We start from the raw sequence: 57,128 nt of genomic DNA, 5'->3' as shown, positions 1-57,128 counted from the left end.
TCGAGAGGCAACCCTTGAACAGATACTGCAAATCAGTTGTCGATAAGGTTAACAAAAGCCAACGCGCGACGACAAGAGGTAAATGCCGTCGCGCTATCCTAGCGCAAGCTCCGATCAAGCTTTGAAGAGCGAAAGGACGCTCTGTGCGCTGGTATTGGCAATCTGCAATGACTGTATCGCCAGCTGCTGCTGCGTCTGCAGGGCAGACAGCTTGCTCGATTCCTGTTCCATATTGGCATCGACGAGCTTGCCGACGCCCGAATCAATGGTGTCGCGCAGCGTAGAGACAAAGCTTGTCTGCAGATCGATGCGGGTCGAGAGCGAGCCAAGCTGCGAAGACGTGCTGGTCATGGCATTGAGCGCGCCCTGCACGAGGTTCATCGCCTTGCCAATATCGCCACTGGTCATGCCGTTGATGTTGAGGCTGAAGACCGAATAGGACTTGCTGCCGATCGTCTGCTTGGTTCCAAGAATGCCTGAATTGGTATCGATCGTGCCGCCGGGCTTCGCGCCGAACATGACGTTGCCGTGAGAACCCGTATCGAAACTATAGCTGGTGCTATTGACCGCAACCGTGCCGTCATTGTTGCGCACGAACGAAGAAACGACCGATGCGGACGCGCCATTGGCCGCGAACATCCAGTTTTGACCCGAGAACGATGCCGACTGAGCAATGCTCTCCAACTGCTGTTGAAGCTGCGCGATTTCCTCCTGCACATCTCCCTTGGAGACACTGTTTTCCGTCGCAGCAACGAGCTTGTCCTTGATCTGCTGCACGACGTTTATCGCGTTATCCATCGCCGTATAGGCCGTATCGACTTTTGCGGCTCCCAGCCCCAGTGCGTCGGACACGGCGGAAAGCGCGCTGTTGTCGGAACGCATGGTGGTCGCGATCGACCAGTAGGCGGCATTGTCCGATGCCTTGGCGACGCGATAACCGGAGGAAACGCGGCTCTGCGTATTCTGCAGATTGCTGCTGATGCCGCGCAGAGTCTGGAGAGCGGACATCGCTGCGTCGTTGGTGAGAATGCTAGTCATTGAGGGTGCCCCTTGTGGCTGACATAGGAAGGGACATTCCGGTCTGCGGCCGGGAACGGCAATCAGCCTCATGCTTGTTAACCGACTCTTAGGAGAGGTTAACCAACCGTTGCGTTAGCTGCAACTGACAGGAATAGCGTTAATAAAAGGTTAACGTCATCCATAATAGTTAACAAAATCAGACTTCGTCGAGGCTGGACAAACTCGTGCAACGACGGCCGCATCTGTATTGTCACCGGATCCACCGGAGCGATTGCCGCTTCGGTTGCGAGAGAATGCCGATTTTTGCGTGGACCTTCGCCTGACACGGTCTTGCATGGCCAGGCGGGCCGGGCGCCATCTCCGGTCTGGAAGGTACTGCAGCAACGTAGCCTGCCCGCGGCTGCTGGCCGATAAACGAAAACCGCGCCCTGTGCAGGCGCGGTTGACGTATTTAAGATTTTCGGTCGGCGGTAGACGCCGGAACCTATTAGCCGCGGAACAGGGACAGGATCGACTGGCTCGAAGAGTTGGCGATCGAGAGAGACTGAACGGCGAGCTGCTGCTGCGTCTGCAGAGCGGACAGCTTGCTGGATTCCTGTTCCATGTTGGCATCGACCAGCTTGCCCACGCCCGACTGGATCGAGTCGGAGAGCGAATGAGCGAAGCTCGTCTGCAGGTCGATACGAGCCGAGATCGAGCCGAGGCGCGAGTTCATGCTGATCATGGAGTTCAGAGCGGTCTGAACCATGTTCAGGGCGCTGGAGATCTGGCCGGAGGTCATCTTGCTGATGTCAAGGCTGAAGACCGAAGCGTTGACGGTGGTGTTCTTGCTGCCCAGGATACCGGAAGCCGTGTCGAGAGCGCCGGCTGCATTCGTGCCGAACAGAACGTTACCAACCGAGCTGGTGTCGAACTTGTAGTTGGTCGAGCTGACCGAAACCGTGCCGTTGGTGCCGCGGATGAAGGAGGAAACGACCGAAGCCGAACCGCCGTTCTTAGCCATGACCCAGTTTTCGCCGTTGAACGAAGCCGACTGGGCAACGCTCTGCAGCTGCTGCTGCAGCTGRCCGATTTCTTCCTGAACYGACTTCTTGTCAACCGACGGTTCCATGGCGGTTGCAAGCTTGTTCTTGATCTGGCCGACGATGTCGAYCGCGCTGGTMGYGGCCGTGGTAGCCGTGTCGACCTTAGCGGCGCCGAGGCCGAGAGCGTCGGAAACRGCACCGATRGCGCCGTTGTCGGACTTCATGCTGGTGGCGATCGACCAGTAAGCRGCGTTGTCCGAAGCCTTGGCGATGCGCAGGCCGGACGAAACGTGGCTCTGCGTCTGCTGCAGGTTGCTGCTGATGCCGCGCAGCGTCTGGAGAGCTGCCATCGCGGAGTTGTTGGTAAGAATGCTCGTCATAATGTTTGCCCCTTTTGGCAGTGGTTAGAATAAGGGACATTCCGGACCTAAACCGGTAACGGCATTCAGCATCATGCCTGTTAACCCAATCTGTTAAGGTTAACTCGCCGCTTCGATGGTCCTAAGAAACAGCAATATAGTTAAAAAATCTTGAACCTCTAAAAACCCGAAAAAAATAAAAAAAACCGCGCCTTAGTAGGCGCGGTTAACGTCTTGTTTAAGATTATTGCTCGGCGATTAACGCCGAACCTATTAGCCGCGGAACAGCGACAGGATCGACTGGTTCGAAGAGTTGGCGATCGAGAGAGACTGAACGGCGAGCTGCTGCTGCGTCTGCAGAGCGGACAGCTTGCTGGATTCCTGTTCCATATTGGCATCGACCAGCTTGCCAACGCCCGACTGGATCGAGTCGGAGAGCGAGGAAGCGAAGCTCGTCTGCAGGCTGATGCGGCTGGAGATCGAGCCGAGCTTCGAACCCATGCTGGTCATGGAGTTCAGAGCAGACTGAACCATGTTCAGGGCGCTGGAGATCTGGCCGGAGGTCATCTTGCTGATGTCAAGGCTGAAGACCGAATACTGGGTGCCGCCGATGCTCGACTTGCTGCCGAGAATACCGGATGCCGTGTCGAGACCGCCGGCTGCAGTCGTGCCGAACAGAACGTTACCAACCGAGCTGGTGTCGAACTTGTAGGCAGTCGTGCTGACCGAAACCGTGCCGTTGGTGCCGCGGATGAAGGAGGAAACGACCGAAGCCGAACCGCCGTTCTTAGCCATGACCCAGTTTTCGCCGTTGAACGAAGCTGACTGAGCAACGCTCTGCAGCTGCTGCTGCAGCTGGCCGACTTCTTCCTGAACCGACTTCTTGTCAACCGAGCCTTCCATGGCGGTTGCAAGTTTGTTCTTGATCTGGCCGACGATGTCGATCGCGCTGGAAACAGCGGTCGAAGCGGTGTCGACCTTTGCGGCACCGAGGCCGAGAGCGTCGGAAACAGCACCGATAGCGCCGTTGTCGGACTTCATGCTGGTGGCGATCGACCAGTAAGCAGCGTTGTCCGAAGCCTTGGAGATGCGCAGGCCGGACGAAACGTGGCTCTGCGTCTGCTGCAGGTTGTTGCTGATGCCGCGCAGCGTCTGGAGGGCGGCCATTGCGGAGTTGTTGGTAAGAATGCTGGTCATTTGAGTGTGTCCCCTGGAAACTGGATACGAAAGGAGGACATACCGGACTGAGAATACCGGCGATGACGGAGCAGCTTCATGCCCCTCGATCCGTCTTCCTAGAGGACCAAACCCGTCATGTCGCGAGGAAAGTCGCATCCATTACTTGCCAATTTCTTAAATTCGGGCGCCTGGAAAATGGCTCTCAGGAACGTGGCTAAAATTCCGTAAAAGCATTTTCGACGGTTGCTTCGGTTTCAGGCAAGCTACGCAGGCGATGATCAAGCGAATCCATGATGCCGGCACTCGGCCGTTGACGAGAGCCGGTTCAACATTCCGCTTGGAGTTCTCGCTCGTGAATACGAAAAACGCCTTTTCAGCAGCGTCCAGTCTCTATCAGAAGGGGCAATATACGCGCGCGCTCGAAACGCTGAACGATCTGCTTAATGTCGACAGGTCCTCCAAGACCTATGCATTGCTGGCCAAGACGCTGCTCAAACTCGGCTTCAAGGCGGATGCTGCGAGCGCCTACGAACTGGCCGGCAGGCAACCGCCCCGCCGCGAAGACTATCTCCGCGAAGCGCTGCTGCTCCATAGCGAATGCGGTAACGACGATCAGGCGCTCGCTGTCGGTAGCCTCATCTTGCCGCTGGCATTCAAGGATCCAGACCTTGCTTTCGCTCTCAGCCGTATTCTCCTCGGCCGTCAACAGAAAGAGCTTCTGACCGGCTTCAAGAGCGTGCTCGTCGAAGGGCCGGAGATGAAGCATCGGTTTATGGCGGCAACGCTTCTTACCGACGATCTCTACGAAGAGGGCAACAAGCACATCGTCGCGACCCTATTCAAGACCTACCCGGACAACATCATCTTCCGGACGCTCTATCTGATCTTCGCACGCGAGGAGTCCGACCTCGCCGCCGTCGACAGGCACATGGCGCCAGTCCTGGCATCTCTGGCGCAGGGCAAGCTCGATCATGTGATCCCCGATAACCCGTTCTTCCATCTTCACTGGTGCGGTGACGAAGCCATCAACAAACTTGCCATCCACGATACCGTTCCGCTGCCCGCCGGCCACGCCGAGACCCGCCGGAAGCTTCCGCATGCGTGGAACCGGAAGATCCGCATCGGATACGTCTCCTCCGACTTCTGGCCGGGGCATGCAACGATGAAGCTCCTGCAGCACGTTCTCGAGCTGCACGACAAGGAGCGGTTCGAGATTACTCTGTTCGACCACTCCAATCCGCTTGCCCAGCAGGAAGAGGAATTCGATTACGCGAAGCTTGGGACTCTGGTCGATATCCGCGGCCACTCAGATCAGGCGGCGGCGGCTGAGATTCGCGCACGCGGCATCGATATACTCATCGACCTCAAGGGGCACACGAAGGCAAGCCGGGCGCATATTTTCAACTACATGCCCGCCCCGATCCAGGTTGCCTGGCTCGGCTTCCCCGGCACGACGGTCAATATCGATCTCGACTACATCATCGGCGACCAGTTCGTGCTACCGGAGCGTTCGAAGGAACATTTCCACGAGAAGTTCTGCCGCCTTCCCGATTGCTATCAGCCGAACGATCCGCTCAACCGGCCGAAGCCGCGGCCGACGACCCGGGCCCAGCATGGGTTGCCTGAGGACGCTTTCGTCTTTGCCTCCTTCAACGGCAACCGCAAGATCACCTCGCAGATGATCGACGTCTGGTGCAATATTCTGAAGCGCAGCAAGAACGGCGTGCTCTGGCTGCTATGCAACGGCCCGCACTCCGAGGCCAATCTCTGGGCGCGACTGGAAGCCCGCGGCATCAGCCGCAAGCGCGTCATCTTCACCTCGCGTATCGATTATCAGGAACATATCGATCGTCAGCAGCTCGCCGATCTCGGCCTCGACACCTTCCCGGTCAACGGCCATACCACGACCTCGGAGCAGCTCTGGGGCGGCCTGCCGGTTCTGACTGTCAAGGGCACCAACTTCGCCTCACGCGTCAGCGAAAGCCTGCTCAACGCAATCGGCGTGCCGGAGCTGGTCGCTAAAGACATGCAGGCCTATGAAGACATGGCGGTGGAGCTTGCCAGCCAGCCGGCGCGCATGGCGCAGTTCAAGCAGACGCTGGTTGCCAATCGCTACATCAAGCCGCTCTTCGACTCCGAACGTTTCACGCATCACCTTGAGACAGCCTTCGAGATGATGGTGGACCGCGCCAAGCAAGGGCTGGCACCGGACCATATGGATGTGCCAGCGCTGCCGATCCGCACCGAACCCTTTATGACGGCGGACGATCCGAGCACGGCGGCGATCGCCGCCGAATAAGACTGAAAAATCCAGCAGACAAGAAAATCGCCGAGAAGAGATTCCCGGCGATTTTCTTTGGATGATTTTTTCGTCGTTGTTACGTCAGTGGAAAGAGCGCACGAGACTGCCGACCAGCAAATTCCAACCGTCGATCAGCACGAAGAACAGAATCTTGAAGGGCAGCGAGATCGAGGTTGGCGGCAGCATCATCATGCCCATCGCCATAACGATAGTCGACACGATCAGGTCGATGACGAGAAACGGCAGGACAACCAGGAAGCCGATCTCGAAGCCGCGGCGAATTTCAGAAATCATGAAAGCCGGGATCAGCACCCGATAGTCGATCTTGTTATCGACCACGGTGGTCTGGCCCCGCTCCTTCGCCAGATCGACGAAGAGCTTCAGATCCTTGTCGCGCGTATTGTTCGACATGAACGTACGGAAGGGCTCGGCAATGCGCTGCACGGCGTCCGCTTCCGAAATCTGGTTGGCGAGCAGCGGCTGCACGCCCTCTTTCCAGGACTGATCGAAGGTCGGAGACATGACGTAGAAGGTCATGAAAAGGGCCAAGCTCAGCAGGATCATGTTCGACGGCGTCGTCGCAAGGCCCATGCCGGTCCGCAGGATCGAAAAAGCGATGATGAAGCGCGGAAAGCTTGTCACCATGATCAGGATGCCCGGTGCGATCGACAGGACCGTCAGGAGCCCGAAGGTGCGAATGATCCAAGCTGCAACGGAGCCGTTGACCGGAGCGTTCAGAAGATCTGTGGGGAGCTGCTGCGACAATTGCTGCGCCATCGCCAGCTCCGGCGAGAAAACAGCAAGGGCTAATGTAGCGAATACAAGTGCAAACCGACTCATTCGATCACGAAAGTTCTGAACATAACTTTCGATACTCGTCCTTCAGAGCGCAGGTCAACACGCTCTTGAATGTCATCCCGAAGATATTGCAAGCCCCGCGCACCTTCGATCTGCTGCAGGGAGACGGTGCGGATATAGGCAAGGATGTCCTGATGGATCGACTGGGCCAGCTGGGTGTCCGGCTGCCCCTTGAAGACCAGAGCCAGCTCCAGCCGTATCCAGCTTTGCGAAGGATAGGCGAGATTGGTGGTGATCGGGTCGAGCGCGACGATGCCGTTCGTCTGTCCTGCCGCCGCTGCCGCGGCCTGCTTGCCGCCGGCCGGCGCTGCTTTCGCCTGCACGGCCGCAGCTGCCGCCTTGATCCTCGGCGCAACCATGGTACCGACGACCCAGCCGCCGCCGCCGCCGAGCACGGTCAGCACCAACAGCCCGACGATCGTCATGATGAGCGGCGATCCCTTGCCCTTTGCTGATTCGTCTGCGGCTGCAGCCATGTTCCTGTCCGTCCGTTGTCTAGAGCGTTTCGGCTTTTCTCAGAATCGCGGAAGCGCTCTACTTTCTTGTTTTCTCTCGCATTCCGGCCGGAAAACCGCTGCGCACTTTTCCTGGAAATGCATCTAACTTATACGATGCCGTCAGCTGTCAGAGCGGCGACAGAAGATCGACCGCCTGCTGGCCTCTCGGCGGCTGCTGTACTTCCGTCAGGCGACCCCGACCGCCATAGGAGATGCGCGCTTCGGCGATCTTGTCGTAGGAGATGGTGTTATCCGAGGTGACATCCTGCGGGCGGACGATACCGGCAACGTTGAGAATACGGATTTCCTGGTTCATGCGTACTTCCTGCGAGCCGCTGATCATCAGGTTGCCGTTCTCGAGAATACCGGTGACGACAGCGGCCACGAGCAGGTTGATCTGCTCGGAACGCTGCATCTTGCCCTTGCTGTCGGTGCTGGTGTCGGAACCATATTTCGCGTCCGCGTTCGTGCTCGGCTGCCAGCCGAAGATCTTGGCGGTGACGTTCCAGCCCAAATCGCTCTTGTTCACGCGATTGCGATTGGTCTCGTTGTCCCAATTCGCCTTATCGTCGATCTTGATCGTGACCGTCAGGATGTCGCCGACATTGAGTGCGCGCGAATCCTTGAAGAGGGCGGCCTGTGAATCATTCCAAAGCGAATAGCCCTGCGCGACCTGGTGCGGCCTCTTCGGATACTGTGACATCTGCGGCGTCTGCGCATATTGCAGGCCGCTGCCGATCGGACTCATGGCAGGCGCTCTGCCGATTTCCTTCATGGCCTGCGACTGGCAACCGGCGAGAAAGACGACGATTGCACAGGCGGCCTTAACACGCGTGTTCATGAGGGGTCCTTCGACTTCGATGTGTTCGGGTTGGATGCGCTGGCGATGATGTTGGTGATCGTGGCCGCTTTTTTTGCATCCATCTCCGCAAGGATGAGGCTCGACTGACGCGCCGAAAGCTTCATGATGATCGCGGCCGCAGTCGTCGTCCTAACGTCATTAAGGCTGGCCGCGGCGGCATCCGGTTTCATGTTCTTGTAGATATCGACCAGCCCCACATCTGCCGCCTTCAGGAAGTCGTCGCGACGCTTCAGCCAGTCCTCGTATTCGGCCTTGCGCGTGTCCATGGTGGCAATGCGCTTGTCGACATCGGCCTGCAGCTTTTCCAGCTCCTGCTTCTGTAGCAGGTAGCGTTGATCGCGGGCCGGATCGGCGATGTTGGTGCAGAACTGCCGGATCTCATCCTGGCTCGAGGCCGGATCGACAACCGGCTTCGGTGCCTGTTGCGCCGCGCCCGCTCCGAGCGACAGCAGCAAGAGGGCCGCTGCAGAGACAGCCGACAGACCGCAGGAGATGAGCATCTTCTTGGAGCTTACGATCGATATCATTGCAGCACGAGCTCCGCTTGCAGGGCGCCGGCAGACTTGATGCCTTGCAGGATGGCGATGATGCCGTCCGGCTTGACGCCGATATTGTTGAGGCCGGAAACGAGCGTCTTCAGGTCAGGTCCTTCGAGCACTGCGACACGACCGCCGCTCTTCGTGGCTGTGATGTCGGTCTGGTCCTGGATGGCCGTCTGCCCGTTCGAGAAAGGCTCGGGCTGGATCACCTGCGGATTCTCGCTCACCTGTACGGTCAGCGTTCCGTAGCTCACCGCGACCGGGGAGACGCGAACGTCGGCACCGATGACGATGGTTCCGGTGCGCTCGTTGATGACGACCTTGGCCGGCGTATCCGTCTGGACATTGAGATTCTCGATGTCAGCCATCAGTCGCGTCAGATCAGACATCTTCGGCTTACTGATGGAGACTTCCTGCGAATCCTTCGCCTCGGCGATCGGCGAGCCGAAGCGCGACGTTGCCCATGCGTTGACGGTATCGGCAATACGGATGGATGTGGAGAAGTCCGGATTGCGCAGCTGCAGGACCAGATTGACCGAATCCTTGAAGCGGGACGGCAGTTCGCGCTCGATGATAGCACCGCCGGGGACGCGACCTGCCGTGGTGACGCCTTCGGTGACCGATGCAGCAGCGCCCTGTGCCTGGAAGCCGGAAACGATGACCGAACCCTGCGCGACCGCATAGATCTGGCCGTCAGCGCCACTCAGCGAAGTCATGATGAGCGTGCCGCCGCGCAGCGATGTCGCATCGCCGAGCGAGCTTACCGTCACGTCGAGACGGCTGCCGGGGCTTGCGAACGGCGGCAGGTTCGCCGTCACCATGACGGCTGCGGCATTTTTGGCTGCGGATTGACCGCCTTGCGTCGAAATGCCGAGGTTTTGCAGCATTGCGCGCATGGATTGCTCGGTGAAAGGCGACGCACGCAAGCTGTCGCCCGTTCCCTGGAGGCCGACGATCAAGCCATACCCGATAAGCTGATTGTCGCGGCCGGATTGCAGCGACGCTATGTCCTTGATGCGTGATTGCATCGCGGCGGCCGGATCGGCAATGATCAGGCTGGGCAATGCAAACAGGATCGCGAGAAATTGACGAAGCCGTTTCATTTTGCGACCACGCGGATCGTGCCGTTTTCGAGAACCGTGCCGTTGACGATGATGCCGGAATCCATGTTGCGGGCCCGGATGCTGTCGCCAACCGCGCCATCGTCCAACGGCGTGCCTGCCGCTGTGATCGTCATTGTGCCCATGCTCATGACCAGGCGGACATTGGAGCCGCGCGTTACCGCATAGGGCTGCCGTAACGAAGAGATCGAGATGGTGCGGCCGGGCAGAAGCGTCCGCTTCGATACCCTGCCGGTGACCTCCGGGATGCGCTTGGCATAGTCGCCCGTAAGATTGGGGTTGGTGACTTCGACCTCTTCCAGCTGACCTTTGTTGATGATGTCGCCGGGATAGATCGTCTCGGTCGGTACGACAGCGGTGCCCATGCCACCGGTATCGGCGCCTGCGGCGCCCCCCGGCGCAGCAGCTGCGAACATTACCGAAAGGCTCGCGGCGGCGAACCAGGCCATTGCTAAGCTTTTCATCCGGCGAAACCTCATGTTCAGCCCGTCCTTCCCGCTACTTCAGGTTCTTGCTGACGATCTGCGCCATGTCGTCGGCCGTCGTGATGACCTTGGAATTCATCTCGTAGGCGCGCTGCGCGGTGATCAGGTCGGTGATCTCCTTGACCGGATCGACATTCGACGATTCCAGATAATATTGCTTCATGTAGGCGAAGCCGTCCTGGTTCGGATCGGAGATGACCGGGCTGCCAGAGGCCGGTGTTTGCGTGAAAAGGTTGCTGCCCATGGGCTGCAGGCCGGCTTCGTTGACGAAGTTGGCGATCTGAAGCTGACCGAGGACGGTCGGCGTCGTCGCCGTGCCGATTTTGGCGGCGATCTGGCCGGACTGGTTGATGGTGATGCTGGTGGCGTTGCTCGGGATCGTAATCCCCGGCGCCAGCACGTTGCCATCTGGCGTGACAATCTGGCCCGTATCGCTCTTGTTGAACGATCCGGCGCGCGTGTAGGCCATCGTACCGTCAGGCATCTTGATCTGGAACCAGCCGCGACCGACGAGCGCGACGTCAAGGTCGTTCTGCGTCTGTGACAATTGCCCTTGGATCTGGATGTTGCGCACAGCTGTTGTCTGCACGCCGAGACCGATATTGGCGCCTTCCGGAACGACGGCCTGATTGGGTCGGTTGGAGATGCCCTTGGCGCGCTCGGTCTGATAGAGAAGGTCGGAGAACTCTGCGCGCGAACGCTTGTAACCGGTCGTGTTGATGTTCGCGATGTTGTTCGCGATGACTTCAAGATTGGTCTGCTGGGCGTCCATGCCCGTTGCGGCAATTGCGAGCGCTCTCATGCTTTCGTCCTTCGAGCTTGGGCGTGGTCGTCGAAGCCGGAGATAAGGCCAGCGAGCAACCTACGCGGAATCAGGTAGTTAGGGCGGGAGATCCCGCTCTAGATCTGCATTCTAGTGATATCGAGAAAGGCGGAAACGACCTTGTCGCGCAGCGCGATCGCGGTCTGCAAGGTCTGGTCGGCCTGCATGACCTTGTCGACGACTTCGCGCGTACTCATCGTGCCCTTCATGCCGGCGAAGGAGGCGTTTTCCGCTTCCTTCAGTGTGCTGATGGAGTCCTTCGCGACATTCGACATGACGGAGGCGAAGTTCATTCCGGCTTCCGCTCCCATGGCGACCGCCGGGGAGGCGTTCAGCGTGCTGGAAGCTGCAGACGTGAGATCGGTGGCGATGCTGCCGAGGCCGCGGGTTGCAGAGAGAGAGGCGACATTCTTGATGGAGTCGATCATTATGAGTTCTTCAGCAGGTCAATCGTGGAGGAGATGAGGTCGCGAGCCTGCCTGACAGTCTGCAGGTTGGCTTCGTAGGACCGGTTGGCTTCGCGCATGTCAGCCATTTCGACCAGGACGTTCACGTTGGGCATCTTGACGTAGCCCTTCTGATCCGCGGCCGGATTGCCCGGATCATATTCCTGGATGAACTTGCCCGTATCGTGGCCGAGTTTCTTGACGCCGACGGTGGTGAGACCGTTGGCACGATCCATTTCGGCACCGAAGGTCACGGTCTTGCGCCGATAGGGGTCGGCGCCCGGAGTGTCGCCCGTCGAACGGGCGTTGGCGATATTTTCGGAGACGACGCGCAGGCGGGTCGATTGAGCTTCCAGGCCGGAGCCTGCGATCTTCAATGCGGCGGATAACGGGTCCATGACATCTTCACTTCATCTATTGTTTTACGGCCATCAGCATCATGCGATGAAAGGAGCTTACGAGTGCGGTGTTCAAGCTGTACTGGCGCTTGATTTCACCGGATTTGGCGAGCTCGTCTTCCAGGCCGACGGTGTTACCCGACTCCTGGACACCAATTTCCTGATTGAGCGGCGCTTCCTCTACGTTGACGTTGCCGCTCGCGCTGAAATCATTGCCCGAAAGATGCGCCGGATTGGTTCTCGCCATGGTGACGTTCTGGTTTTCCAGAACGGCTTGGAACGGCGTGACGTCCTTGGCGCGATATTTCGGGGTATTGGCATTGGCGATGTTGCCGGCAACAACCTCTTGACGCGCCTGTAGCCACTCGGCTTGCCGCGAGGCCAGGTCAAAGAGCTGAATCGGTTGCATGGGCTTCTCTCCGTTCTTACACTCAGAATCTAGCGGGATAATCTTGCGTGGGACTTGCGGGAAATGCGTTCCTGTAAAGGTCTTGAAAGTGCCTGAAACACAGGCGCTTCCGGCTGTTTCAATTGTTGCCGTAAACATCGCCCGTGGAGGTGACGATGATCCACTTTCCGTTGCGTTGTTCGATTGACGCCAAACGGCTGTTGTCGGGCAGAACCGAGCCGACGCGCACGACATACATGCCCGTATCGTCCTCGATCAGGGCCCGGCCGTTGACGACGTGCAGCAGGTGAAATGGCACCTTGCCCGGGAACGGCTGCTGATCGGCCGCCGGCCCCTTGTCGTCCTCGCGGCCGGCATTGCTCACGGTCGCGGTGGTCAATGGATCCGGAATAAAATCCCGCGGTTCGGCAGGATTCTTGTTGACCATGGCGAGCGGCGATACGCTTACAACCTGGCGACCCGGCCAATTCGGCAGATCGCGGGTACGATCGCCTTCAGCCACCTGGATACCGAACTTGTCCGGGTTCAGGAAAACATACCACGGGAAGAAGGCCGATGCCCCGGCAAGCACCAGGCCGGTGCAGGCCAGCGCCTTGTCCGTGACGGTTCGCCTTCTCGCCGGCTTCGGCGGAGCGACCGGTTCGTCTGCGTCGGTTTCTCTCACGTCTGCCCCCTCTTACGGCACTGAATGCCGGGATGTCGGCCGGCTGCCGACACTAATTGATTGAAGCGATCCATCACGCGGCGTCACCTCCCTCGAACAGGCACCGCTGCCGCGGAGCCATTTTTCAGGGCGGTTGCAAGATCGGTGAACGAGTCGTCCGACGGTCCTTCTCCCGGCGTCTGCTTCAGGACGTCGTAGATGATCGGCACCTGGCGGACGGCGATATCGAGATCCGCGTCGCTGCCCTGGCGATAGCCGCCGATCAGGCGCAGATCGCGGGTTTCCTCATAACGATGCACGAGAGCTTTCAGCCGGGAGACTAGCTTTTCCTGATCCGGCGTCCAGGCCTTGCGCGCCAGGCGCGACACCGACGCCAGCGGATCGATCGGCGGATAGCGACCTTCCTCGGCAAGGCTGCGCTGCAGAACGATATGACCGTCGAGAATACCGCGGGTCGAGTCGGCGATTGGATCGTTGTGATTGTCGCCATCGACGAGGATGGAAATGATGGCGGTGATGGTGCCGGTGCCTTCGGGACCGGGGCCGGCCCGCTCGAGGAGGCGCGGCAACTCCGTGAAGACCGAGGCCGGGTAGCCGCGGGCGATCGGCGGCTCGCCGGATGCGGTCGCAACCTCGCGAATGGCATGAGCGAAACGGGTGACGCTATCGACGATCAACAGCACGTTGTCGCCCTGATCGCGGAAATGCTCGGCGATGGTGATCGCCGACAAAGGCGCCATCTTGCGCAGCATCGGGCTTTCGTCGCTGGTGGCGACGACGGCCACTGCCTTCTGCATATGGGGTCCGAGCGTATCCTCGATGAATTCGCGCACTTCGCGACCGCGTTCGCCAACAAGCGCGATGACCACCTTGTCGAAAGCTTCGGCCCTGGCCACCATCGACAGCAGCGTCGACTTGCCGACACCGGAACCGGCGAAGATGCCGAGACGCTGCCCGAGGCAGAGCGGCGAAAAGATATCGATGGCCCGCACGCCGGTCTTGAAACCGGTTTCGACGCGCTTGCGCGTCATCGAGGACGGCGCCGTATTGGAAATCGACCGCGCTTCAAGCCCGTGTGTCAGCGGTCCCAGCCCATCGATCGGCTCGCCGAGCGAGCTGATCGTGCGACCGCACCAGCTGTTGTCAGGGGAAATGCGGAAGGCACCCTTGCGAATGATCGTGTCCTGAATGCCGATCGGCTCGCCCGGCTCGATCGGACAGACATAGGTCAGCTCCGGCTCGACACGCACGACCTCGCCCAGATGGACACCCGTCTTGGAACGATGTGCAACGAAATCGCCAAGACGCACCTGCCTGGAAAGACCGGCAACCGTGTAGTGGCCGGCGGCGATAGTGCGCACGTGGCCACCATGGGCCACGGCATTTTCCGCCATCGCATACTGCCCCGCAAGGACAGCCATATGCGAGAGCTTCGGCGACATCACGCCCTCCGGCAACCGATCCTCGACCATGATCCGTCCCCGTTACTGGCTGCCGCCGAGGGTCTTGATCGCGTCGGTGAGCGTGCTTTCGCTGCTGCTGGTAAGTGTGCTGATATTGTCGAAAGCGCGGCTGACCTCGATCAGGTTGGTCATTTCCCGCATGCCGTTGACGTTGGAATTTTCGAGATATCCTTGCGCGATGCCGACACTCGAGCGGTCGATGACCGACTGTGGCGTATCGGTCGGCAGGATGCCGCTATTCTGGTAGCGCAGGAAACCTTTGGTGACATCGGCCGAGTAGAGGCCGATCTGACCCATGGTCTTGCCGTTCTGGCTAATCGTGCCGTTTGACGACACTGTCGGCGCCCCACCCGCCGGGTCGAGCTGGATCGGCGCACCGCCGGGATCCACCACCGGAAAGCCGCGCACGGAAACCAGTGCGCCGCTCTCTGACATGGTGAAGCGGCCGTCGCGCGACAGCACCATGCCGGCCGGCGTATTCAAGCCGAACCAGGCATCGCCCTTAACGGCAAAATCGAAGAAATTACCGGTATTCTGCAGTTCCCCATTTTCCACGGAGAGATAGTCGTTGCCTTGCGAAACGAAGGCGACCTTGGCGTTGAGCTTGTTTTCAGTGTTGCTGAGAACCTGATCGAACTTGACCTCGGTACCGCGGAAACCCGTCGTGTTCACATTGGCCAAGTTGTCGGCGATCGTCGTCAGACGCCGCTCGAGCGCCATCTGGGACGATAGCGCCACATAGATACCAGACTGCATTTTCAACGCCCTCCGGACATTGGAGAATAACGGGAAAGGAAACGCTAGGGCGCTCCTACATTTCGTTAGCGGGGCATCGATGCCCTTACCCGCCATCCTGCCGGCATTGGCTTGTGCGAAGCTGACACGGCAAAGGACGACCGAACGGCAGCATCGAACAGCCTCACGCAAGGCAGCTCCCCTAGTTCATTGTATGAAGCAACGTTCAGGTGTGGACCGACGATGAACATTATTATCGGATTTGTAGTGACCTGCGGCTGCATCATAGGCAGCTTCATGGCTATGGGCGGAGACGTAGGCGCGCTGTTCCAGCCCTTCGAATTTGTCATTATCGCAGGCGCCGGTCTCGGCGGCTTCATCATGGCCAATCCGATGAAGGTCGTGAAGGATTCGGGCAAGGCGCTCGGAGAAGCCTTCCGTCATGCGGTCCCGAAGGAGCGCAATTATCTCGATACGCTGGGCGTGCTCTACGCCCTGATGCGCGACCTGCGCACCAAGTCGCGCAACGAGATCGAAGCTCATATCGATAATCCGGATGAATCGGCGATCTTCCAGGCCGCCCCGACGGTCCTGAAAAACAAGGATCTGACGGCTTTCATCTGCGATTACGTCCGTCTCATCATCATTGGCAACGCCCGCTCTCACGAGATCGAGGCGCTGATGGATGAAGAACTCGACACCATGCAGCACGACAAGATGAAGCCCTACCACGCGATCACGATTATGGGCGATTCGTTCCCTGCCATCGGTATTGTCGCCGCCGTTCTCGGCGTCATCAAGGCCATGAGCCACATCAACGAATCACCCGAGGTCCTCGGCCACCTGATCGGATCGGCGCTGGTCGGCACCTTCCTCGGCATCATCCTGTCCTATTCCGTCTGCGCGCCGCTGGTTTCCCAGATCAAGGTCGTACGCAACAAGCAGCATCGTCTCTATGTCATCGTGAAGCAGACGCTGCTGGCTTACATGAACGGCTCCGTACCGCAGGTCGCGCTCGAATACGGCCGCAAGACCATCTCCTCGTACGAGCGTCCGTCCATCGACGCCGTCGAGCAGGAAATGATGAACCCCGGCGGCGAAAGCAAGGCAGCCTGACGATCATGAGCCAGCAATCCGCACAAAAGACGCCCGCGATGGATCGCACCCTCTTTGCCAAGCTCACCGGCAATCTCGGCGATCAGGCGAAGCTCGCCAAGCTCGGCACCGCCTTCGCCCAGGTCTACTCCGAATTTCTGCCCGATATCATCAAGAGCGAAACCGGACTCGAGATCAATATTGCCTATACCGGCTGTCAGTCCGGCCTCATGAACGAGCTGATCGCGAGACTTGGCGGCAATCATGCCCTGGTCAACGGATCGCTGCGCAACTGGGCACCCAAATTCGTTCTCGGCTGCGGCTCGGCTTTCATCATGACGTTGATGGAACACATGCTTGGCGCTCGGCCTGAGGACATGGAGGTGGCCATTGCCAGGCCACTTTCGGTGATGGAGCTCGATCTTTCCGTCATGGTGTTCGAGAAGATCGCCAATGTCCTTCGTTCCGCCGTCAATGCTCCCGGCGGCTTCGAGCCCTATCTGGATCCGCCGCGCAATATCGAAGATCATCCAGCGCCGCTCGCCGATAGCAACGATGATTTTGCGGCAGCGATCACGATGACGATTTCGCTCGGCAAATGCGTCTCCGAGATCATCATCATCGTGCCTCAGCGCGATCTGCTGCGGACCGTCATCAGCGCGCCGCGTGCGAAGAATCCGACAGCCGCCTCTCAGACGTGGTCGGAGCAGCTCAGCGAACAGGTGCGCCGCTCGCAGGTGACGCTTGACGCCCGTATCCGGCTGCAATCGCTGACGCTGGACACGATCTCGAAGCTCGCGGTCGGCGACGTCATTCCTTTCATGGATAATACCGGCGACGTCCGGGTCGAGGTCAGCGCCAACAGCAAGGACCTCTATATTTGCGAATTCGGCCGTTCCGGCGAAAATTATACGGTGCGCGTCAAGGACAACGTGAACTCCGACGACGAGCTTCTTCGACACCTAATGAATTGACCGGCTGGCGGATGGGCTCCCTCCCATCCACGGCAGCTTGAGGCAAGTTTCAACTGGAATAGTGATTTCATGGCTACGAAGACGATACAGCAAGACAGCGACGAATCGCTGGACATTTCAAACAGCGACGCCGCATTGGATGAGGCCATCGACGGCCTGCGCGGCGTCCTGAAGAAGGACAGCGATGGCAGCATGCCGGACCTCGATGCCGGCACTTTTGCCGCGGAGCCCAGCACGGATCTTTCCACCTTCGGCGATTTCGGCGACGACGCTTCCAGCCCAGCCTTCGATGACAGCGATTTCGGCAGCTCCTCGCCGGAGCTTGAGCCTGCTCCTCTCGGCAGCGCGCTTGCCGCCAATCTCGACATGATCATGGACATTCCGATCGACGTCCAGATCGTTCTCGGCAGCAGCCGCATGCAGGTTTCCGGCCTGATGAACCTGACCGAGGGCGCAATCATCGCGCTCGACAAGAAGATCGGCGAACCGGTCGAAATTACCGTAAACGGCCGCAAGATCGGCCGGGGCGAGATTACCGTTCTGGAACATGATGACACCAGATTCGGCATCAAGCTCACTGAAATCTACAACACGAAGAAAAGCTGAACCCGGCTCAGGATGAGCCCACTCCCTGTGCGGGATGGAGACGAAGACCATGATGGACTTTGACGATTTCAGCGGCACGCTTGCCGAGAAACCGTTATCTCAGACTGAAAAGGCGGCAGCCGTCCTTCTTGCTATGGGAAAGCAAGTGGCAGGACGGCTGCTCAAGTATTTTACTCAGAACGAATTGCAGATGATCATCGCCTCGGCGCAATCGCTGAGGCTCATCCCTCCGGACGAACTTGCCCAGCTCGTGGCCGAATTCGAAGACCTGTTCACCGAAGGCGCCGGCCTGATGGACAACGCCAAGGCGATCGAGAGCATTCTCGAGGAAGGCCTGACGCCGGACGAAGTGGATAGCCTGCTCGGCCGCCGCACCGCTTTCCAGGCCTATGAAACCTCGATCTGGGACCGCCTGGGCGAAGCAGACCCCGTCTTCGTCGCCAAGTTCCTGCTGCGCGAACATCCGCAGACCATCGCCTATGTCCTGTCGATGATGCCTTCCGCTTTCGGCGCAAAGGTACTGCTGCAGCTTCCCGAAGCCCAGCGCGCAGACATCATGAACCGCACCGTCAACCTGAAGGAAGTCAGCCCGAAGGCCGCACAGATCATCGAGAATCGCGTTCTCGGGCTGATGGCGGAGATCGATGCCGAGCGCAACGCTTCCGGCTCGACCAAGGTCGCGGACCTGATGAACGAACTCGACAAGCCGCAGGTGGATACGCTGCTCAGCTCGCTCGAATCGATCAACAAGGAATCGGTCGAAAAGGTTCGTCCGAAGATCTTCCTGTTCGACGATCTCACTCGCATGCCGCAGCCAAGCCGCGTGCTGCTGCTCAACGACATCGCTTCGGACATTCTGACGATGGCGCTGCGCGGTTCAAGTGCGGAGATCCGCGAGATTGTTCTGTCTTCGATCAGCCCGCGTCAGCGCCGCATGATCGAATCCGATCTGCAGACGGGCACGAACGGCATCAATCCGCGCGAAATCGCGATCGCACGTCGCGCCATCGCCCAGGAAGCCATCCGGCTTGCCAACTCCGGCCAGATCGAGCTCAAGCAGAAAGAAAATACGCCTGTGGAAGAAGCGGCGTAATCTCACCGCGACTCACTTGAATTGTCTTAAGGTGCTCAGCTCAGGCCGCGTTTGATGCGCGGCCTCTTTCCGTTGCGTAAAGGGCGGCTGCTTTGGCTGACGAAGACAAGGACAGTAAAACAGAAAACCCGACGGAGAAAAAACTCCGCGAGACCCAGGAGAAAGGCAATGTGCCGCACTCCAGGGAAGCGACCATCTTTGCCACCATGCTCGCGACGGTCATCTACGTCACCTTCTTTCTGCCGACACGCATGGGCCGCATGGGCGAGGTTCTTCGCGACCTCTTCGAAAAGCCGGATCAATGGAAGCTCGAAACCGGTCCAGACGCCATTTCGCTCTTCGTGCGCATAGGCTGGGAAGTCGCCAATATGGTGCTTCCCGCCGTGGTGCTTTTCATGACCTTCGGCGTCGGCGCTTCGATGTTCCAGAATCTGCCGACGCCTGTGCTCGAGCGAATCAGGCCGCAGTTTTCGCGGATATCGCCTGTTTCCGGCTGGAAGCGCCTGTTCAGCGTCAGCGGCCTGGTGGAATTCGGAAAGTCGCTCACGAAGATCCTGCTGGTCGGCGTCGTGATGTTTTTCGTGCTGCGCGGGCAGTTCTTCCATTCGATCGACGCGATGGCGTCGGATCCGCAGACGATCTTCATCCGTCTCTCGGCAATCGTGCAGCGTATCCTGATCATCGTGCTGATGGCGACCGTGGTCGTCGGCGTCGCCGACATTCTGTGGAGCCGACACCACTGGTTCGATCAGTTGAAGATGACCAAGCAAGAGGTCAAGGACGAGCACAAGCAATCGCAGGGCGACCCGATCGTCAAATCGCGCCAGCGTTCTATCGCGCGGGACCGCGCCCGCAGACGCATGATGAAGCAGGTACCCCGCGCCACCCTCGTCATCGCCAACCCGACGCACTTTGCCGTGGCGCTGCGGTATGTGCGCGAGGAAAACGACGCACCTGTTGTCGTTGCCAAGGGTCAGGATCTGATCGCCTTGAAAATCAGGGAGATAGCCGAGACCAACAATATTCCCGTTTTCGAGGACCCTCCCCTCGCCCGCTCCATGTTTGCGCAAGTCTCGGTTGATAGCGTCATACCGTCAGTATTTTACAAGGCTGTCGCCGAACTCATCCACCGAGTCTACGCCGTGCAGTCGAATGGAAAACGGGTACGATAAACCATATGAAAAAATGCCCCTACTCTGCCCAACGAGAACAAATACTTGCCGAAGCCATCAGCCCTGTCGCGAGCGAATTGCGTCTACTCGACGCCGCCGACCTGATCTCTCTCTTGCGCTTCGAACGATATGGTAATCTTGCCGATCTCGTGGCGTCGGCCGCAGAGCTGTATTTCTTGCCGGGCATAGTCAATTTCGGCCTTGGCGGCGACTACAAGCTCGATTGGGGCGGCCCCGCCGAGGTTACGCTCGATCTGGAAATCAAGCCACGCGGCGTGGTCATCTATGCCAAGCTTGCCCTGACCGAGCATTATGCCGGCATCGAGATCAACCACATCGCCTTCGACAAGGCATCCGCGGATCCGGACGAGAACACGGCGCTTCTTTCACGCAGCCTCAAGGATTCACGTTACGTCACCCGCGGCGAGCCCGTGCGAGTAATCTGATTTAGAGAATCAGGCTTTAAGGAATGACTTCTTGGAGCGGTGTGTATCGGCGGAAGCCGGACCGCCGCTCAATTTCTTTGCTCGACGATGCCGGCGAGCAGCTTCAGAGACAAAACCGCTGCGCAAGTGGGGCGATATGCTTCAGCTTATGTACCCGAAGCGAATCGCCTTCGCGATCGCCTGGATGCGGTTGACGCTGTCGAGCTTGATCGTCGCCGATCCGAGATAGGCGTTGACGGTGTGAACCGACAATCCCAGCTTCTCGGCGATTTCCTCACTGATGCGCCCATCGCCGGCAAGCTGCAGGCAGGCAATTTCGCGCTCGCTGAGCGCCTCGGCGGCCTGTGAACGGCGTTCGTCCAACGACAAGAGCTCCATCATGACCCGGCAGCTGCGGCCGTGCAGCTCGACGATCACATCGCTCGCCAGATCCATGAACTTCGCCGTGAAGACGACATAGCCGTTGCCCACGGCGCCCAGCCGCACGGGAAAGGCCACGCCGGCGAAGGGCAGAAGATGAGGTTTGAGGCGCTGGGTGAAGGCCGCGAAGTCCGGCGTCTCGGCCGTGCTGTCGCTATCGCGGCCGTTCCACATGAGCGGAAGCAGCGATTTGTCGATATGCTCGATCATCGCGTCGCCATAGGCTTCCAGGAAGGATTTGGCGATCACGGAATTGGCGGAGCCCCAATTGTCGAGCTCGCAAACCAAACGATGCTTGTGCGGCAAGCCGGAGCCATGCAGGCGGTAAACGGCGAAGTGCTGCGCATCGATCAGCTTCAGCATCGCAACGAGTTTTGGAAAGAGATCGGAGCGGCCAGAAATCCGGCTCGAACGGGTCTGCCGTGGTTCTGCCGGCATGTCCGTCGTCCTGTCTGGCTGATATCGCATTCAACGGGCCTTCAAACGAGGTTGTTTCGAACAGCGAAGGCGATCGCCTCCGACCGGGTCTTGGTAGCCGTCTTGCGCATGACGCTGGTGATATAGTTATTGATGGTATTGCGCGAGATACCCAGGATCATGGCGATCTCGTCGCTTGTCTTGCCCTCGGCAATCCAGAACAGACACTCGAGTTCGCGTTCCGTCAGGTCGAAATCGCGCTCCAGCTTATCCTCGAAACAACGGGTGCAGCTGGCAAGGTAGCCCGCCAGCAAACCCGCGTCGCGCAGCCGTTCCGACGAGAGCGATACGGATTCACGCGTCAGCAGCAATAGCGAGAAACGCGTACGGCCGACATTGAATGTCAGCGCGTAATATTGCCGACCGACGCCTTGCGGCAGTTCTAGATCGTCAGGAAGAGAAGCGAGGTTCGGCTGGAACAATGACATGCATTTTTCCAGCTCGCCGATGCGGCCGTAACCGCTTGTCAGCTCCGACGCCAGGCGCCTGACGAGATCGAAGGGCCAATCGGAGGAAACAACGAAATCCAGGCCGCTTTCCTGAATGAAGTCGCAGCGCACCAGAAGATAGTGAGTGGCGCCGGCATAGCTGGCCAGCGCCCGCAAGCCGGCCTGCAGATAGGTCGGGCCGGAGGTGGCACTCAGCTGCAGGATGAGCTGCTCGCGCGACATGACGGCGGCGGGCGCAACTGGCCGCACATCCCTATCGCCCTTGCTCATCTGCGATATCTGTATGTCCATTCCCGCATTTCCTGCCGCTGGTGGACGATCCGTCGTCAACGAGAGCATCATTCAGTCTAAGCCTAGGCGCCAGCCCGGAGAATCAATCATGACATCCACAGGGCTTCGGAGCCGAATCATTGTTTACCGCGACACAAACACATCCCGGTGAAGCAGGGCAAATCAACACACCCATTATCGATTTTTACTTTGACGATCATGCCGTAAGAATACCGGCAGACACGACCGACGAACCATGGACCGGTTTTCCCGCCCCGGAATCTGCGAGCGCACTGCGCTTGCGAAACACCGAGATCGGCAGACGATTCGCGCCAGTTAAACGGTTAACAAGTATAGTTCGCATATTAGTAAGTCGATTCTTTCTACCCAGCAACGGCTTTTACATCAAAATTCCATCTTACGAACACGTCAAATTACTTGGCTGAGTCGAGCCGGCAACAATGGCGCCCGCGAAAGAGACAGCGACATGCAGCTGTTCCGGAAATGCAAACGACCGGGATCTCTCCCGGTCGTTTCATCATGCGGCCTGATCGACGGCCCATTTCCTGAGGATTTTTGCGGCGCGTTCTTCGCTGATTTCCACCATGCGCGAAAGACGGCGCTCCGGTCCTTCCTTGACGCGGCGGTTGAAGGTACCGCTGTCGTCGCCCATCGTCAGCAGATCGTCGGTGCTGTCGAAGCCGAAATCCGAGCCGAAGCCGTCCATCAGCGCGGCGCCTGCGCCGCCCGCCGGAGGCGCGAAGTCCGGCAGTTCGAGGCCGGCTGCCTCGGGCAGTGCCGTGCCGCTGGCCGCACCGCCGCTCAGCGAGCGGATCAGCGGACGGAAGCCCACCCAGACGATCAGGAAGGCGACTGCGACGAAGGCCAGCGAGTTGATGATGCCAGCCAGGTTTCGGCTCAGCATTTCCGTGATGCTGAAGCCTGAAGCCGTGTCTTCCAGCAGCTGATTGTCGAGGAAGCTCATCGCATTGACGGTTACGACATCGCCGCGGGCCTGATCGGCTCCGGCAGCCGTCGCAACGATCTTCTGCATCTCGGCGATATAGGCATCGACTTTCGCCTGATCGGCACCGTCGCCAAGCATCTGTGCAATGCGGCCCCTGTTGACCACCACCGCGACCGAGAGCTTCTCGATCTTGTAGCTGTTGCGGGTCGTCGCCGTCGTCTTGCTGTTGATTTCGTAGTTGGTCTGCTCTTCGCGCTTGTCGGACTGATCGTTCGACGTCGGTGTGTTGCCGCCCGACTGCGGAGCCGCCTGCGGGATATTCTGCTCAACCGTCGCCGCCGTGTCGGGCTGGCTCTGCTGCGATTTCTGCGCTTCCTTGACCGTGCGGACGGAACGTTCGACCTTCGACTCCGGATCGAATGTGGTCTCATGCACCTGCTGGCTGTCGGTGTTCAGCTGTGCGGTTACGCTGGAGCGAAAGTTGTCCATGCCAAGGAACGGTGCGAGCGCCTTGTTGATATTGCCTTCGATCTCGCCCTGCACATTCTGCACGATGCCGAGATTGCGGCTGAGCGCGCCGTTGCTCTGATCGTCACCCGAAGCGAGCAGTTGGCCGGTCGAATCGAGGATCGTGACGTCATCGACTTCCAGACCGGGAACGGCCGAAGCGACCAGGTGGCGGATGGCGGGCGCCGACTTGCGCGCTGCCTCGGCGCTCGCCCGGATCATCACCGATGCCGTCGGCTTCTGATCGGCCTTACGGAAGTTGCCGACATCCTGCATGACGATGTGAACGCGCGCCGCGCTGATGCCGGCGATCGAGGTGATGGTACGGCTGATCTCGCCTTCGAGCGCACGCACGCGAGTGACTTCCTGCATGAAGGAGGTCAGGCCCAGCGAGCCGACATTGTCGAAGAGTTCATAGCCGGCCTTGCCGCTCGTGGGCAGACCGCGTTCGGCGAGCAGCGCACGGGCCTTGCCAGTCATCCCGGCCGGAACGGTCAGGCTGGTGCCGTCGGTGCCGACCTGAAAGCCGATCTTGGCTTCGGCGAGTGCGATGCTGATCTGATTGAGATCGGTGGCATCCAGGCCGACATAGAGCGTTTCCTGTGCTGGCTTGTTGACAAAGAGGGCCGCCAGAAGGACTAGCACAATGGAAGCTGCGCCGACGCCACCCATGATCATTAGGCGCGTTTTGCCCAGATTCTGGATGTTCCGGAATAAGGGAACTAATTGATTTAACAGATTCATTCTGTTCTCGCACGATTCGTCAAAGACCTGATGCCTTTGTGCTCCGTAGCGAAAATAGAAATCGAAACTTGTGCGAACGTTTCGTCCGGCCCGCCTGGAAGGAAAAAGCGGGGGAGAATCGGAGAAAATTACATAAGAAAAACAATATCCGTCGCGGATGCCCGATCAGAAGAAATCGAAATCGCCGGCCGCCTTTGCCATGGGCTGCTGATGGGCGTGGAAATTGCCGCCGCCGAGCGCCTTCTGCATCTCCGTCAGCTTGACCAGGCTCAGTGCGGCAGCAAGATCGACCGTCCATCCCTCCGGCATGCTGCCGGCAAGGGTATCGATGAATTCGGCGATGCCTCGCGTCTTCTGGACGGCAAGATCGATGCCTTGAAGAACCTTCATCGTGCCGGGCGATTCCAGTACCTTTGCGCCGCCGACATCCAGCAGCTGCGGCTCAATACGCTCGATCAGATAGGCGACATCGTGCAGTTCGGAGACGATGCGCAGGAGAATAGCCGGAAGCAGATCCTCGGTGTCGGTCATTTCGGCGCGCTGGAAGGGGGTCATGCGGTAGCCTCGCTGATCAGAAAAATTCGATCGTATTGTCGACCGGCTTTGGAGCCACGACGGGACGCTGTTCGAGCGCCACGGTCTTCTGCGTCTCCGCGCCGGTGAGCGGGTATTGCCTGGCTCTTCCGGAGATCGGCCAATATTCAATCTTGCGCCCATGTTCGCCGCCGGTGCTCGAGCCCACGACGGGTATGCCTTCGTCCTTCAGGAACTGCATGGCGAAGGCTGCATTCTGCTCGCCGACATTGGAAAAGGTCGCGATCGTCTTTGCGCCGCCGAAGACCTTGGCCTCCAGCCGATCGCGACGCGCACCCTTCTTCAAGAGGCCGTTGATCAGAAGCTCCATCAGGTGCACGCCGTAGCGCGTCGCATCACCACCGCTCGTCGGCGAACTTGCCATTCCCGGGAGGAGGAAATGGTTCATGCCGCCGACGCCGGCGATCGGGTCGCGCAGGCAGGCCGCGACGCAGGAGCCGAGAATGGTGGTCAGCACCACTTCCGGATCGTTCACGACCTTGTACTCGCCCTGTATGATGTGAACGCGGCGGGCAGCACCCTCGACGATCATTTCAATGCTCCGAACACGGCTTCGATAGCCGCTTTCATTTTTTCGATGGTGAAGGGCTTGGCCAGGACGTTGTTGGCGCCAAGCTGGGCCGCTTTCTGGACCAGTGCACGGTCACCCTGCGCCGTCAGGATAATGAAGGCCGCCTTCTTCGTCGTCGGATTGGTGCGGACGGCCTGGAGGAGACCAAGCCCATCCATCTTCGGCATGTTGAAGTCGGAGATGACCAGATGATGGGGCTGCTGCTCCATGATCTTCATCCCCTGCTCGCCGTCGCCGGCCGCCGTGATCTGCTTGAAGCCGAGCTGCGTCAGCGCATCGCTGAGCAGGAGGCGGCTGGTGACCTGATCGTCGACGATCAGAACTTTGATTTTCTCCGCTAGAGACATTATTCGCTCCCTTCCTTTCGGGCGGCTGTTATTTTCAAAATTTCCTCGCCAATGGCGTTCAGCGGAAACTGGTGTTCGACGGCGCCAAGCTCATGGGCGACCCTCGGCATGCCGTAGACCACGCAGGTCTTCTCATTCTGGCCGATGGTGCGCGCACCCGCGTGGCGCATTTTGAGGAGACCGGCAGCGCCATCGCGGCCCATACCGGTCAGGATCACGCCGACGGCATTGCGGCCTGCCAGTTCGGCAACCGAATCAAACAGCACGTCGACGGAAGGACGATGGCCGTTGACCGGCGCGCCTTCGACCAGGCGGCAATGGGGGGCGGAAGAATTGGCGATCCGCAGATGCCGTTCCCCACCTGGCGCCAGATAAATCTTGCCGATCGCCAGCCGTGCGCCGTCGGTCGCTTCCTCAACGACCGGCGCGCAAAGGCGGTTCAGCCGTTCAGCAAAGCTGCGTGTAAAGGTCGGCGGCATATGCTGGGTGATGACGGTCGGCGGACAATTGGCCGGGAATTTCTGCAGCACATTGATCAGTGCCTCGACACCACCGGTGGAGGAGCCGATCGCGACGATCTTGCGGCCGACTCGGAAATCGGCAACCGCCGGAGCCGGCGGAGCGCGCTCGGCGACGGGCTTGACGTATTGCCGCTGCGAACGGGCGGCCGCCTTGACCTTCTCGGCCAGATCGCCAAACGGATGCGGCTCACCGGGCGAAGGCTTTCCGACGCAGTCGAAGGCACCGATTTCAAGCGCAGCGAGCGTCGCGTCGGCGCCGCGATGGGTCATCGTGGAAACCATGATGACCGGCATCGGCCTCAGCGTCATGATCTTCTCGAGAAAATCGAGGCCGTTCATATTCGGCATCTCGATATCGAGCGTAACGACGTCGGGATTGAGTGCCTTGATGGCGGCACGCGCCTCCATCGCATCGCCCGCCTGGCCGACGACGTCAACCTCGGGGTCCGAGCGCAGCACGGCGGTAATGAGACCACGCATGGTCGCAGAATCGTCGACCACGAGAACACGGGCAGCGGCGTTCATGGTTTTCTCCCCGCGTTTTTACCGAGATAGCGATAGGTGGTAATGCCGATATTGTCGAAGAGGTGCTTCGATTCCCCCGCGACACGCTCGGAATGGCCGATATAGAGGTGGCCGCCTTCCTGCAGCTGGCCGGCGAAACGCGACCAGATCTTCACCTGGGTCGGCTCATCGAAATAGATGACGACGTTGCGGCAGAAGATGACGTCGAAGGTGCCCTTGAAGGGCCACTGCGCCATCAGGTTCAGTTCGTTGAAGGTGATGAGCCGCTTGACGCGATCATCGATCTGGAACTTGCGGCGACCCTGGACATTGACCTCTTGGAACCACTGCTTGCGCATGGCAGGCGAGATCGTTTCCAGCGCGGCCTCATCATAAGCGCCGGCGCGCGCAAGGCCCAGTATCTTCGGATCGATATCCGTTGCCAGGATCTTGAAATCGAGCTCCGCCACATTCGGCATGAGCGACAGCACCGTCAGTGCGATCGAATAGGGTTCCTGCCCGTCGGAACAGGCAGCCGACCAGATCCGCACGCGACCGCCGGCCTTGGCACGAGCCAGCAGGTCCGGCAGGACTTCAGTGCGCATATGATCGAAATGATGGTTTTCGCGGAAGAAGCGGGTGAAGTTCGTCGTCAGATGCGACAGCATCTCGCGCCGCTCCGCACTTCCGGCCGGCGAAGACACCAGCAGACAATAGTCACGGAAACCTGGCAGGCCCAGCGCGCGGATATGCTTCGACAACCGCGAATAAACCAGCGACGCCTTGCTTTCGTTGAGGGAAATGCCCGCATCCGCATAGATCATGGCGGCGATCTCGGCGAGGTCGCGCCGGGTCAGCGGATACTCGCCGCTGGCCAGGATCTCGTCCGGTGATGCCTTGAGATCTATTGCTCCCATCACACTCATGCAGCTTCGCTTTCACTCTCGGGGAACAGGGCTTCCAGTTCGATCAGGCAGATCATACGACGGTCGATGGCGACGATACCGCGTGCAAACTGCCGCTCATGGTCGGACGAGACCTCCGGCGTCGGCTGGATGCTGTCGTCGGTGATCGTCAGGATGTCGGACACGGCATCGACCAGGAGGCCGACAACCTTGCGCTTGACTTGGGCGACGATGATCACATGCCGAGCCGTCGGCGCCGCGTTCTTCATGCCGAGGCGGCTGGAAAGATCGATGATCGGCAGTACGGCGCCGCGCAGGTTGATGACTCCGAGCATATAGGCAGGCGCATGCGGCATGACGGTCGCGGGAGTCCAGCCACGAATTTCGCGAACGGACATGATGTCGACGCAGAACTCCTGATCGCCGATCCGGAAGGCGATCAGCTCCCGGACCCCCTGGGTCAGATTCTTGACGGCATAGGACATAAATCAACCCACCGCTGCGTAAGACATTTCAGGCTTCAGCGACTGGCCGCGGGAAGCGCCGACCACCGCGTCGACATCGAGGATCAATGCGACGCGGCCATCGCCGAGGATGGTTGCGGCCGCAATGCCGGGCACGTGCGTATAGTTGGCTTCGAGGCTCTTGATGACGACCTGGCGCTGGCCCTGGATCGCATCGACCATCAGCGCACGCTGGCCGCCGCCTTCCGATTCCACCAGCAGCGCGACGCCTTCGACCGGATTGGCCTGCGTGGCACGGAAGTTCAGGATGCGACCAACATCGACCAGCGGGCAGAAGCTGTTGCGGATCGAGATCAGGCGATGATTCGCACCGAAGGAATGGATCGCGGACGCCTCCGGCTGGAGCGTTTCGACGATGGCGGTCAGCGGCACGACCAGGGTCTGACCGGCAACCGTCACCACCATACCGTCGAGAACGGCAAGCGTCAGCGGCAGGCTCATGGTGAAGACGGAGCCCTGACCAGGCCTGGAGCTGATATTGATGCGGCCGCCGAGCGCCTGGATCGAGCGCTTGACCACGTCCATGCCGACGCCGCGGCCGGAAATGTCCGAGATCTTGTCGGCCGTCGAGAAGCCCGGCAGGAAGATCAAGTTATCGACTTCCTCATCCGAGAGATTGGCGTCGGCCGCGATCAGATCATTGTCGATCGCCTTCTGCCGGACCTTTTCGCGGTTGATACCGGCGCCGTCGTCGGCGAGTTCGATCAGGATGCGGCCGGAACGGTGCTTTGCCGTCAGGCGGACGGTGCCTTCCGGGTTCTTGCCGAGTGCCGCTCGCTTTTCGGGAGTTTCGACGCCGTGGTCTACGGCGTTGCGGATCATATGCGTCAGCGGTTCGGCAAGCTTGTCGATGACGGTCTTGTCGACTTCGGTGTTTTCACCTTCAGTGATCAGGCGGATCGACTTCCCGGTCATGTCGGCGATTTCACGGACGATACGCGACATACGCTGGAAGACCGGCTTCACCGGCTGCGCGCGGATCGCCATGACGCTGTCCTGAATCTCGCGGGTCAGCTGCTGCAGCTCCTCGAGGCCCATATTGATCGATGACGTGCCGTTATTGTCGTTCTCGATGACGCTCTGGGAGAGCATCGCCTGATTGATGACGAGCTCGCCCACGAGGTTGATCAGCCTATCCACGCGGTCGAGATCGACACGAATGGTCTGGCCGACGCCGGCGGCTGCATTGTTTTGCGCGGCAGCGGCGTTGGCGGCTGCGGCGGCAGCAAGAGCCGCCTCCTTCTTTTCGACGCGGGCGGCAACGGCGGCAAGCTGCGTGACGTTGCTGGCTGTTTCAGCTGCGGCAACGGCGGCAGCGGCATCGCTCTTTGCCGCGGGAGCTTCCTCGATTGCCTCGGCAACCGGCTCGCTGCGCTCGTCATCGAGAATGGAAAGATCGAAGGGCACCGGAACCATCGGCAGCTCTTCATCGCCAGAGGAACCTGCGTCGGCTCTGACAGCACAGACATCGAGCTCGCAATCCCATTCCGCAAACTCGAAGACGGTACGGATGGCATCTTCGCCCTTGTCCGTCTTGATCGAGATCGTCCACTTGAAATAGGCGCCTTCCGGGTCGAGTTCCGGCAGGCTCGGCAACGCGTCCAGATCGCAATAGACGCTCATCTCGCCCAGCCGCGCGAGGTCGCGCAGCAGCAGCGTGGCGTCATTGCCCTTGGCGTAGAGATCGGAGCGCGGCTTGAAGGTGACTTCATATTCCGGCATGGCATCGGCGGAGGGCTCATCGGAGCCGAAATCATCGTCGAAGCTGAACGGGATCGGCTGGAAGCCGCTGTCGTCGGTCGGTGCAGGTGCAGGCGCCGCCGCGACCGGCTTCGGAGCCGGCTCTGCGACGACTGCCGCGGATGATGCGGGCACATCGCCATTAGCCAGCGCCTCAAGCTCCTTGACCAGCCCGCGGCTGCGCGCCGGATCGACGCTACCGCCATCGCGAGCGGCATTGGTCAGGTCGGCCAGCACGTCGGCAGCCTTCAGCATGACCTTCAGGACATCCTGGGTCGGCTCCAACTTATTGGATCGAACGCAATCGAGCGTGGTCTCGAAGACGTGAGCGAATGAGACCAGGTCGTCCAGACCGAAAGCCCCTGCCCCACCCTTGATGGAATGAACGGCGCGGAAGACGGCATTGACGGTTTCCGGATCGCGGTCGCCATCATTCATTTTCAGGAGACCGGATTCCAGTTCGGCGAGCTGCTCTTCGCACTCCTGGAAGAAAATCTCTTTGATTTCGTTCATATCCATAAGGGGCGGGTCCTGTTTAGGCGGTTACGCGCTCGATGGCATCGATCAGCTTAGCGGGGTCGAACGGCTTGACGATCCAGCCGGTTGCGCCGGCCTGGCGGGCGCGATTCTTCTTTTCAGCGTCACTCTCGGTCGTCAGGACGAGGATCGGAACGGCGCGATAGCGGTCGTTGCGGCGCACGCCCTCGATGAAGCCGAAACCGTCGAGGCGCGGCATATTGATATCGGTAACGATCACGTCCGGATTGGCTTCTTCCAGAATTTCCAGGCCTTCGACGCCGTCTTCAGCCTGAATGGTCTCGAAACCCGCATTGTTGAGGGTGACGAGAAGCATGTTTCGAATGGTCCGTGAATCATCCACGGTCAGTACTTTCTTCTTCATTGCCGGATCTCCTTGGCAAGCAGATGAGAGATGTCGACCCCAATCATCTGCATCGTTTTTTGAAATGCGTCCGACACCTTGGAAAAAGTGAAGGACAGCTTGTCCTCATCCCAGGTCTTGGCAGCGGCCATGATGACCTGCATGCACAAGGCCCCAACCCTTTCGACGCCGGACGCATCGATCACGACATTGCTGCCGCGCATCCCCATCAACTTGCCGCGCAGCGTCGAAGCCTCGTTGAGGTCCAGCACCGCGGCCAGACTGATTGTCTTTTCGCCTTTCCTGCTCGGCATCGCTCTATTCCTTGTTGTCTGAAATCGGGCCTGCCGGCCCGCATGTGCATGAAACGGTTAAATCAATAGGCATTGCGTTCGCCTCCCATCGCCGCTCTGCGAAGCGGGAAGCCGAAGTCGGCCATTTCGTCCTCATCGCCTCCGACGTTGAATTCGTCGCGGGCGGGAAGCTGTCGCTGCTGGGCGGCCTTCACCGGCGCCGGAGAGGCCATATGCCGCCGCTCCCGCTCGATGCGAAACTCGCGGATGGTGCGGCCGAGTTCAACAACAACGGTCTGGAGGTGATCGGCGCTTTCCTGCGAGCGATTGGCCAGGCCTTCGCCAGCGGCAGCACGCGTGCTGAAATCGCCAATATCAGCCGAGAGCGAATGCAGGCCGGCCACCTGCACGTCGCTCGCCGCCGCGATCCCGGAAATTGCGTCGTTGATATCCGTTACCTGGCGGACGATGCTGCCGATCGCATCCTGCGTGCGGCCGACCATCTGCACGCCGGCGTCAACCTGCGCCTTCGTGCCCGAAACCAGAACCTTGATTTCACGCGCAGCATCGGCGGAGCGCTGCGCAAGCGCGCGAACCTCCTGGGCGACAACGGCAAAACCACGGCCGCTGTCGCCGGCGCGAGCGGCCTCGATACCGGCATTCAAGGCGAGAAGATTGGTCTGGAAGGCGATCTCGTCGATGACGCCAATGATCTGGCCGATCTTCTCGGCCGACGTCTCGATATCCGCCATGGCCGATATCGCCTGCCCGACAATCCGGCCGCTGTCTTCTGCAGCGCTGCGCGTTGACGCTGCGGCGCGTTCTGCAGATCGGGTACTGGCGGCATTGCCGCGCACCTGATCGGCAAGCTCGGCAAGCTGGCGCGCCGAGGTTGCGAGCCCTTGCGCGTGTTCTGCCGAATTCTCGACGAAGGATCTGGAGGTACGCGCGATGGCATCCGTCGTCGCTTCCGCCGCCTGCACGCCGCTGGAGAGCACCGCAAACTGCTGCCGGATGTCTTCGAGAGCAGTGTTCAGCGCTTCGGCCACTTCCATATAAGCTTCGGGACAATCGGCAGGCAGGCGGGCCGTCAGATCGCGACCGGTAAGGCTGTTGGCCAAATCGGCGATAAGGCCTGCCGCTTCGGTGCGATCGGCAAGACGCTGTTCTGCCAGCGCCCGCTGATGCCCGATGCGCAATTCATTGAAACGCAGGGATACGGCAATCTCGACATCGACCATGACAAGGCGAACGACCGACGTGACCAGTTCCTTCAGCTCACGCGCACGGCGCTTGGCTCCGGGCAGGATGGCCCGGCCACCCATCTCCTCGACGAGGCCGGTCAGAATATGTTCCAGCATTACGCCGTGACCGGCAACATGCCAGCGCGGATCGAGCCCCATCTTGCTTTCGCTGTCGGACAGAACCTTGACGCGCTCGGCATAGAGGCTGTCGAAGCGGGCGTCGGTCAGAACATCCCAATGGGACGACTGCAGATCCTGAAGCCGTTCGAGCTGGCTTTCGCTGGCGAAATTGCGGGCAGCGTCCGGAAACGTCTGGAAACGGTGGAAAAGATCGCGCAGGCCGGACTTGAGATGAGCCTCAAGCATTGGCCGGTTATGGCGCAGGGTCTCGCATTGTCCGGCGTCGAGACCAGCAAAACGCAAGCGGTCGCGAAGGCTGCCAGCCTGCGCCCTACCTGCCTGATCTGACGGCGAATCTTGCGCCAAAATCGTCCCCGCCGAAGTGCCGCGCGCGCAAGCGCCGGCGAACCGCTGATGATCCGCGCCAGGCGCGATGAGGACGCGAGGAAAAGCACAGGAAGCCGCCGATCAATTGATCGAGGCGCTGAAGCTCGCTCGTTCATCAAAGTCTTTTGCGGACCTGTTTGATGAGATGGATACCGGATCGGACCCGGTACGACGGGGCGGCTTCATGCCTGCTGAGAACGAGTCACAATTTTCCCATTCCGACGTTCAGCCTCATTATTTATGGTTAATTCCTTGCCCGAAGGTTAATGACCTCAAGCCGACCGTTCTGTTTCGATCACCTCCGGGCCGGGGCCGCCCATTGTGCGTGCTCAGACACGGGAAAAAGCCGCTTCAACGCAAGTCACGAGCAAGCTTCATGCCCTAGTGCTCAAGGCGCAGACACCTCGATGTCGATACGGAGAGAGCAATGATTGTTCTTGGTTTGACCGCCTCGCTGATGGCCGGCATGACGCTCGCGGCCTTTATGCTTTTGTGCCGTATCGAAGAGGCACGCGGCAGCAGCGCCTCTCGCGTCCTTTAACGCCGCCTGGCAGGACATACCGATTTCGGACCCGCCTGGACGCCTCGCCGCGTAATTAAAGGCCGGCGCCTTCCCACGTTTCTCGTCCGCCAGTAGCTAGCATTAGCCTTGATAAATCCGTATTAAGCCTCACAACTTGGCACCGAGATCTATCTTTTAATGTCCGATACGAACCAATCCCGAACAAATACCCAGACGCTTTCTCTGGGAGTAGCGCTTGCGATTATCTTCGGCGTGACGCTTTGGCGCGTGCTCATGCTGCTGATCAACAGGACGGATCTGTTCGTCGATGAGGCGCAATATTGGTTCTGGGGTCAGAATCTCGACTTCGGCTATTATTCCAAGCCGCCGATTATCGCCTGGGTCATCCGCTTCTTCAATATTATCTCGGGATCGGACTCCACCTTCTGGATCCGCATATCCGCGCCGCTTTTCCATCTCGCCACAGCATTGATGCTGATCGTCACGACGCGCCGGCTCTTCGATGGCGAGGAAGGGCGCGCTATCGCCCCTTGGGCCGGCGTGATCTTCATCACACTGCCGGCTGCGTCGCTTTCGGCCGTGCTGGTGTCGACCGATACGATCCAGATCCTGTTCATCACGATTGCGATCTGGGCCTTTCTCGGCCTGACCAGGCGTTCCTCCGTCTCCGAAGCGTTGATCCTCGGCATCAGCCTCGGTCTCGCCTTCATGACAAAATACTCCGTACTCTTCCTGCTGCCGGGCGTGGGCATCGCCATGCTGACGCTGCGTTCGGCGCGAATTGCATGGCGAGACGTGGCCATAGCCGCTGTCGTAGGCGCCATCGTCGTGGCGCCCAATCTGTGGTGGAACCTCACACATGATGCGGCGACCGTAAAGCACACGGAAAGCATTGCTCGCTGGAGCAGCGACGACAGCGGAACCAGCGCCCTGAAACACCTTTTCAACGGACTCGGCTTCGTCGGCGCCCAGTTCGGCGTCGTCGGTCCGGTCGTGTTCTTCGCGCTGTTGTGGGCGACTTGGCGGTTGATCAGCGGGCAGAGCGACGACAAGGAAAAGCTGCTGTTCTGGCTGTCGATGCCCGTGGTGATCCTGATCTCTCTGCAGGCTCTTTTCGCCAAGGCCTACGCCAACTGGGCCGTATCCGCCTATGCCGCAGGCACCATACTCGCCGTCTGGCTGCTGTACCGCCTGACGAAGAAGGGCCTGGTCACCTCGCTGATCATCGGCGCGATCGTCGCCGTCGTCATTCCCGTGCTGACGGTCTTCGCGCTTGACGTGAAAATTCCGGGTGGCGATCTCGTCATGAAGCGCTATGTCGGCCGCAGCATCGTCAGCCTGGAAATCGCCGATATCGCGACGACCGCGAAGTTGCCTGACATCGTCGCCTCGGACCGCGCCATTCTTGCCGACCTCTTCTATACGCTGAAGGGCAAGCCATTCCAAATCTACGCCCGCAATTTCGGCGGCTTCCCTAGGAATTATTACGAGCAGGATTTCTCCCTGCCCGCCGCTGTGACCGGTCCTGTTCTGTTCGTCGACACCGACCCCATCACCTGCCCTGAAGGCCAGGCCGAGCTCATCAAAAGCTGGTCACCTCCCTTCGGCGACATGAAGGGCGATACGCTCCATGCCTATCGCGTCCCGGCAAGCTGCCTGGCGCCGAAGCCGTGATCACTGATGGTTTTGGCATGGAAGAAATCGCGCCGGGACGGTTGACCGGTTGGCGCAACTGCATCATGACAAGTGCAACATGACGGGCCGCACTATGAAGACGCAGGGCGTCCTGATATCATGACCGAACTGCCGGAGTTCGCGCCGGCAAAGGAAAGAAGGCATTTCTGACCGTTGAGCCCGTTCGAATTCGGCGCTGCCGACAGCGAAGATAGAGACGACAGGACGCACCGCGCCGGAGCGCGCGTGATCGCCTCGCTGTTCGTCGCGTTCTTCGCCTATATCGGACTTGCGCTTGGCGGCGGCATCAATCTCGCGACGCGGGCGGATGCAGATGCGCTCTCCTCCGGCAAAGACACACAGCCGCTTTACCTTTCCATACGCGACCCCATTCGCGGCATCGTCGTTGCCGACCGTCTGGTGACGCCGAAGGCGACCTGGAACGATATCGGACCAGCGACGCTCGCCTCCTTTCCCTTGCTCGAGCATGTGGCCAGGCCTTGGCAACCCAGCGATCAAGCCAGCGTATCGCTGCTCGAATCCACTCATTCCCGCGTCTATCTTGCCCGAGCGCCGCCGGTCAGCTTCGCCTGAGCCGTTAGCGCCGACGCGCGCATTTCCGACATGACCTAACTCCGCCAGCGGCCCGACCGTTGGCATCAGCGTATTTCCAAGGATAATACCCATGCGCACTTCACCATGGCTGGTGACACTATATTCAGTGATCATCGTGCTTGGCTTTCTGATTGCCTTGCCGAACGTGCTTCCGCCGTCGGCCCTCAGCAAAATTCCATCCTGGCTGCCGCATAGCCAGGTTTCCCTCGGCCTCGACCTTCGCGGCGGTTCCTATCTCGTCCTGGAAGTCGACGAGAAGGACCTGACCAATGGCCGGCTGCAGTCCCTGCAGCAGGATTCACGCCGCGTGCTGCGCGACAAGAACATCCTGACCCGTTCGATCGTCCGCAACGGCAACCAGATCGTCGTAACGCTTACCGACCCCACGCAGAGCGGCGCGGCGGTAACCCAGCTGCAGACGCTGGCCAACACGATTACTTCGGGCCTTTCCGCCGGCCAGTCTGACCTGACGATCGCGCCGAACGGCGCGACGATCGCCATGTCCTTCTCGCAGGCCGGCATTTCCGCCAACGTCGATTCCGCCGTCCAGCAGAGCCTTGAAGTCATCCGCAAGCGCGTCGACCAGGTGGGCGTTGCCGAACCGACCATCCAGCGCGTCGGCCCCAACCGCGTTCTCGTCCAGCTTCCGGGCGCACAGGATCCGTCGCGCCTGCGCGAACTGCTCGGCTCGACCGCGAAGATGTCCTTCCACCTGCTGGCCGACAACGCCGACCCGAACAATCCGGCGCCTGGCGTCACCATCATGAAGGACGAGCAGGGTAACAACTATCCGGTTCTCGACCGTATCGAACTGTCCGGCGACCGCCTGACCGACGCTCGCGTCAGCTTCGATCCGAACACGCATGAGCCGCTCGTCACTTTCCGCTTCGACAGCGCCGGTGCCAATCGTTTCGCTGAGATCACCCGCGAAAATGTCGGCAAGCCTTTCGCCATCGTACTCGACAACAAGGTACTCAGCGCGCCGAATATCCGCGAGCCGATCACCGGCGGTTCCGGCCAGATCTCTGGCAACTTCACCGCCGACAGCGCCACCACGCTTGCAGCCCTGCTGCGCGCCGGTGCCCTGCCCGCCAAGCTGACTGTCATCGAAGAACGCACCGTCGGCGCCGASSTCGGCGCCGATGCGATCCAGAAGGGCATCTATAGCGGCCTGGTAGGCTTCGTTCTGGTTGCCGCCTTCATCTTTGTGCTCTACGGCTCCTGGGGTATCCTCGCGAATGTCGCGCTGCTTATCCACACGGTCTTGACCTTCTCGGCCCTGACGCTGGTCGGCGCCACGCTGACGCTGCCCGGCATCGCCGGCGTCGTCCTCGGTATCGGCCTTGCGGTTGACGCCAACGTTCTCATCAACGAGCGTATCCGCGAAGAAACCCGCAAGGGCCAGAGCGCCTTCGCCGCCATCGATAACGGCTTCAGAAAGGCCTATTCGACGATTATCGACGGCAACATGACGGCCCTGATCGCGGCCGCCATCCTGTTCTACTTTGGCTCCGGCCCGGTTCGCGGCTTTGCCGTGACCATGGGTCTCGGCCTCATCATCTCGATGTTCACCTCCGTCGCCTTCGTACGCGTCGTGATGATCGCCATCACCCGTCGCCGCAAGCTGAAGGTGATCAACATCAGGCCGCTGATCCCCTTCAGCCCCTATGACAAGCACATCCAGTTCATGAAGGCCCGTTTCTTTGGCGTCACCGTCTCGGCGATCCTGTCGATCGCCTCGGTGGTCCTGTTCTTCCATCCGGGCCTCAACTACGGCGTCGATTTCCGCGGCGGCATCCAGATGTCGGTCAAGACCAAGGAAGCGGCTGATTTGGCGACTTTCCGCGAGGGCCTGAACACGCTCGGCCTCGGCGAAATCGCACTGCAGTCCTTCGGCGACAACAACAGCCTCCTCGTCCGCGCCCAGCGGCAGGACGGCGGCGAAGAGGCGCAGACAGCCGCGGTGACTAAGCTCAAGGCAGAGATCGTCAAGATCGACCCGAGCGCGAGTATCGAAGGCACTGATGTCATCGGTCCGAAGGTTTCGGGCGAGCTTGCCCAGGCCGGCATCCTGTCGGTCGTGATCGCCAGCCTCGCGATGCTGTTCTACATCTGGTATCGCTTCGAATGGCCGTTCGCGGTCGGCGCCATCATCACGCTGATCCTCGACATCACGAAGGCGATCGGCTTCTTCGCGATCACCGGCCTCGATTTCAACCTGACGGCCATCGCCGCGATCCTGACGCTCGTCGGTTACTCGGTAAACGACAAGGTCGTGGTCTATGACCGTATGCGTGAAAATATGCGACTCTACAAATCGATGCCCCTGCGAGAGATCATCGACAAGTCGATCAACGAGACCCTGGCGCGAAGCCTCTATACCAACGCCACCGCTTTCCTGGCGCTGGTGCCGATGGCGATCTGGGGCGGCAGCGCCGTCTCCAGCTTCGCGATCCCGATGGTATTCGGCATTCTCGTCGCCGGCGCCTCTTCGGTCTTCATCGCAGCGCCGACCCTGCTCTTCCTTGGCGACTGGCGCCGTCGCCATGCCAAGCCCGCCGCCAACGATACGTCGTCGACCGACGGCAAGTCGGGCAAGGGCAACAAGCAGATCCCTGCCGCGGAATAAACGGCTGCTCGATTGCAACAGGACATGCCCGGCACCGGGCATGTCCGCCAACTAACCTGAGAGATGGGGCCGTTCTACGAAATGGACGGCATATGCAGCGGTAATCCGGGACGCGGCGCTGTTATTTTTTCAACGACATCGTTTTCCTGTTCGCTGACGAGCAGATGTTTGCCATCAATCGTAAACGCGATATTGCCCGGCCTCGAGCCGTTCGTGCGGATATGACCGGTTCTTTTTCCGTCGCCATCGACAAGCAGAATTTCTCCGAGCCCATACATTGCGCAATACAGTACGCCCGTACGATCGAAGGCGAGACCGGACGGCCCGCGCAAGACATTGATGGCTGGTGACGTCATGGACTGCACGAACAGTTCCTGCCGGCCGCCGATGACCTGCCGGTGGATTTTCCCGGTCAGCGTCTCACTGTAGTAAAGCAGACCGCCAGCGTCGAATGCTATGCCGCTTGCCAGAAGCAGGCCAGCCGCCAGGACCCTGATGACGCGACCCTCGGCGGGGTCGATCTGATAGACGCAGCCATTATAGGCAGCCTTGAAGAAATCGGGATGAATATGGCCGCCTTCGAGGAGGTCATCGAGGCGTATGCCGGAATCGGTCATATAGAGCAGGCCGTCCGGCCCGAAAGCGAGTGCACTCGGATGAAGGAATGGGCCGTCTGCGCTGCCTTCGATCACTTGCAGCACGCGACCTTGCGGCGAAAGTCTGACGAGCGAATTTTCCGGGCCGCCGGCTATCCAGAAGCACCCGTCCCCATCGAGCGCAATTCCGCTTGGGCTGCCGCCGATCCGGCAGATCTCCCGATATGCGCCGCTGGTCTCGAAAATCTTCAGACAGCGACGGCTGGCATCCATCTCCAGAAGTGCAAACCGCCCATCAGGTAAAGCCACCAGCCCGCTAGGCAGACGCAGCCTAGTGGCAATCGTTTCGTTCATGTCCTGAGACCTTCATCCTACGCACTACCACGCCCAAAAACTCAAAACCCCGCGCCAGAATAATACATAAGAAAGAAGAAAGTCCTTTTCGAGCCTGAATTCAGCGAATCCGGATAAGATTCCTGCACAAGGGCTCATATCCGCGTGCGGCTCCCCAATCTTGACAGGCTTTGGCGATTCGGAACATCCATAGAACGTCCGGATAATCTCGCCGATGCGATTCGCCGTGGATCGTGCCTGGCCATATTCAATCCGGCATGTTCAGGAGAATTCATGACCGCTGCCACAGCCTATCTGGAAAAGCTCAACCCGGAGCAACGGCTGGCGGTGGAGCATGGCACGACTGAGGGTGACGGCCATGTCGCCGGTCCGCTGCTGGTCATCGCAGGAGCAGGATCCGGCAAGACCAACACGCTTGCCCATCGCGTCGCACATCTGATCGTCAAAGGCGCGGATCCGCGCCGTATCCTGCTGATGACATTCTCGCGCCGCGCCGCCGCCGAGATGGGCCGCCGCGTCGAGCGGATCTGTCGCGAGGTGCTGGGTACGAATGCCGGCATCACCGCCGATGCGCTTGCCTGGACGGGTACATTCCACGGCATCGGCGCGCGCCTGCTGCGGGATTACGCCGAGCAGATCGGCATCGATCCGGCCTTTACGATCCACGACCGGGAAGACAGCGCCGATCTGATGAATCTCGCGCGTCACGACCTCGGCTTTTCCAAGACCGAAAGCCGTTTCCCGACCAAGGCGACGTGTCTTGCCATCTACTCCCGTTCAGTCAATGCGGAGGCGCCACTCGATGGCGTGCTGCGGGATTACTTTCCTTGGTGCGCCATGTGGGAGCAGCAGTTGCGCGATCTCTTCGCCTGTTATGTCGAGGCGAAGCAGGTGCAGAACGTGCTCGATTACGACGACCTGCTGCTCTACTGGGCGCATATGCTGCAGGAGCCGCTGATCGCCGAGGATATCGGCAGCCGCTTCGATCATGTGCTTGTCGACGAATATCAGGATACCAACCGGCTGCAGTCCTCCATTCTATTGGCCCTGAAGCCGGACGGCCGAGGATTGACCGTCGTCGGAGACGATGCGCAGTCGATCTATTCCTTCCGTGCCGCGACCGTGCGCAATATTCTCGACTTCCCGAAAGCCTTCACGCCCTCGGCCGATATCGTGACGCTCGACCGCAATTATCGCTCCACACAGCCGATCCTCGCTGCCGCCAATGCCGTGATCGATCTCGCCTCGGAGCGCTTTACCAAGAACCTGCGCACCGAGCGGCAGAGCACAGAGCGCCCGCGGCTCGTGACGGTGCGTGACGAGGCCGACCAGGCGCGTTACATCGCTGATCAGGTGCTGGAAAATCGTGAGGGCGGCGCAAGGCTCAAACAGCAGGCCGTGCTCTTCCGCACGTCAAGCCATAGCGGCCCACTGGAAGTGGAGCTCACCGGGCGCAACATTCCCTTCGTCAAGTTCGGAGGGCTGAAGTTCCTCGACAGCGCCCATGTCAAGGACATGCTGGCGGCCCTGCGCTTTGCCCAGAACCCGCGCGACCGCGTAGCAGGCTTCCGCCTGATGCAGCTGCTGCCCGGCGTTGGCCCTTCGACGGCGCAGCGCGTGCTCGACCAGATCGGCGAAGAGGCAAGCCCGATCACGGCGCTGACCGACCTGCCGCCGCCGCCCCGCACGGGAGACGACTGGACCACTTTCGTCGAGACGATACGGGAGGTCAAAAGCGGCGGGGCCGGATGGCCGGCCGAAATCGGTCTGGTTCGGCAATGGTACGAGCCGCATCTGGAGCGGGTACACGAGGATGCATCGACGCGACTGGCGGATCTCATCCAGCTGGAGCAGATCGCAGCAGGCTACGGCTCGCGCGAGCGCTTCCTGACCGAACTGACGCTCGATCCGCCTGACGCCACCAGCGATCAGGCCGGCGTGCCGCTGCTCGACGAAGACTATCTGATCCTGTCGACCATCCATTCCGCCAAGGGGCAGGAATGGACGAAGGTCTTCATCCTCAACGCCGTCGACGGCTGCATCCCCGCCGATCTCGCGGTCGGATCATCCGCCGAAATCGAAGAGGAGCGACGGCTGCTTTATGTCGCCATGACGCGGGCCAAGGACAATCTCGATCTCGTCATTCCGCAGCGCTTCTTCGTGCACGGCCAACATGCGCAGGGCGACAGGCATGTCTTTGCCTCCCGCACCCGCTTCATTCCGGCGACGCTGCTGCAGTTCTTTGAGGTCTGCGGCTGGCCGCAGGCACGGGCTGAAAGTGCGGCCGCCATTCGGGCGCGAGAGGTGCGAGTCGACGTGGGTGCGCGCATGCGGGGCATGTGGCGGTGAGTTGAGCCTCCCAAAAAGCCCCTCACCCTAGCCCTCTCCCCGCAAGCGGGGAGAGGGAACGATCGTGCAAAACCGCAGGCTCCTCAGCCACCGAAAGCTACGTGGGGCATAACTCCCCCTCTCCCGCATGCGGGGAGAGGGCCGGGGGTGAGGGGCAGCTTTTCACGCCCCTCACTGTCACCGGCAATCCTCACTTCGCTTCCCGAAACATCTCGATAATAGCCGAAAAATCCCGGCCGCCATTGCCGAGCTTTTCGAAGAGCGCGTATAGCTGTGCCGCTTCGGCGCCCAGAGGCGTCGACGCGCCGCTCGATAGTGCAGCTTCCTGCGACAGGCGCAGGTCCTTGAGCATTAAGGCGGCCGCGAAACCGGGCTTGTAGTCATTGTTGGCGGGCGAGGTCGGTACGGGGCCGGGCACCGGGCAATAGGTATTGATCGACCAGCACTGGCCGGACGAAGTCGAGGCAACGTCGAAGAGGGCCTGATGCGAGAGACCGAGCTTTTCGCCGAGCACGAAAGCCTCGCAGACGCCGATCATGGAGATGCCGAGGATCATGTTGTTGCAGATCTTCGCCGCCTGGCCTGCGCCGGCATCGCCGCAATGGACGATCTTCTTGCCCATCACATCAAGCAGCGGCTTGGCGGCAGCAAAGCTCTCCGTCGAACCGCCGGCCATGAAGGTCAACGTTCCAGCCGCCGCGCCGCCCGTGCCGCCGGACACCGGCGCATCGAGCGAGAGGCAGCCTGCATCGCCTGCCATGGCATGCGCTTTGCGGGCGCTGTCGACGTCGATTGTGGAACTGTCGATCACCAAGGTCCCCTTGGGCACGGAGCGCAGCACATCCGTCCAGACGGTGAGGACATGCTGGCCCTTCGGCAGCATGGTCACCACCACTTCCGCGTCGGCCAAAGCCTCCGTGAGCACGCCCGCAGGTTTTACTCCCGACGCTTCGGCCACCTTCAGCACATCGTGCGAGAGGTCGAACCCGGTGACGGCATGGCCCGCCTTGACCAGATTGGCCGCCATCGGGCCTCCCATGTTGCCGAGGCCGATGAATGCGATCCGTGTCATGATGTTTTCCTCCCATGATCGGTTGAAGCAATTCCGGGAAAGACGCAGATCGGCCTTCCGTTCCGGAATTGCTTAAAGTGGTGAGATAGAGCGGTTCAGAAATCCCGTGATCAGCTGAACCGGTCTAGCTCGCGAAAAGCGGCGGCTGCGCCGGCACGAAGAAGCGGTCGATATCATCGGCGGTGACGTCGGCAAGGCTTGCCGGGGACCATTTCGGATTGCGGTCCTTGTCGATAACAGCAGCGCGCACACCTTCGTAGAAATCGTGATTATACAATATGCCTCTGCAGGCACCGAGTTCACGATTGAGGCATTCGGCAAGATTGGCGCTCGTTCGCCCTGCCCTGAGAAGCCGCAAGGTCAGCTTCAGGCTGGTCGGCGAGCGGCTGGCGATCACGCCGGCGGCTTCAGCGGCAAACTCTCCCGGCTCACCAGCCAACGCCGCTAGGATCCCTTCCACTGTGTCTGCCGAGAACGTGCGGTCGATCACCTCGCGGTTTGCCGCAAGCCGGCTTTCGCCGGTATCCGCCGCCATCGTCCGGATCAGAGCATGGACGTCTGCAGCAGAGGCAGCAGCAGGCAGCGCTGCTATCTCATCCATGAGTGCCGGCAGCGCCGAGGATGCGACATGGTGATCGGCAAAACCGGCATGGATAACATCGGCAGCTTCGATGGTAAGGCCGGTCAGTCCCATCCAGGTTCCGGCTTCCCCCGGCGCGCGCGGCAGCAGCCACGTGGCGCCGACATCAGGGAAATAGCCGATGCCGGTTTCGGGCATGGCAAGGCGGGTGCGCTCGGTGACGACGCGATGGCTGCCGTGCGCCGAGAGGCCGACACCACCGCCCATGGTGATGCCATCCATCAACACGACATAGGGTTTTGGGTAGCGAGAGATGGCATGGTTGAGCAGGAATTCTTCCCGCCAGAAGGTTTCCGCTTCGCCTGTGCCTTCCTTGCCGCTCCGATGCAGCAGGCGGATATCGCCGCCCGCGCAAAAGCCGCGCTCGCCCTCGCCCATAACAATGACGCTTGCGATCGCTGGATCGGCGGCGAAATCCTCCAGGGCCGGAGCGATGACCCGTACCATCGGCAATGTCAGGCTGTTCAGCGCCTTCGGGCGATTGAGCCTGATGACGCCGGCCGATCCGCGCCGCTCGATGATGACCTCGTCCGTAGTATCCATGCAAATCTCCTGTCCTTGCTGCCACCCATGAATAGGGCTTCATCTGTGGTCGGCAAGGATCATCTCGGCTGCCTTTTCGGCGATCATAATGGTTGGCGAATTGGTATTGCCCGATGTGATCGACGGCATGACGGAGGCATCGGCGATGCGCAACTTTGCCAATGCCCGCAAGCGCAGGCGGGGATCGACCACACTTTGCGCGTCGCCGCCCATGCGGCACGTGCCGACCGGATGGAAAATCGTCGTGCCGATATCGCCGGCGGCCCGCTCCAGATCCGCATCCGTCTCATAGGCCGGCCCGGGCTTGAACTCCTCCGGCCTGAAGCGGGCAAACGAGGGCTGCGCTACGATCCGCCGGGTCAGGCGAATGGAGCGCACGGCGATTTCCCGGTCTCGCGCGGCGGAAAGATAGTTCGGGCTGATCGCCGGCTGCAGAGCGAAATCAGGACTGCGCACATGCACCGAACCGCGGCTTTCGGGCCGAAGATTACAGACGCTGGCGGTGATGGCCGGAAAGGGATGAACCGGATCGCCGAATTTGTCGAGCGAGACCGGCTGCACGTGATATTGCAGGTCCGGCGTTTCCTTGTCGGGGCCGGAACGCGTGAAGATGCCGAGCTGGCTCGGCGCCATCGCCATCGGGCCTGAGCGGCGAACCAGATATTCGAGGCCGATCGCCGCCTTGCCGATAAGGCTTGTCGCCTTCTCGTTCAGTGTGGGAACGCCGGTCACCTTGTAGGCAAGGCGAAGCTGCAGATGATCCTGCAGATTTTCGCCGACGGACCGGACCTCGCGCACCACCTCGATGCCGGCCTTGTTCAACACATCGCCGTGACCGATGCCTGACAGTTCGAGAATATGCGGCGAGCCGATGGAGCCAGCCGACAGCACCGTCTCCTTGTTCGCATAGGCGCGCTTCGCCACGCCGTCATGCTGGAATTCGACGCCCGCGACAGCGTCGTCTTCGACGATCAGGCGGCGGACCTGCGCTTTCGTGTAGACGGTGAGATTGCCACGCTGCATGGCCGGCCGCAGGAAGGCTTTCGTCGTGTTCCAGCGGATGCCGGAGCGCTGGTTGACGTCGAAATAACCCGATCCTTCGTTGTTGCCACGATTGAAATCAGCCGTCTCCGGAATGCCCGCCTCCCTGGCCGCCGCCTGGAAGGCATCGAGCACGGCCCAGCGAACACGCGCTTTCTCGACCCGCCATTCGCCGCCGGCGCCGTGCATCTCGTCCCTGCCGCGATAGTGATCCTCGGACTTGACGAAATAGGGCAGCACATCGTCCCAGCCCCAGCCGGCGCAGCCGAGCTGCCGCCAGAGATCGTAGTCGCGCGCCTGGCCGCGCATGTAGATCATGCCGTTGATCGAGGAACAGCCACCGAGCACCTTGCCGCGGGGGTAGTTCAGCGAGCGGCCATTCAGGCCTGCTTCCGGTGACGTGGTGAAGCACCAGTCGGTACGGGGGTTATTGATGCAGTAGAGATAGCCGACGGGGATATGGATCCAATGGTAATTGTCGTTGCCGCCGGCTTCCAGCAGCAACACCCTGTTGTTGCGGTCAGCCGAGAGTCGGTTGGCCAGCACGCATCCGGCACTGCCGGCACCGATGATGATGTAATCGAAGCGATCCATTCCAAAAACTCTATCGTCCCCTCGCCCCGCGTGCGGGGAGAGGGTTAGGGTAAGGGGCAGGAAGGTCCGGCAAACTCCGTATTTACTGGAAGCCCGTGCGGTCCCCTCATCCGCCCTTCGGGCACCTTCTCCCCGCCTGCGGGGAGAAGGAAAATCAAATCGCTAGCGCCGATATTCGAAACCCAGTTTCCGTCCCAGCCGCGAGGCATAGAATTCGCCGACGATGCCGCGGCGGAAGAGCAGCACGCAAACCATGAAGACGATACCGGTGATGATGGTGACGGGAAATTCCGAAGTGGCGAGATAGTTTTCCAATGTAGCCACCAACCCCGCCCCGAAAATCGGGCCGATCAACGTGCCGATGCCGCCGAGCAGGGTCATAAGGATGACTTCGCCGGACATCTGCCAGGCGACATCGGTGAGCGTCGCGAACTGGAAGACCAGTGCCTTGACCGAGCCTGCCAACCCCGCCAGCGCCGCCGACATGACGAAGGCGCCGAGCTTGTAGTGCGCGACGGAATAGCCAAGAGAGATCGCCCGCTGCTCGTTCTCACGGATCGATTTCAAGATCATCCCGAAGGGCGAGTTGATGAAGCGCCAGGTGATGAGGACGCCTATCAGAAACACGGCGAGAACGAAATAATACATATTGAGGGAGTTATTGAGATCGACAACTCCGAACAGGTAGCCCCGCGGCACCGACTGGATGCCGTCCTCACCCTGGGTGAACTTCGCCTGCAGGCAGAAGAAATAGAACATGTAGGAGAGCGCCAGCGTGATCATGGCGAAATAGATGCCCTGACGGCGGATGGCGACGAAGCCCATGACCAGGCCGAGCAGCGATGCGCCGGCAACGCCGATCAGGATGCCAAGCTCGGGCGGAACGCCCCATTCCTTCACCGTGTATGCGGTGAAATAGGCAGCACCACCGAAAAAGGTCGCATGGCCGAAGGACAGCAGGCCGGCATAGCCGAGCAACAGATTGAAGGCGCAGGCGAAAAGCGCGAAGCAGAGCACCTTCATGACGAAGATCGGGTAGACGAAGAAGGGGGCCCATATCAGCCCGACGAGGCCGATCACCAGCAACAGCTTCTGCACGGAGAGGGCCGGCTGCGCCTTCGGTTTTGTTGTGATCAATCCAGCCATGTCACGCATCCCGACCGAAGAGGCCTGCCGGCCTGATTAGCAGCACAATCGCCATAATGACGAAGATGACGATGTTGGAGGCTTCCGGATAGAAAACCTTGGTCAGGCCTTCGGCAATTCCGAGCATATAGCCCGTCACGATCGCGCCCATGATCGAGCCCATGCCGCCGACGACCACGACCGCAAAGACGATGATGATCATGTTCGATCCCATCAGCGGCGAGACCTGGTAGATCGGCGCGGCCAGCACGCCGGCAAAGGCGGCAAGCGCGACGCCGAAGCCGTAGGTCAGCGTCAACAGCACCGGCACGTTGACGCCGAAAACCTGCACGAGTACGGAATTCTCGGTCGCGGCACGCAGATAGGCGCCGAGTTTCGTCTTCTCGATCAGAAGCCAGGTGCCGATGCAGACGATCAGCGAGGCAATGACCACCCAGCCACGATAGACGGGCAGGAACATGAAGCCGATATTTTTCGCGCCCGCCAGTTCCGTCGGAACGGCATAGGGCTGGCCGGAAGAGCCATAGAGATAGCGGAAGGTTCCCTCTATGGTCAGCGCCATGCCGAAGGTGAAAAGCAATCCGTAGAGCGGATCGATCTTGTAGAGCTGGCGCAGGCAGAGCCGCTCGACCACCGCCCCGAACAGGCCGACGATGAGCGGCGCCAGAACCAGAGCCGGCCAATAGCCGATGCCCGCATAGGCGAGCAGCAGATAGGCCGTGAAAGCCCCGAGCATGTAGAGCGCGCCATGGGCGAAATTGATCACCCGCAGCATGCCGAAGATGATCGCGAGACCGAGGCTCAGGAGCGCATAGAAGGAGCCGTTGATCAGCCCGATCAGCAATTGACCGAGAAGAGCCTGGGCGGGGATGCCGAATATCATCGTCATGGCTCAGACCCCCAGAACCTTGTGTAGCATATCCATCCGTTCGGACAATTCGCCGACTGGAAATTCCGAAACCATCTGGCCGTGATCCATCAGATAGAAGCGATCGGCGATGCGGCTGGCAAAGCGGAAATTCTGCTCGACGAGCAATATCGTCATGCCGCGGCTTTTCAGCTTCTGCAGAACTTCGCCGATGCGCTGGACGATGACGGGGGCGAGACCCTCCGTAGGCTCATCCAGCAGCAGCATGCGAACGCCGGTGCGCAGGATGCGTGCCATGGCGAGCATCTGCTGCTCGCCGCCCGAGAGCCTCGTGCCGACGCTGTTGCGCCGCTCATGCAGATTGGGAAACAGTTCGAAGATCTCGTCGAGCGTCATGCCGCCAGCGGCGACGACCGGCGGCAGCATGAGATTTTCATAGACGCTGAGCGTCGAGAATATGCCGCGCTCCTCCGGCACGAAGCCGATGCCCTGATGCGCCGTCTTGTGCAGAGGCACCTGCATCATGTCCTTGCCGGCAAAGGCGATCCTGCCCTTGCGGGCGCGGACGATGCCGACGATCGTGCGCAATGTCGTCGTCTTGCCGACGCCGTTGCGGCCGAGGATGGTGATGGTTTCCCCTTCGCCTACGCGCATGTCGACGCCGTGCAGGATATGGCTTTCGCCATACCAGGCATTGAGGCCCTGAACTTCCAGAAGCGGCGCCATCGTCAAGCCTCCTCCGTGCCCATATAGGCTTCGCGGACGCGCGGATCGCGGCTCACCGTCGCATAGTCGCCCTGGGCCAGGATTTCACCGCGCTGCAGCACCGTGACATGGTGGCAGATATCGGCAACGACCGAGAGATTGTGCTCCACCATGAGCACAGCCCTGTCGCGCGCAACATCGCGGATGATCGAGGAGACCGTGTTTACGTCCTCCAGCCCCATGCCGGCCATTGGTTCGTCGAGCAGCAGCACCTTCGGATCGAGCGCGAGCGTGGTTGCGATCTCCAGCACGCGCTTGCGGCCGTAGGAAAGATCGGCCGCAACGGCATTGCGCTCCTTTGAGAGGCCGACAGAGGCAATGAGCTGTTCGGCGCGCGCATTGAGACTGTCCAGCGACGACAGCGGCCGCCAGAACTGATGGGCGAGATTGTTCGGTCGCTGCAGGGCGACGCGGACATTGTCCAGCACCGTAAGATGCGGAAAGACGGCCGAAATCTGGAAGGAACGCACGAGGCCCATGCGCGCAACCTTGTCCGGCCTTGTGCGTGTAATATCGGTATCGAGCAGCGTGATCGTGCCATGGGTCGGCTGCAGAAACTTGGTGAGCAGATTGAACACCGTCGTCTTGCCGGCGCCGTTCGGGCCGATCAGCGCATGGACGCGGGCGTGGTGAACGTCGAGATCGACATTCTTGACGGCAGTGAAGCCGCCGAAATCCCGTCTGAGTCCCCGGGCGGACAATACCACCCGGGGCTCTTCATGCAGATGTGTCGCTGACATCGCCATAGGCTGGTCCGAGCCCTATTGCTTGACGAGGTCACAGCCACTCTTGGCTGGATCGATGTAGGCTTCCTTGCCTGGGATCGTCGCCAGCACGTTGAAATAGTCCCACGGCTCCTTGCTCTCTTCCGGCTTCTTGACCTGAAGCAGATACATGTCGTGGATCATACGGCCATTCGCGCCAACCGTGCCGCCGCGACCGAAGAAGTCGTCAACCGGCATTTCATGCAGCTCCTTGGCGACGGCATCGGTATCGTCCGTACCGGCCTTCTGGACCGCCTTCAGATACTGCATCACGGCGGAATAGGTGCCGGCATGCACCATGTTCGGCATCTTGCCGGTGCGGGCAAAGAAGCGCTTGCCGAACTCGCGGCTCTTGTCGTCAAGATTCCAGTAGTAGCCTTCCGTCAGGGTCAGGCCTTGTGCCGCCTTCAGGCCGAGACCATGAACTTCGGCGAGCGTGAAGAGCAGCGCCGCCAGATGCTGGCCACTCTGGCTGATGCCGAATTCAGAAGCCTGCTTGATGGCATTCGCGGTATCGAGACCGGCATTGGCAAGGCCGATGACCTTGGCACCCGACGACTGCGCCTGCAGCAGGAAGGACGAGAAGTCATTCGACGACAGCGGATGACGAACAGAGCCTAAGATCTTACCGCCGTTCGCCTTGACGAAATCACTCGTCTGCTGCTCCAGCGAATAGCCGAATGCATAATCCGCGGTCAGGAAGAACCAGGTGTCGCCACCTTGCTTGACGAGTGCACCGCCAGTCCCAACGGCGAGCGCATGCGTGTCATAAGCCCAGTGGAAACCGTAGGGCGAACATTGCTTGCCGGTAAGATCCGACGTCGCGGCGCCGGTGACGATGTCGATCTTCTTCTTTTCCTTGGCAACAGCCTGCACGGCAAGAGCCACGGAAGAGGTCGTCAACTCCATGATCGCATCGACCTTGTCCTGGTCGTACCATTGACGGGCGATATTGGAAGCGATGTCGGGCTTGTTCTGATGGTCGGCGTTGATGATCTCGATCGGCACGCCGAGAACCTTGCCGCCGAAATCCTCGGCAGCCATTTTCGCGGCTTCCACGGACGATTTACCGCCGAAGTCGGCATAGACCCCGGACTGGTCGTTCAAGATGCCGATCTTGACGAAACCATTGGCCGGTCCGGCGGCAAAAGCCGCGGTACTCGTTGCAAGCAGAAATGCCAGGGATGCAATAAGACTCTTTCGCATATCCTCTCCTCCCAGAGATTTGGCAAAAACGAATCTGTTCAAATTTGACGGGTCGAATTTCTAAAAACGACTTTCCTCTTAAGGCAAGATCACGGAATTCACACGTTGACGCAAGTCGCGATTGAAATTAATTCCAAACAATGTCTGTTCATTTTTGAACAGAAGGGGAAGGGATGAAGCACACACCGCATTTCACCTGGGACGATCTGCAATTCTTCCTCGCGGTGGCGCGGACAGGGCAGCTTTCGACCGCCGCCCGGCAGTTGCGCACCAGTCACGCCACGGTTTCCCGCCGCATCGACCGGCTGGAATTCTCCTTGAAAGTCAAACTCTTCGAGCGCAACCCGCGCGGCTACATGCTGACAGCCATGGGTCAGCGTTTCATCGACACAGCCGAGCGGATGGAGCAGGAAACCGAGCGCCTGCAGGCAGATCTTTCGGCCGGGTCGGCAATGCAGCGCGGCGTGGTTCGTATCAGTGCGCCGGAAGGCTTTTCCAACTTCTTCTTCACGGGCGTGCTGCCGGAATTCACCGCGCGCCATCCGAATATCTCGCTCGAGCTCATTACCATTCAGCAGATCATGTCGCTCTCGCGCAAGGAGGCCGATATCGTCGTGGTCCTCGACCCGCCGAAGGCTGGCCCCTACTTCACCGAGAAGCTGACTGACTACCATCTTCAGGTCTACGGATCCCGGGACTATCTCGCCCGCCATCCGGCTGTCGCAAGCCGTGATGATCTGACCAATTTTGCCTTCATCGGCTACATCGAGGATATGATCTTCGCGCCGGGGCTGGACTATCTCGACGATGTCCACCCACGCATCAGGCCGCAATTCCAGAGTTCGAGTATCTTTGCGCAGCTGACGGCAACCAAGAGCGGCCTTGGGCTATGCGTGCTGCCGTTTTTCATTGCCGGCAAGCATCCGGATCTTCAGGTCGTGCTGCCGCAGGAGGTTGATCTGAGGCGTCATTACTGGATCACATGCCACCGCGATCTGCGCCAGTCGCCGCGGGTGCGCACCGTCATCGATTTCCTGACGGAAGCCGTACGCCGGAATGCGCCGGCATTTCTCGGCCCTTGGAGAAACGCCGAAGGCTGATGGCAGCGACTGCCGGCGTCAGGCGCTCTGGGCGGCAAGGATCAGCTGCGGCTCATCGGCGTCGAGGCCGGCGCGCTTCGCCAGCCTGATTTCCCAATCCAGCGACGAGCGCACGATCGTTTCGAGACTATTGTATTTCGGCGTCCAGCCCAGCTCACGCTGCGCAAGCGTTGCATCGGCAATGACGCTGGCAGCATCGCCGGGTCGGCGTGGCGCTATATGGATACGGAAAGCGCGGCCATGCACGCGCATGACCATGTTGAGCACATCAAGTACGGAGTAACCCGTGCCATAGCCGCAATTGGCAACCAGCGACCGACCGCCGCCGCGCAGATGCCGCAATGCCAGGAGATGCGCCTCGGCAAGATCGCTGACGTGAATATAGTCGCGAACGCCGGTTCCATCATGCGTCGGATAGTCCGTGCCGTAGATATTCACCTGATGGCGGCAGCCGAGAGCCGCCTCGCAGGCAACCTTGACGAGATGGGTGGCACTTTGGCTCGATTGTCCCGCCCGCCCTTCCGGGTCGGCACCGGCGACGTTGAAATAGCGCAGCGCCACATAGCTGAAATCGTAGGCCGCAGCGGCATCGCGCAACATCAGCTCCGACATCAGCTTGGATTGGCCATAAGGGGATTCCGGCCGCGGCAATGCGGTTTCGCTGACCGGCATGTCGGCCGGCTGCGCTCCATAGACGGCGGCGGTGGAAGAAAAGACGAAATGGCGAATTCCGGCACTGACCGCAGCACTCATCAAGATGCGGGTCTTGCCGGTATTGTTTTCGTAATAGGAGAGCGGGTCTTCGATCGAAGTCGGGACGACGGCCGAACCGGCGAAATGGATGATGGCGTCGATGCGGTTTTCGGCGAAGATCGTCTGCAGCAGCGCCTCGTCGGCGATATCGCCGAGATAGAAACGGGCGGCAGGAGGGACAGCCCAACGGAAGCCGGTCGAGAGGCGGTCGATGACCACGACGTCCTCGCCCGCATCCAGCAATTTCCAGACCATATGGCTGCCTATATAGCCGGCCCCGCCAGTCACCAACACCGTCATTCTTCGCGTCCCCGCCAAGTCTTGTTGGCGATATATGGCGCGTCGTCCCTTGCCAATTTGATTAAAAGCAGACGGCGGAAGGGGGAAGATTGCGGGAATGGTTAGGACAGTCTTTCCCGGATCGATTGCATTTTATGGATTGGCGCTCTGGCACCTTGCCGAGAATGCGCCCCTCCGTCCTTTCTTCTGGACAGAGGGGGTATACAGAGCGCGAAGCCAAACATTGCGAACCGCAGTAGCGGAGGCTCTTACAACCCCTGAATATAGCGGCTCAAGCGCTCGGCCGCGTCGGCAATCTTTGCCGGATCGCGCAGAAAGCAGGCGCGCATGAAGAGCTCGCCGCCCTGCCCGAATGCCGTTCCCGGCGCCAGGCCGACGCCGGTCTTGTCGACGATGTCGAGCGCGGCCTTGCGGCTGTCGGTGACGCCGTCGATCTTCAGGAAGGAGTAAAGAGCACCATCCGGCTTCAACGTATGCACGCGATTGGTCGCAATCAGCGCCTCGCAGAGAATGTCGCGTGAGCGGGTCGCCTTGGCGATATTGGAGCGAACGAAATCATCACCTTCGTTCAGTGCGGCGACTGCGCCCCGCTGCATGAACTGTGCGACGCCCGATGTCGAATATTGCACGAGATTCTCGAGCACCTGCCCGAGCTCAGCGGGAGCGACGATCCAGCCGACGCGCCAGCCGGTCATCGACCAGTTCTTCGAGAAGGAGTTGACGAAGAGGATCTTGTCGTCGGCTTCCTTGACGTCCAAGAAGCTCGGCGCTCGGCCGCCGGCATAGTAGTAGAGCGCATAGATCTCGTCGGCCATGATCCAGAGGCCGTATTTGCGCGCCAGTGCCAGAATATCCCGGAGATCCTGATGGGTCGCCGTCCAGCCGGTGGGGTTGGATGGGGTATTGATGAACAGACCCTTGGTCTTCGGGGTGATCGCCGCCTCGAGGCGTCCAAGATCAACAGTCCATTTGCCGTTTTCGAATTGCAGCGGCACGCCGACCGAGCGCGCGCCGGCAATTTCGAGAGCCGCGGCAATGTTCGGCCACGCCGGCGTCAGATAGACCATCTCATCGCCGGGCGAGGTAATCGCTTGGACGGAAAGCTGGATCGCCTGCATGCCGGAGCCAACGACATAGAAATTCTCCATCGGCAGCGAAGTGCCGAAGTGCCGGCCGTAATAATCCGCCAGGGCTTGACGCAGTTCCGGAATGCCCCGCTGCCAGGTGTAGAAGGTTTCGCCGGCATTGAGCGACGCCATGGCAGCGCGATTGATGAAATCGGGCGTCGGCAGATCGCCCTCGCCGACCCAGAGCGGCAGCAGGCCATCACGGCCACGGGCATAATTCACCACTTCGACGATGCCGCTTTCGGGGGCTGCGAGCGCGCGCGGGCTGAGGCTATTCAGTATCGACATGCAGAATCTCCGGTTTCTGCCTTCATAAAGCAGAGCGGCGGACAAATCCCATGACTTTGCCTTAGCGACCGATCGATTTCCGTGATGAATAAAGCCCCGGCCCTTGCGGGACCGGGGCTTTTAAAAACATCCTCCTAAGGAGAGATCAACGCTTCGCGAGAAGATCGCGGATTTCCGTCAGCAGCTGAACGTCAGCCGGCGGAGGCGCTGCTTCAGCGGCCTTCTCTTCCTTGCGCGCAACCTGGCTCTGCAGCTTGTTCACGCCCTTGACCATCAGGAAGATGATCCAGGCGAGGATCAGGAAGTTGATGAGGACGGTGATGAAGTTACCGTAGGCGAAAACCGCACCCTGGGCGCGGGCGGCAGCCAGCGTCGGTGCATTGACGGCCGAGGAAAGACCGACGAAATAGTTCGAGAAATCGAAGCCACCGAAAATGGCGCCGACAATCGGCATGATGATGTCGTCAACCAGCGATTTCACGATGCCGCCGAAAGCACCGCCGATGATCACGCCGACTGCGAGATCCATGACATTGCCTCGGGCGATAAATGCCTTGAATTCATTAAGCATTGAGCAGTCCCCTTCGCGTTGCCGTTGAATTCACCAATGATGATTAGCATCATCTTTTGTCTTATTTTTCAACAGCAAATTGGTGCGTCGCCCTGCTTCAGTGTGCATATCCCAAGATAATTCCCCAGATTTAACAACTTATACATGCTGTCGCCAATCTACTTATTCGTCAGTTGCGAGCAACCTAACTAACGACGCCGGCGACGGACCTCATGGAATTCGGTTAGCGCATCGGATTCGGCTAAGGCGATCTACCCTTTGAATTTCTGCATGACCTTCGCGATCAGTTCGCGAACATAATCCTCACCGAGCGGGCAATCGAAAAGGATGCGGTATATGATCGGCGAGATGACGTGATCCATCAGCTCTTCCAGGTCAGGAAACGGCTCTCCGGACTTCTCCGCCCGCGCAATGAGAACGGTAAGTTGCTGCTGCATATAACAGCGGCACTTTTCGACACTGGTGCCGTCGACCGAGGAAAGAATGTCGCGCAGCATCTGCCGTCCGACACCGGACGCCATCTCATCGGCATATTGCTCGATCCATGACTCCAGATCCTCGCGGGCGGTGCCGATTCTGGGAGGCTCGCTCTCCGGCCGCAGGCGTGCAGCTGCCACATCGGCCAGAAGCTCCTGCAGATCGCCCCAGCGACGGTAGATGGTCGATGGCGTGACATTGGCGCGCTGTGCGATCAAAGGGATTGTCACATCGGCGCGATCCATCGTTGCAAGTATGTCGCGGACGGATTGATGAACCGCCGCCTGCACTCTGGCGCTGCGCCCACCCGGACGAGGATTCTCTCTGTGGCTCATAAGCCTTTGCCAATCTTTCGCTTTTGCGGGCAGTGGTGCACAATTCGACACCGACTAACGCAAATTATTTGCTTTTGTGCGTCAGGCATCCTATATGCGCCTAACGCAATCTTTTAGCTTTAAGTCAGGATGTAGTCGATGACTGAGCCCGTTTCCACTGCTAGCGCGCCGATTTCTCCAGCCAGACGTCTTGCGCCCTTCTACTATGCCGCGACCAGCGCGTTGTTCTTTGCCGCCTCATCCGCACCGACGCCGCTCTATCGGCTCTACCAACAGACCTTCGCCTTCTCGCCGGTGCTGATCACGGTCATCTTCGCCGCTTATGCCTTCGCCCTCCTCTTCGCGCTGCTGATCGTCGGTTCGATCTCCGATCATCTTGGCCGGCGCCCTGTTATCTTCGCATCGATCCTCCTCAATATGGTGGCGATGGCGCTATTTTTAATGGCTGAAGGCCCGAATTGGCTGATTGCGGCGCGTATCGTGCAAGGCCTGGCAACAGGCGCTGCTGCCAGTTCCATCGGGGCTGCCCTTGTCGATCTCGATCCGATCAAAGGCTCGATTACCAACAGCCTCGCCCCGCTTGCCGGCATGGCGGTGGGCGCACTGGCCACGAGCCTGCTGGTTCAGTTCGCGCCCGCGCCGATGCTGCTTGTCTATATCATCACGCTTGCTCTCCTGGCGCTTCAGGCGGTGCTCTTGTGGTTGGTGCCGGAGACGACGCAACGCCGCGCCGGGCTGCTTGCATCGCTGAAGCCGGAAGTGGCGGTGCCCCAACAGGTGCGTCGTACTTTGCTGGCGCTGACGCCGATCAACGTTGCCGTCTGGGCGCTCGGTGGCTTCTATCTGTCGCTGGTGCCTTCGCTGGTTAGTGCGACTACCGACAGCACGATGCCACTTGTCGGCGGCTCCGTGGTCGCCGCCTTGACCATGAGCGGCGCTACGGCCGTGTTTCTCCTGCGCAAAAGATCCGCCGCCACGGCGATGAAGTTCGGCATATCGAGCATGACGCTTGGCGTATTGACCGTGATTGTCGGCGTGCATACGGCCGAAGTATCGATCCTTGCTGCAGGAACGGTCATCGCCGGCTCCGGCTTCGGCGCGACCTTTCTGGGCACTGTGCGCAGCATCATGCCATTGGCCAAGCCCGACGAACGTGCCGGCCTTCTCTCGGCTTTCTACATCGAAAGCTACCTCGCCTTCAGCGTGCCCGCCATTGTCGCGGGCTTCCTGTCGAAGGCGCTTGGATTTGTTGAGGCGGCCGATATCTATGCCGCAGCCATCATTCTGCTCGTCGGCTGGGGCGTCCTTGCCCTGCGGGCTGGCAAGGACAAGCAATTAAGTATAGCGTAAGATAATACTTACGTATTGAATTCGGCGAAACGAAAAGGCCGCCCCTTCCAGCAGCCTGTGTGAGAAGTCCGGCTAATCAATTAAAGTGGCCGCATTGGAAACGATGCGGCCATTTTCATGGGATATATTTCAAGGACTGATCGGGGTCAGAGGTCGCTATTGCCAGCGCGGATCGAGGATTACGTTGCCGCAGATGCCGCGGTGCGCGTGATCGATGCCTTTGTCGATGGGCTTGATGTTGCGCATCTCGGCTTCAGGCGCGCGGTTGAGGCCTCGACAGGTCGTCCGCCCTACGATCGGCGTGATCTGCTGAAGCTCTACATCTACGGCTATTTTAACGAGGTGCGCTCATCCCGGCGGCTTGAGCGGGAATGCCGGCGTAATGTGGAGACGATGTGGCTGCTGCGTCAGCT

Annotated in this window: 56 protein-coding genes; 14 read left to right on the top strand and 42 right to left on the bottom strand. The window is 60.1% G+C overall.

The genetic code is table 11. The features are described 5' to 3' along the window. Positions 1-114: 114 nt before the first annotated feature. The 3 genes from QD461_RS24300 to QD461_RS24290 form a co-directional block, all read right to left on the bottom strand. A complete protein-coding gene (locus QD461_RS24300; RefSeq protein WP_414090027.1) occupies positions 115-1,038 on the bottom strand; it encodes a flagellin in 924 nt (307 codons plus the stop codon). Between the two features lie 469 nt (positions 1,039-1,507). Next, a complete protein-coding gene (locus tag QD461_RS24295; RefSeq protein ID WP_414090026.1) occupies positions 1,508-2,425 on the bottom strand; it encodes a flagellin in 918 nt (305 codons plus the stop codon). Positions 2,426-2,677: 252 nt separating this feature from the next. Then, positions 2,678-3,601 (bottom strand): flagellin, encoded by a 924-nt coding sequence (locus tag QD461_RS24290; protein WP_414090025.1) that lies wholly within the window; start codon positions 3,599-3,601, stop codon positions 2,678-2,680. Between the two features lie 334 nt (positions 3,602-3,935). On the opposite strand from QD461_RS24290, the gene QD461_RS24285 reads away from it, so the two are divergent. Further along, the gene (locus QD461_RS24285) at positions 3,936-5,882 is read left to right on the top strand and encodes a glycosyl transferase (protein WP_414090024.1); all 1,947 of its coding nucleotides are present in this window, start codon (positions 3,936-3,938) and stop codon (positions 5,880-5,882) included. An 84-nt stretch (positions 5,883-5,966) separates the two neighbouring features. Here QD461_RS24285 and fliP read toward each other — a convergent pair whose 3' ends face one another. The 13 genes from fliP to flgF form a co-directional block, all read right to left on the bottom strand. Then, positions 5,967-6,725, bottom strand: coding sequence for a flagellar type III secretion system pore protein FliP (gene fliP, locus QD461_RS24280; protein ID WP_414090023.1), 759 nt, complete (start codon positions 6,723-6,725; stop codon positions 5,967-5,969). Then, positions 6,722-7,219 (bottom strand): flagellar basal body-associated FliL family protein, encoded by a 498-nt coding sequence (locus tag QD461_RS24275; protein WP_414090022.1) that lies wholly within the window; start codon positions 7,217-7,219, stop codon positions 6,722-6,724. Before QD461_RS24275 ends, fliP begins: the two co-directional genes overlap by 4 nt. A gap of 148 nt (positions 7,220-7,367) precedes the next feature. Then, the gene (flgH, locus tag QD461_RS24270) at positions 7,368-8,081 is read right to left on the bottom strand and encodes a flagellar basal body L-ring protein FlgH (RefSeq protein WP_414090021.1); all 714 of its coding nucleotides are present in this window, start codon (positions 8,079-8,081) and stop codon (positions 7,368-7,370) included. After that, complete coding sequence (locus QD461_RS24265; RefSeq protein WP_184709438.1) at positions 8,078-8,629, bottom strand: MotE family protein; 552 nt, start codon at positions 8,627-8,629, stop codon at positions 8,078-8,080. Before QD461_RS24265 ends, flgH begins: the two co-directional genes overlap by 4 nt. Beyond that, complete coding sequence (locus QD461_RS24260) at positions 8,626-9,744, bottom strand: flagellar basal body P-ring protein FlgI (RefSeq protein ID WP_184709436.1); 1,119 nt, start codon at positions 9,742-9,744, stop codon at positions 8,626-8,628. The genes QD461_RS24265 and QD461_RS24260 overlap by 4 nt, the downstream gene beginning before the upstream one ends. Next, positions 9,741-10,226: a flagellar basal body P-ring formation chaperone FlgA gene (flgA, locus tag QD461_RS24255; protein ID WP_409527716.1), complete on the bottom strand. Its 486-nt coding sequence runs from the start codon at positions 10,224-10,226 to the stop codon at positions 9,741-9,743. Before flgA ends, QD461_RS24260 begins: the two co-directional genes overlap by 4 nt. Positions 10,227-10,260: 34 nt before the next feature. After that, positions 10,261-11,049 carry a flagellar basal-body rod protein FlgG gene (gene flgG / locus QD461_RS24250; RefSeq protein ID WP_184709432.1) on the bottom strand — a complete coding sequence of 263 codons (789 nt, stop codon included), beginning with the start codon at positions 11,047-11,049 and terminating at the stop codon, positions 10,261-10,263. A gap of 98 nt (positions 11,050-11,147) precedes the next feature. Beyond that, positions 11,148-11,498: a flagellar hook-basal body complex protein FliE gene (locus QD461_RS24245; protein WP_184709430.1), complete on the bottom strand. Its 351-nt coding sequence runs from the start codon at positions 11,496-11,498 to the stop codon at positions 11,148-11,150. After that, positions 11,498-11,914, bottom strand: a complete 417-nt coding sequence (gene flgC / locus QD461_RS24240; protein ID WP_184709428.1) for a flagellar basal body rod protein FlgC — start codon at positions 11,912-11,914, stop codon at positions 11,498-11,500. The genes QD461_RS24245 and flgC overlap by 1 nt, the downstream gene beginning before the upstream one ends. 16 nt (positions 11,915-11,930) lie before the next feature. Beyond that, a complete protein-coding gene (flgB, locus tag QD461_RS24235) occupies positions 11,931-12,323 on the bottom strand; it encodes a flagellar basal body rod protein FlgB (protein ID WP_184709426.1) in 393 nt (130 codons plus the stop codon). A 118-nt stretch (positions 12,324-12,441) separates the two neighbouring features. Then, the gene (locus QD461_RS24230; RefSeq protein ID WP_414090020.1) at positions 12,442-12,987 is read right to left on the bottom strand and encodes a flagellar protein; all 546 of its coding nucleotides are present in this window, start codon (positions 12,985-12,987) and stop codon (positions 12,442-12,444) included. Positions 12,988-13,070: 83 nt separating this feature from the next. Then, positions 13,071-14,459: a flagellar protein export ATPase FliI gene (fliI, locus tag QD461_RS24225; RefSeq protein ID WP_414090019.1), complete on the bottom strand. Its 1,389-nt coding sequence runs from the start codon at positions 14,457-14,459 to the stop codon at positions 13,071-13,073. A gap of 12 nt (positions 14,460-14,471) precedes the next feature. After that, on the bottom strand, positions 14,472-15,206 hold the full coding sequence (gene flgF / locus QD461_RS24220) for a flagellar basal-body rod protein FlgF (protein WP_184709421.1): 735 nt from the start codon (positions 15,204-15,206) through the stop codon (positions 14,472-14,474). A 222-nt stretch (positions 15,207-15,428) separates the two neighbouring features. Between flgF and motA the strand changes: the two genes are divergently transcribed. The 6 genes from motA (at position 15,429) to QD461_RS24190 (ending at position 20,571) form a co-directional block, all read left to right on the top strand. After that, entirely contained in the window at positions 15,429-16,301 is an 873-nt protein-coding gene (motA, locus tag QD461_RS24215; protein ID WP_004128566.1) for a flagellar motor stator protein MotA, read from the top strand. A 5-nt stretch (positions 16,302-16,306) separates the two neighbouring features. Then, positions 16,307-17,254, top strand: a complete 948-nt coding sequence (locus QD461_RS24210; RefSeq protein WP_414090018.1) for a FliM/FliN family flagellar motor switch protein — start codon at positions 16,307-16,309, stop codon at positions 17,252-17,254. Positions 17,255-17,323: 69 nt separating this feature from the next. Further along, positions 17,324-17,860, top strand: coding sequence for a flagellar motor switch protein FliN (gene fliN / locus QD461_RS24205; RefSeq protein WP_414090017.1), 537 nt, complete (start codon positions 17,324-17,326; stop codon positions 17,858-17,860). Between the two features lie 49 nt (positions 17,861-17,909). Continuing rightward, positions 17,910-18,953: a flagellar motor switch protein FliG gene (fliG, locus tag QD461_RS24200; protein WP_184709417.1), complete on the top strand. Its 1,044-nt coding sequence runs from the start codon at positions 17,910-17,912 to the stop codon at positions 18,951-18,953. A gap of 92 nt (positions 18,954-19,045) precedes the next feature. After that, entirely contained in the window at positions 19,046-20,125 is a 1,080-nt protein-coding gene (gene flhB, locus QD461_RS24195) for a flagellar biosynthesis protein FlhB (protein WP_184709415.1), read from the top strand. Between the two features lie 5 nt (positions 20,126-20,130). After that, positions 20,131-20,571 carry a hypothetical protein gene (locus QD461_RS24190; RefSeq protein WP_414090016.1) on the top strand — a complete coding sequence of 147 codons (441 nt, stop codon included), beginning with the start codon at positions 20,131-20,133 and terminating at the stop codon, positions 20,569-20,571. Positions 20,572-20,712: 141 nt separating this feature from the next. Here QD461_RS24190 and visR read toward each other — a convergent pair whose 3' ends face one another. The 13 genes from visR to QD461_RS24125 form a co-directional block, all read right to left on the bottom strand. Continuing rightward, the gene (gene visR / locus QD461_RS24185; RefSeq protein ID WP_414090015.1) at positions 20,713-21,459 is read right to left on the bottom strand and encodes a transcriptional regulator VisR; all 747 of its coding nucleotides are present in this window, start codon (positions 21,457-21,459) and stop codon (positions 20,713-20,715) included. An 11-nt stretch (positions 21,460-21,470) separates the two neighbouring features. After that, a complete protein-coding gene (gene visN / locus QD461_RS24180) occupies positions 21,471-22,208 on the bottom strand; it encodes a transcriptional regulator VisN (protein WP_414090014.1) in 738 nt (245 codons plus the stop codon). Between the two features lie 517 nt (positions 22,209-22,725). Beyond that, positions 22,726-24,405: a flagellar basal-body MS-ring/collar protein FliF gene (fliF, locus tag QD461_RS24175; RefSeq protein ID WP_414090013.1), complete on the bottom strand. Its 1,680-nt coding sequence runs from the start codon at positions 24,403-24,405 to the stop codon at positions 22,726-22,728. Between the two features lie 165 nt (positions 24,406-24,570). After that, the gene (gene cheT / locus QD461_RS24170) at positions 24,571-24,960 is read right to left on the bottom strand and encodes a chemotaxis protein CheT (RefSeq protein WP_184709405.1); all 390 of its coding nucleotides are present in this window, start codon (positions 24,958-24,960) and stop codon (positions 24,571-24,573) included. A gap of 16 nt (positions 24,961-24,976) precedes the next feature. Next, positions 24,977-25,531 carry a chemoreceptor glutamine deamidase CheD gene (cheD, locus tag QD461_RS24165; protein WP_184709404.1) on the bottom strand — a complete coding sequence of 185 codons (555 nt, stop codon included), beginning with the start codon at positions 25,529-25,531 and terminating at the stop codon, positions 24,977-24,979. Continuing rightward, the gene (locus QD461_RS24160; protein WP_004128537.1) at positions 25,528-25,917 is read right to left on the bottom strand and encodes a response regulator; all 390 of its coding nucleotides are present in this window, start codon (positions 25,915-25,917) and stop codon (positions 25,528-25,530) included. Before QD461_RS24160 ends, cheD begins: the two co-directional genes overlap by 4 nt. Continuing rightward, positions 25,917-26,963 (bottom strand): protein-glutamate O-methylesterase CheB, encoded by a 1,047-nt coding sequence (cheB, locus tag QD461_RS24155; protein ID WP_184709402.1) that lies wholly within the window; start codon positions 26,961-26,963, stop codon positions 25,917-25,919. Before cheB ends, QD461_RS24160 begins: the two co-directional genes overlap by 1 nt. After that, positions 26,960-27,868 carry a protein-glutamate O-methyltransferase gene (locus QD461_RS24150; RefSeq protein WP_414090012.1) on the bottom strand — a complete coding sequence of 303 codons (909 nt, stop codon included), beginning with the start codon at positions 27,866-27,868 and terminating at the stop codon, positions 26,960-26,962. Before QD461_RS24150 ends, cheB begins: the two co-directional genes overlap by 4 nt. Beyond that, a complete protein-coding gene (locus tag QD461_RS24145; protein WP_414090011.1) occupies positions 27,865-28,332 on the bottom strand; it encodes a chemotaxis protein CheW in 468 nt (155 codons plus the stop codon). Before QD461_RS24145 ends, QD461_RS24150 begins: the two co-directional genes overlap by 4 nt. A 3-nt stretch (positions 28,333-28,335) precedes the next feature. Next, positions 28,336-30,630, bottom strand: a complete 2,295-nt coding sequence (locus QD461_RS24140) for a chemotaxis protein CheA (RefSeq protein WP_414090010.1) — start codon at positions 30,628-30,630, stop codon at positions 28,336-28,338. Between the two features lie 16 nt (positions 30,631-30,646). Further along, on the bottom strand, positions 30,647-31,012 hold the full coding sequence (gene cheY1, locus QD461_RS24135; protein WP_004128526.1) for a chemotaxis response regulator CheY1: 366 nt from the start codon (positions 31,010-31,012) through the stop codon (positions 30,647-30,649). Then, positions 31,009-31,305, bottom strand: coding sequence for an STAS domain-containing protein (locus QD461_RS24130; RefSeq protein ID WP_184709394.1), 297 nt, complete (start codon positions 31,303-31,305; stop codon positions 31,009-31,011). The genes cheY1 and QD461_RS24130 overlap by 4 nt, the downstream gene beginning before the upstream one ends. Before the next feature lie 62 nt (positions 31,306-31,367). Beyond that, the gene (locus QD461_RS24125) at positions 31,368-33,014 is read right to left on the bottom strand and encodes a globin-coupled sensor protein (protein ID WP_414090009.1); all 1,647 of its coding nucleotides are present in this window, start codon (positions 33,012-33,014) and stop codon (positions 31,368-31,370) included. A 721-nt stretch (positions 33,015-33,735) separates the two neighbouring features. Here QD461_RS24125 and QD461_RS24120 point away from each other — a divergent pair. From QD461_RS24120 to secD, 3 genes are all read left to right on the top strand, one after another. Further along, positions 33,736-35,232: an ArnT family glycosyltransferase gene (locus tag QD461_RS24120; protein ID WP_414090008.1), complete on the top strand. Its 1,497-nt coding sequence runs from the start codon at positions 33,736-33,738 to the stop codon at positions 35,230-35,232. 174 nt (positions 35,233-35,406) lie between these two features. Continuing rightward, positions 35,407-35,826 carry a hypothetical protein gene (locus tag QD461_RS24115; RefSeq protein WP_414090007.1) on the top strand — a complete coding sequence of 140 codons (420 nt, stop codon included), beginning with the start codon at positions 35,407-35,409 and terminating at the stop codon, positions 35,824-35,826. A 91-nt stretch (positions 35,827-35,917) separates the two neighbouring features. Then, on the top strand, positions 35,918-38,476 hold the full coding sequence (secD, locus tag QD461_RS24110) for a protein translocase subunit SecD (protein ID WP_414090006.1): 2,559 nt from the start codon (positions 35,918-35,920) through the stop codon (positions 38,474-38,476). A 74-nt stretch (positions 38,477-38,550) separates the two neighbouring features. Here secD and QD461_RS24105 read toward each other — a convergent pair whose 3' ends face one another. Beyond that, positions 38,551-39,426, bottom strand: a complete 876-nt coding sequence (locus QD461_RS24105; RefSeq protein ID WP_414090005.1) for an SMP-30/gluconolactonase/LRE family protein — start codon at positions 39,424-39,426, stop codon at positions 38,551-38,553. Positions 39,427-39,699: 273 nt separating this feature from the next. Between QD461_RS24105 and QD461_RS24100 the strand changes: the two genes are divergently transcribed. Continuing rightward, positions 39,700-41,775: an ATP-dependent helicase gene (locus tag QD461_RS24100; RefSeq protein ID WP_414090004.1), complete on the top strand. Its 2,076-nt coding sequence runs from the start codon at positions 39,700-39,702 to the stop codon at positions 41,773-41,775. A 190-nt stretch (positions 41,776-41,965) separates the two neighbouring features. Here QD461_RS24100 and mmsB read toward each other — a convergent pair whose 3' ends face one another. The 8 genes from mmsB to QD461_RS24060 all read right to left on the bottom strand — a co-directional run bounded on the left by mmsB (position 41,966) and on the right by QD461_RS24060 (position 50,414). Next, complete coding sequence (mmsB, locus tag QD461_RS24095) at positions 41,966-42,847, bottom strand: 3-hydroxyisobutyrate dehydrogenase (RefSeq protein ID WP_414090003.1); 882 nt, start codon at positions 42,845-42,847, stop codon at positions 41,966-41,968. Between the two features lie 124 nt (positions 42,848-42,971). Beyond that, positions 42,972-44,030, bottom strand: a complete 1,059-nt coding sequence (locus QD461_RS24090; RefSeq protein WP_414090002.1) for an enoyl-CoA hydratase/isomerase family protein — start codon at positions 44,028-44,030, stop codon at positions 42,972-42,974. A gap of 39 nt (positions 44,031-44,069) precedes the next feature. Further along, complete coding sequence (locus QD461_RS24085; protein WP_414090001.1) at positions 44,070-45,665, bottom strand: GMC family oxidoreductase; 1,596 nt, start codon at positions 45,663-45,665, stop codon at positions 44,070-44,072. Positions 45,666-45,827: 162 nt separating this feature from the next. Further along, positions 45,828-46,811: a branched-chain amino acid ABC transporter permease gene (locus tag QD461_RS24080; protein ID WP_409527714.1), complete on the bottom strand. Its 984-nt coding sequence runs from the start codon at positions 46,809-46,811 to the stop codon at positions 45,828-45,830. 1 nt (position 46,812) lies between these two features. Then, entirely contained in the window at positions 46,813-47,700 is an 888-nt protein-coding gene (locus QD461_RS24075; protein ID WP_184709372.1) for a branched-chain amino acid ABC transporter permease, read from the bottom strand. A 3-nt stretch (positions 47,701-47,703) separates the two neighbouring features. Continuing rightward, entirely contained in the window at positions 47,704-48,405 is a 702-nt protein-coding gene (locus QD461_RS24070; RefSeq protein ID WP_184709370.1) for an ABC transporter ATP-binding protein, read from the bottom strand. 2 nt (positions 48,406-48,407) lie between these two features. Beyond that, positions 48,408-49,190, bottom strand: a complete 783-nt coding sequence (locus tag QD461_RS24065) for an ABC transporter ATP-binding protein (RefSeq protein WP_414090000.1) — start codon at positions 49,188-49,190, stop codon at positions 48,408-48,410. Positions 49,191-49,205: 15 nt separating this feature from the next. Further along, the gene (locus QD461_RS24060) at positions 49,206-50,414 is read right to left on the bottom strand and encodes an ABC transporter substrate-binding protein (RefSeq protein ID WP_184709366.1); all 1,209 of its coding nucleotides are present in this window, start codon (positions 50,412-50,414) and stop codon (positions 49,206-49,208) included. 173 nt (positions 50,415-50,587) lie between these two features. Here QD461_RS24060 and QD461_RS24055 point away from each other — a divergent pair, with 173 nt between their 5' ends. After that, on the top strand, positions 50,588-51,514 hold the full coding sequence (locus QD461_RS24055) for a LysR family transcriptional regulator (protein WP_414089999.1): 927 nt from the start codon (positions 50,588-50,590) through the stop codon (positions 51,512-51,514). An 18-nt stretch (positions 51,515-51,532) separates the two neighbouring features. On the opposite strand, the gene galE is transcribed toward QD461_RS24055, so the two are convergent. The 4 genes from galE to QD461_RS24035 all read right to left on the bottom strand — a co-directional run bounded on the left by galE (position 51,533) and on the right by QD461_RS24035 (position 55,365). Then, positions 51,533-52,567, bottom strand: a complete 1,035-nt coding sequence (gene galE, locus QD461_RS24050; RefSeq protein ID WP_414089998.1) for a UDP-glucose 4-epimerase GalE — start codon at positions 52,565-52,567, stop codon at positions 51,533-51,535. 248 nt (positions 52,568-52,815) lie between these two features. Beyond that, the gene (locus tag QD461_RS24045; protein ID WP_414089997.1) at positions 52,816-53,982 is read right to left on the bottom strand and encodes a pyridoxal phosphate-dependent aminotransferase; all 1,167 of its coding nucleotides are present in this window, start codon (positions 53,980-53,982) and stop codon (positions 52,816-52,818) included. A gap of 145 nt (positions 53,983-54,127) precedes the next feature. After that, positions 54,128-54,553 (bottom strand): large conductance mechanosensitive channel protein MscL, encoded by a 426-nt coding sequence (gene mscL, locus QD461_RS24040; RefSeq protein ID WP_184709357.1) that lies wholly within the window; start codon positions 54,551-54,553, stop codon positions 54,128-54,130. Between the two features lie 251 nt (positions 54,554-54,804). Continuing rightward, positions 54,805-55,365, bottom strand: coding sequence for a TetR/AcrR family transcriptional regulator C-terminal ligand-binding domain-containing protein (locus QD461_RS24035; protein WP_414089996.1), 561 nt, complete (start codon positions 55,363-55,365; stop codon positions 54,805-54,807). 138 nt (positions 55,366-55,503) lie between these two features. On the opposite strand from QD461_RS24035, the gene QD461_RS24030 reads away from it, so the two are divergent. Both QD461_RS24030 and QD461_RS24025 read left to right on the top strand, forming a co-directional pair. Then, on the top strand, positions 55,504-56,715 hold the full coding sequence (locus QD461_RS24030; RefSeq protein ID WP_414089995.1) for an MFS transporter: 1,212 nt from the start codon (positions 55,504-55,506) through the stop codon (positions 56,713-56,715). A gap of 117 nt (positions 56,716-56,832) precedes the next feature. After that, positions 56,833-57,128: transposase (locus tag QD461_RS24025; protein ID WP_414089994.1), on the top strand; the 296-nt coding region annotated here is incomplete at its 3' end.

Origin of the sequence: Rhizobium sp. BR 314 (genome assembly GCF_047445805.1) — a bacterium.
GTDB lineage: Bacteria > Pseudomonadota > Alphaproteobacteria > Rhizobiales > Rhizobiaceae > Rhizobium > Rhizobium lusitanum_B.
Note: the sequence above shows the minus strand (reverse complement) of the source record. Positions and strands in the feature narration are given on the sequence as shown.

Excerpts from the sequence above, each read along its gene's own strand:
- QD461_RS24120 (WP_414090008.1), top strand. The coding sequence starts at position 33,736 with ATGTCCGATACGAACCAATCCCGAACAAATACCCAGACGCTTTCTCTG.
- QD461_RS24085 (WP_414090001.1), bottom strand. The coding sequence starts at position 45,665 with ATGGATCGCTTCGATTACATCATCATCGGTGCCGGCAGTGCCGGATGC.
- QD461_RS24055 (WP_414089999.1), top strand. The coding sequence starts at position 50,588 with ATGAAGCACACACCGCATTTCACCTGGGACGATCTGCAATTCTTCCTC.
- mmsB (WP_414090003.1), bottom strand. The coding sequence starts at position 42,847 with ATGACACGGATCGCATTCATCGGCCTCGGCAACATGGGAGGCCCGATG.
- fliP (WP_414090023.1), bottom strand. The coding sequence starts at position 6,725 with ATGAGTCGGTTTGCACTTGTATTCGCTACATTAGCCCTTGCTGTTTTC.
- QD461_RS24145 (WP_414090011.1), bottom strand. The coding sequence starts at position 28,332 with ATGTCCTATGCCGTCAAGAATCTGACCCAGGGGGTCCGGGAGCTGATC.
- QD461_RS24260 (WP_184709436.1), bottom strand. The coding sequence starts at position 9,744 with ATGAAACGGCTTCGTCAATTTCTCGCGATCCTGTTTGCATTGCCCAGC.
- QD461_RS24060 (WP_184709366.1), bottom strand. The coding sequence starts at position 50,414 with ATGCGAAAGAGTCTTATTGCATCCCTGGCATTTCTGCTTGCAACGAGT.
- QD461_RS24030 (WP_414089995.1), top strand. The coding sequence starts at position 55,504 with ATGACTGAGCCCGTTTCCACTGCTAGCGCGCCGATTTCTCCAGCCAGA.
- QD461_RS24245 (WP_184709430.1), bottom strand. The coding sequence starts at position 11,498 with ATGATCGACTCCATCAAGAATGTCGCCTCTCTCTCTGCAACCCGCGGC.
- flgF (WP_184709421.1), bottom strand. The coding sequence starts at position 15,206 with ATGCAGTCTGGTATCTATGTGGCGCTATCGTCCCAGATGGCGCTCGAG.
- QD461_RS24075 (WP_184709372.1), bottom strand. The coding sequence starts at position 47,700 with ATGACGATGATATTCGGCATCCCCGCCCAGGCTCTTCTCGGTCAATTG.
- fliN (WP_414090017.1), top strand. The coding sequence starts at position 17,324 with ATGGCTACGAAGACGATACAGCAAGACAGCGACGAATCGCTGGACATT.
- QD461_RS24290 (WP_414090025.1), bottom strand. The coding sequence starts at position 3,601 with ATGACCAGCATTCTTACCAACAACTCCGCAATGGCCGCCCTCCAGACG.
- QD461_RS24105 (WP_414090005.1), bottom strand. The coding sequence starts at position 39,426 with ATGAACGAAACGATTGCCACTAGGCTGCGTCTGCCTAGCGGGCTGGTG.
- cheY1 (WP_004128526.1), bottom strand. The coding sequence starts at position 31,012 with ATGAAGAAGAAAGTACTGACCGTGGATGATTCACGGACCATTCGAAAC.
- QD461_RS24150 (WP_414090012.1), bottom strand. The coding sequence starts at position 27,868 with ATGAGTGTGATGGGAGCAATAGATCTCAAGGCATCACCGGACGAGATC.
- galE (WP_414089998.1), bottom strand. The coding sequence starts at position 52,567 with ATGACGGTGTTGGTGACTGGCGGGGCCGGCTATATAGGCAGCCATATG.
- QD461_RS24210 (WP_414090018.1), top strand. The coding sequence starts at position 16,307 with ATGAGCCAGCAATCCGCACAAAAGACGCCCGCGATGGATCGCACCCTC.
- fliF (WP_414090013.1), bottom strand. The coding sequence starts at position 24,405 with ATGAATCTGTTAAATCAATTAGTTCCCTTATTCCGGAACATCCAGAAT.
- QD461_RS24300 (WP_414090027.1), bottom strand. The coding sequence starts at position 1,038 with ATGACTAGCATTCTCACCAACGACGCAGCGATGTCCGCTCTCCAGACT.
- QD461_RS24045 (WP_414089997.1), bottom strand. The coding sequence starts at position 53,982 with ATGTCGATACTGAATAGCCTCAGCCCGCGCGCGCTCGCAGCCCCCGAA.
- QD461_RS24265 (WP_184709438.1), bottom strand. The coding sequence starts at position 8,629 with ATGATATCGATCGTAAGCTCCAAGAAGATGCTCATCTCCTGCGGTCTG.
- QD461_RS24070 (WP_184709370.1), bottom strand. The coding sequence starts at position 48,405 with ATGGCGCCGCTTCTGGAAGTTCAGGGCCTCAATGCCTGGTATGGCGAA.
- visR (WP_414090015.1), bottom strand. The coding sequence starts at position 21,459 with ATGCGATATCAGCCAGACAGGACGACGGACATGCCGGCAGAACCACGG.
- flgB (WP_184709426.1), bottom strand. The coding sequence starts at position 12,323 with ATGCAACCGATTCAGCTCTTTGACCTGGCCTCGCGGCAAGCCGAGTGG.
- fliI (WP_414090019.1), bottom strand. The coding sequence starts at position 14,459 with ATGGTCGAGGATCGGTTGCCGGAGGGCGTGATGTCGCCGAAGCTCTCG.
- QD461_RS24160 (WP_004128537.1), bottom strand. The coding sequence starts at position 25,917 with ATGTCTCTAGCGGAGAAAATCAAAGTTCTGATCGTCGACGATCAGGTC.
- QD461_RS24035 (WP_414089996.1), bottom strand. The coding sequence starts at position 55,365 with ATGAGCCACAGAGAGAATCCTCGTCCGGGTGGGCGCAGCGCCAGAGTG.
- flgA (WP_409527716.1), bottom strand. The coding sequence starts at position 10,226 with ATGAAAAGCTTAGCAATGGCCTGGTTCGCCGCCGCGAGCCTTTCGGTA.
- QD461_RS24100 (WP_414090004.1), top strand. The coding sequence starts at position 39,700 with ATGACCGCTGCCACAGCCTATCTGGAAAAGCTCAACCCGGAGCAACGG.
- QD461_RS24190 (WP_414090016.1), top strand. The coding sequence starts at position 20,131 with ATGAAAAAATGCCCCTACTCTGCCCAACGAGAACAAATACTTGCCGAA.
- cheD (WP_184709404.1), bottom strand. The coding sequence starts at position 25,531 with ATGATCGTCGAGGGTGCTGCCCGCCGCGTTCACATCATACAGGGCGAG.
- QD461_RS24275 (WP_414090022.1), bottom strand. The coding sequence starts at position 7,219 with ATGGCTGCAGCCGCAGACGAATCAGCAAAGGGCAAGGGATCGCCGCTC.
- cheT (WP_184709405.1), bottom strand. The coding sequence starts at position 24,960 with ATGACCCCCTTCCAGCGCGCCGAAATGACCGACACCGAGGATCTGCTT.
- motA (WP_004128566.1), top strand. The coding sequence starts at position 15,429 with ATGAACATTATTATCGGATTTGTAGTGACCTGCGGCTGCATCATAGGC.
- fliG (WP_184709417.1), top strand. The coding sequence starts at position 17,910 with ATGATGGACTTTGACGATTTCAGCGGCACGCTTGCCGAGAAACCGTTA.
- flgC (WP_184709428.1), bottom strand. The coding sequence starts at position 11,914 with ATGGACCCGTTATCCGCCGCATTGAAGATCGCAGGCTCCGGCCTGGAA.
- QD461_RS24140 (WP_414090010.1), bottom strand. The coding sequence starts at position 30,630 with ATGGATATGAACGAAATCAAAGAGATTTTCTTCCAGGAGTGCGAAGAG.
- QD461_RS24090 (WP_414090002.1), bottom strand. The coding sequence starts at position 44,030 with ATGGATACTACGGACGAGGTCATCATCGAGCGGCGCGGATCGGCCGGC.
- QD461_RS24130 (WP_184709394.1), bottom strand. The coding sequence starts at position 31,305 with ATGCCGAGCAGGAAAGGCGAAAAGACAATCAGTCTGGCCGCGGTGCTG.
- QD461_RS24065 (WP_414090000.1), bottom strand. The coding sequence starts at position 49,190 with ATGGCGATGTCAGCGACACATCTGCATGAAGAGCCCCGGGTGGTATTG.
- QD461_RS24080 (WP_409527714.1), bottom strand. The coding sequence starts at position 46,811 with ATGGCTGGATTGATCACAACAAAACCGAAGGCGCAGCCGGCCCTCTCC.
- flgH (WP_414090021.1), bottom strand. The coding sequence starts at position 8,081 with ATGAACACGCGTGTTAAGGCCGCCTGTGCAATCGTCGTCTTTCTCGCC.
- flgG (WP_184709432.1), bottom strand. The coding sequence starts at position 11,049 with ATGAGAGCGCTCGCAATTGCCGCAACGGGCATGGACGCCCAGCAGACC.
- cheB (WP_184709402.1), bottom strand. The coding sequence starts at position 26,963 with ATGAACGCCGCTGCCCGTGTTCTCGTGGTCGACGATTCTGCGACCATG.
- visN (WP_414090014.1), bottom strand. The coding sequence starts at position 22,208 with ATGGACATACAGATATCGCAGATGAGCAAGGGCGATAGGGATGTGCGG.
- mscL (WP_184709357.1), bottom strand. The coding sequence starts at position 54,553 with ATGCTTAATGAATTCAAGGCATTTATCGCCCGAGGCAATGTCATGGAT.